The following is a 53799-nucleotide window of genomic DNA, read 5'->3' on the forward strand; positions in this document are numbered from 1 at the left end:
GGCGGCCAGCATCAGGCCGGTCAGGGTGCCGTCGCCGGTCGTCGCGTGGTCGAGGATGATCACGTGCCCGGACTGCTCGCCGCCGAGGGCGTAGCCGTGCTCCTTCATCGACTCGAGCACATAGCGGTCGCCGACGCCGGTCTGCACGAGGGCGACGCCTTCGCCCTCCATGGCCAGCTTGAAGCCGAGGTTGGACATCACGGTGGCGACCACGGTGTCCTTGCGCAGCGCGCCCCGCTCCCGCATCGCCAGGGCGAGCACGGCGAGGATCTGGTCGCCGTCCACCTCGTCGCCGGTGTGGTCCACGGCGAGACAGCGGTCGGCGTCGCCGTCGTGCGCGATACCGAGGTCGGCGCCGTGCTCGACGACGGCGGCCTTCAGGAGGTCCAGATGCGTGGAGCCGCAGCCGTCGTTGATGTTCAGGCCGTCCGGGTCCGCGCCGATCGTGATGACCTCGGCACCGGCGCGCGCGAAGGCCTCGGGCGAGACCCGCGATGCCGCGCCGTGTGCCTCGTCGAGGACGATCTTCAGCCCGTCGAGACGGTTCGGCAGCACGCCGATGAGGTGCGCGACGTACTGGTCGAAGCCCTCGTCGTAGGACTTCACACGGCCGACGCCGCCGCCCGTGGGCCGCTGCCAGGGGTTACCGGTGCGGTGCTCCTCGTAGACCGACTCGATCCGGTCCTCCAGCTCGTCGGCGAGCTTGTGGCCGCCGCGCGCGAAGAACTTGATGCCGTTGTCGGGCATGGCGTTGTGGCTCGCGGAGAGCATCACGCCGAGGTCCGCGCCGAGCGCACCGGTGAGGTACGCGACAGCCGGGGTCGGCAGGACACCGACGCGCAGCACGTCGACTCCGGCGCTCGCCAGGCCCGCGACCACCGCGGCCTCCAGGAACTCCCCGGACGCACGCGGATCACGCCCGACCACCGCCGTCGGCCGATGCCCCTCGAACGTGCCCGCCTCGGCCAGTACATGAGCCGCCGCCACGGAGAGTCCGAGCGCGAGCTCGGCCGTCAGATCCGCGTTGGCGACACCACGCACGCCGTCCGTGCCGAAGAGTCGTCCCACTGGTGTCCTCCGAACTTTCGAGAAGCCTTCGGAATTGCTCCGAACATTCAGCCTCTGGGCGCCTTATGTCGTTATACGCCCAAGGCGGTTGATAACACGAACGCCCCGGTAGCACTCAGCGTGCCGCCGGGGCGTTCGTACTGCAGAGAGCAGGCAGCGATTAGCGCTTGCTGTACTGCGGGGCCTTACGGGCCTTCTTGAGACCGGCCTTCTTGCGCTCGACCGCACGGTCGTCGCGCTTGAGGAAGCCGGCCTTCTTGAGGGCGCCGCGGTTGTTGTCGACGTCCGCCTCGTTCAGGGCGCGGGCCACGCCGAGGCGCAGGGCGCCGGCCTGGCCGGAGACACCGCCACCCGCGATGCGGGCGATGACGTCGTAACGGTCGTCGAGCTCGAGCACCTTGAAGGGCTCGTTGACTTCCTGCTGGTGCACCTTGTTGGGGAAGTAGTCCTCAAGGGTGCGACCGTTGATCTTCCACTTGCCGGTGCCCGGGACGATCCGGACGCGGGCGATGGCGTTCTTGCGACGGCCCAGGCCGGCGGCCGGCTGCGGGTCGCCGAAGCGCGCGGCGTTCGACTCCGAGGTGAACTCGCCCTCGACGGGCGCCTCGGACTCGGTGGTGTACTGCTCGGGGGTCTCGGTCTCGATGTCCTCGAGCGGCTGCTCAGTGGTGGTCTCGGCCACGATTCTCCTCAGATTCTCTTCAGTCTTAGGGGGTGGCCGGACTTACTGCGCGACCTGGGTGATCTCGAACGGCACCGGCTGCTGGGCAGCGTGCGGGTGCTGGTCGCCCGAGTAGACCTTCAGCTTCGAGAGCATCTGACGGCCCAGGGTGTTCTTCGGGAGCATGCCCTTGACGGCCTTCTCGACGGCCTTCTCGGGGTTCTTCTCGAGCAGCTCGTCGTAACGGACGGAGCGCAGACCACCCGGGTAACCGGAGTGGCGGTACGCCATCTTCTGGGTCCGCTTGTTGCCGGACAGGTGCACCTTGTCGGCGTTGATGATGATGACGAAGTCACCAGCGTCAACGTGCGGCGCATAGATCGGCTTGTGCTTGCCCCGCAGGAGGGTGGCGGCAGTGGTCGCCAGACGACCCAGGACAACGTCCTGAGCGTCAATGACGTGCCACTGGCGGGTCACATCGCCGGGCTTGGGGCTGTACGTACGCACGGTCGTAGCCTTCGCTTCTTCTGTGGTTGGGTCCTGGGCAAGGCCACCACGGACGATCACGACAGCCATGACCGCACATCGGTGACGCATTCCGAGTGCTGGTCGCTGGTCATCGGCCCGGTGGACCGGCGTAGCGACTGCCCCGTGAGAGTGGGCAAGCCAATACGCATAACGAACTGGCAGAATACCCGCGCTGCCCCGTACGGGTCAAAACGCGGCTCTGGAGACCGGCACGGCCGACTCCTCCGCTTGACGCGGATCTGCCTCATCCACCGTAACCGACCCGCGGCGCGCACAGCACACGGCGACCGTGGCCGCCAGCGCACACAGCGTGACCGCGTCCTTGAAGGCCCGCCGCTCCCCCGCCTCCAGGCCCGGCCACCCGAACCCCGGGACCTGCGGAAGCAGCGCCAGCCAGAACCACGGCGTGCGCACCGCCGAGCCCGCCGCCCCTTCCTCCCCGGCCCCGGCGAGCAGCAGCGGCACGACCACGAGCAGATAGTGGTCGTACGAGGGTCGGGAGACCAGGAAGGCCGCGAGCATCAGCATCACGGCGCTCTCCGCCACCCGTCCGGGCCCGGCCCCGCCGCGCCGCCAGCGCCGCCGCGCACACCACACCCCGGCCGCGGCCCCCATGGCGCCGAGCAGCGAGGCGAGGCCCTGCGGCACCCCGAGCCGCGGCAGCACCGCCCCGGGCGAGGCCTCATAGAGGCGTACGAAGGAGTCGCCGCCGCGCAGCAGGAACGGCAGGGTCCGCGTGAAGAAGCCACCGGGATCCGGCATCACGAGCGCGGCGAGCCCCGAGGCCACCACCGGCACGAGCACGGCCGCCGCGAGCCCCCGCCACCGGCGCGCGAAGACAAAGAGGAGCAGCACCGGCACGAGCAGCGGCTTCACGGCGATGGCGGCACCGATCGCCGCGCCCGCCGCCGTCCACCGGCCCCGGTGGGCGAGCAGCAGCGCGAGCGGCAGGGCGGCCGCGGCGACCACGGTCCAGTTGCCCAGCTGGATCAGATGCCCGAAGGGCGCGAAGCCGAGCGCGAGGCCCCCGAGTCCGTGGACCGCGTACCGGCTGCGCCAGGGGATGCCGTACAGCCGCAGCGCACTCCCCCACCCCACGAGCAGCCCGCAGACCACCACGGCGGGCGCGAGGAAGCGCAGCACCCCGCCCGGCACGAGGACTTCGGGCACCGCCGCGAGGACCGCGCTGGGCAGATAGAGGAAGTGCCGGTCCGCATAGGGCGAGCCGCCGTCCAGCCAGGTCTCCGCGGCCCGCAGCACGATCGCGTTGTCCATGCCGCCGTCGGATGTGTGCAGCCCCACCCGCACGACCGAGGCGAGCAGCACCACGGTCACCGCGGACCAGGCCTGCCAGGACGCGGGACGCCAAAACCATTGCGTAACAACCGATTTGCCGGAAACCATGCACTTCAGGCTAGGTTGCGAAGCCCACATCACCCCTGCATAACGCGCGCTCCTCCCCCTGGGAATAGCGCTTAAGATGCGCCCCATGAGCTTTGGGCAAGGGGGGCCTCAGTGGGGCCCCGGTGGACCACAGGAACCCGAATCGTCGGGAACTCCCGACTGGGCGGCGCTCGCGGAGGCCTCGGAGTCCCGTAACAAGCGCCGCAAGTGGCTGATGATCGGCGGCGGCGCCCTCGCCACCGCGGTGGTGGCCGGCATCGTGGCCACCGCCGTCGTCTCGGCCAACAGCAAGAACGACGCCAAGGGCCCGGAGGATCTGCCCGCGTCCGAGGAGATCCCGGGCTCCACGTCGTCGCCCGGTCCGTCCTTCTCCGAGACGAAGCCGCCGCCCCCGCCGGACCCCAAGGAGTTCATCTCCAACGCCAAGAAGGACAAGGCGCCCCTGAGCGTCGACTCCCTCTTCCCCGGCACCAAGTACACCAAGGGCAGCGTCGTCTACAAGAAGGCCGCGACGTCCACCACCAAGAGCTGCCCCGCCGCCACCCAGGGCAGGCTCGGCACGGTCCTGAAGAACAACGGCTGCCAGAAGATCTTCCGCGTCACCTATACAAGGGACGGGATGGCGGTCACCGTCGGCGTCGCGGTCTTCGACACCGACACGCAGGCCGGCAAGGCCAAGGAGCAGGCCGACAAGGACGGCAACGTCACCTCGCTCCCCGGCAAGGGCGTGCCCTCCTTCTGCCGTACGTCGGTGTGCTTCACGACCATCAACTCCTATGGCCGCTACGGCTACTTCACGACCGCCGGCTTCACCAACGGCAAGGCGGTCACGGAGAAGGACCAGAAGGTCTTCACCGTTGCCAAGGACCTGGAGGGCCTGGCCTTCCGGCAGATCCACAAGCGCGGTGAGATGCAGGCCTCAGCAGCAGCCGGGCTCGGGTAGCGCCCGCTTGTTGCGCGCCTCACGATTGCGGGCGGCGAGCAACTCGTCGGCGGGGTAACCGACTTCCTCCAGGGTCAGGCCGTGCGGCCGCACGACGTGCACGGCCGAATCCCGTACCCGCGCGGCGAGCACCTTGCCCGGCCACTCGGTGTCACGGTGCCCGTCGCCGACGAACAGCAGCGCGCCGATCAGCGAGCGCACCATGTTGTGGCAGAACGCGTCGGCGCGCACGGTCGCGGTGATGATCCCGTCGCCGTCCCGCACCAGGCTCAGCTCCTGCAGCGTCCTGATGGTCGTCGCACCCTCGCGCTTCTTGCAGTACGCGGCGAAGTCATGCTCCCCGAGCAGCGGTTGCGCCGCCGCGTTCATGGCGTCGACGTCCAACTCCCAGTCGTGCCACAGGACATGACCGCGCAGCAGCGGATCGACACCGCCCGGGTGGTCGGTGACGCGATAGGCGTAGCGCCGCCAGATCGCGGAGAACCGCGCGTTGAATCCGGCGGGCGCCTCCTCGGCCCGCCAGATCCGCACATCGTGCGGCAGCCGCCCGGCGAGCCGTCGCAGCAGCTTCTCCCGGTGCTCGGCCCAGAGTTCCGCGGGCAGATCGACGTGGGCCACCTGACCCCGTGCGTGCACCCCGGAGTCGGTCCGGCCGGCCACGGTCAGATCGAAGGTCTCCTTCGACCTGGTCACGGTCCGCAGCGCGTCCTCGATCTCCCCCTGGACGGTCCGCTGCCCCTCCCGCTGCTTCGCCCAGCCGGAGAAGTCCCTGCCGTCGTACGACAGATCAAGCCGTACGCGTACGAACCCAGCCGCTACTTCGTCACTCACCCGGAATTCCTCTTCTTCCTCAAGGCACCAAAAGGAAAGCGGGCCCACCCGCCAGGGGTGGACCCGCTCAAGAACGCGAGGCGAAGCCTCAGGCGTCCTTCGACTCCTCGGCGGCCGGGGCCTCGGCGGCCTCGTCCTTCTTGAGGGCGTCTTCCTTGACCGCGCGCTTCGTCGCAGCCTCGGCCTCACCGGTGGCAGCCTGGGCCACGGTCAGCGCCTCCACCAGCTCGATGACGGCCATGGGCGCGTTGTCGCCACGGCGGTTACCGATCTTGGTGATACGGGTGTAACCACCCGGGCGGTTCTCGTACCGCGGGCCGATCTCGGTGAAGAGCGTGTGCACGATGCTCTTGTCCGTGATGGTCTGCAGCACCTGGCGACGGTTGTGGATGTCGCCCTTCTTCGCCTTGGTGATCAGGCGCTCCGCGACCGGACGCAGACGGCGCGCCTTGGCCTCGGTGGTGGTGATGCGGCCGTGCTCGAAGAGCGACTTGGCGAGGTTCGCCAGCATCAGCTTCTCGTGCGCGGCGCTGCCGCCCAGACGGGCACCCTTGGTGGGCTTCGGCATGGTGTTTCTCCTAGATGTCTGCCCCGGCCGTATCAGGTACCGGAGTCAGGGCCCCGCAGACGGACGCCTGCGGGCAGCTATCAGTACTGCTCGGTCTCCACGAAACCGGCGTCCGCGTCGTCGTCGGCGCCGAAGGCGTCCGCGGCGGCGGTCGGGTCGAAGCCGGGAGGCGAGTCCTTCAGGGCCAGGCCCATGCCGGCCAGCTTCGCCTTGACCTCGTCGATCGACTTCGCACCGAAGTTACGGATGTCGAGCAGGTCGGCCTCGGAGCGCGCCACGAGCTCACCCACGGAGTGGATGCCCTCGCGCTTGAGGCAGTTGTACGACCGAACGGTGAGCTCGAGCTCCTCGATCGGCAGGGCGAGATCAGCGGCAAGGGCGGCGTCCGTCGGGGACGGGCCCATGTCGATGCCCTCGGCGTCGATGTTGAGCTCGCGCGCCAGGCCGAACAGCTCGACCAGGGTCTTACCGGCCGACGCCATGGCGTCACGGGGACGCATGGCCTGCTTGGTCTCGACGTCGACGATCAGCTTGTCGAAGTCGGTGCGCTGCTCGACACGGGTCGCCTCGACCTTGTACGTGACCTTGAGCACCGGCGAGTAGATGGAGTCGACCGGGATACGGCCGATCTCCTGGCCCACCTGCTTGTTCTGCACGGCGGAGACATAGCCGCGACCGCGCTCGACGGTCAGCTCCATCTCCAGCTTGCCCTTGCCGTTGAGCGTGGCGAGGACCAGGTCGGGGTTGTGCACCTCGACACCGGCCGGGGGCGCGATGTCGGCGGCGGTGACCAGACCCGGGCCCTGCTTGCGCAGGTACATCACGACCGGCTCGTCGTGCTCCGAGGAGACGACCAGCTGCTTGATGTTGAGGATCAGGTCGGTGACGTCCTCCTTGACGCCCGGCACGGTGGTGAACTCGTGCAGAACGCCGTCGATACGGATGGACGTGACCGCCGCACCCGGGATCGAGGACAGGAGGGTCCGGCGGAGGGAGTTGCCGAGGGTGTAACCGAAGCCCGGCTCCAGCGGCTCGATCACGAACCGGGAACGGAATTCGTCGACGACCTCTTCGGTCAACGAGGGACGCTGAGCGATCAGCATGAAGTGAATCCTTCAGTCAGGGGCACCCGCTATTTGATGCCCGACCAGTTACTGCAAGGGTACGGGCGGCACGGCCCCGATGGGGAGCCATACCGCCCGAAAGCCCGAAAGGCAGCGCCCGAAGGCAGCCGTGCGTCAGACGCGACGACGCTTCGGCGGGCGGCAGCCGTTGTGCGGGGTGGGCGTGACGTCCTGGATGGAGCCGACCTCAAGACCGGTCGCCTGAAGCGAACGGATGGCGGTCTCGCGACCCGAACCCGGGCCCTTCACGAAGACGTCGACCTTGCGCATGCCGTGCTCCTGCGCGCGACGGGCAGCCGACTCGGCGGCCATCTGCGCGGCGAACGGAGTCGACTTACGCGAGCCCTTGAAGCCGACGTGGCCGGCGGAGGCCCAGGAGATCACGTTGCCGGTCGGGTCCGTGATGGACACGATCGTGTTGTTGAACGTGCTCTTGATGTGCGCGTGGCCGTGAGCGACGTTCTTCTTTTCCTTGCGGCGCACCTTCTTGGCAGCGCCCTGACGACCCTTGGGGGGCATCTCTTACTCCTACGGGAGGTGGTCGGTCCTACAGCGAAGACCGCTGACGAGCGTCCGCTGCGGACTACTTCTTGCCCGGCTTCTTCTTGCCGGCGATGGCGCGACGCGGGCCCTTGCGGGTGCGGGCGTTGGTGCTGGTGCGCTGACCGTGCACGGGCAGGCCACGACGGTGACGCAGACCCTGGTAGCAGCCGATCTCGACCTTGCGGCGGATGTCGGCCTGAACCTCACGACGGAGGTCACCCTCGGTCTTCAGGTTGTTGTCCACGTACTCGCGGATCTTGACCAGGTCCTCTTCGGGAAGGTCACGAACGCGGGTGTTGGGGTTCACGCCGGTGGCGGCCAGCGTCTGCTGGGCGAGGGTCCGGCCGATGCCGAACACGTAGGTGAGGGCGACCTCCACGCGCTTTTCGCGCGGGATGTCAACACCGGAAACGCGTGCCATTGAATGGCTCCAGTTGATTCTTCGGAGGTCTTCCACAGGGCCGCTCCCGCCCGCCGTCCACCTCTGTCGAGGTTTCGGTACGAACCGGGTCCCCGGCCTCCGACCGGGGGTGTCGCCCTCCATTGCTGAAGAGAGGCGGGTCCTGCGTATGTACGTATCGCTTGCGTCGCGCGAAGTTCTGCGGAATGCAGACCTGCGTCAGCCCTGGCGCTGCTTGTGGCGCGGGTTGTCGCAGATGATCATGACTCGGCCGTGACGGCGAATCACCCTGCACTTGTCGCAGATCTTCTTGACGCTCGGCTTGACCTTCATTGGGTGAGGTTCTCCGGGTCAGGTGCCACCATCCCGCGGGAATGCGGGATACGGGCAAGATCTACTTGTACCGGTAGACGATCCGGCCACGCGTCAGGTCGTACGGAGACAGCTCCACCACGACCCGGTCGTCAGGGAGGATGCGGATGTAGTGCATACGCATCTTGCCGCTGATGTGTGCCAGGACCTGGTGGCCGTTCTGGAGCTCCACCTTGAACATGGCGTTCGGAAGAGACTCGACGACAGTGCCTTCGATCTCGATGGCACCTTGCTTCTTGGCCACGCTTCGCCCTTCGAATCGACTACCTTGATCGACTCCCCCGCGGACCGCTTTCACCTGATGGGGTAAACACGCAGGCATGCGGATGCACGAGAGCCGACGAGTCAGTCTACGTCAGAGCACTCGGAAAGACGAATCCAGAAAGAATGCCCCGGACGGAAGATCTTTAAGCAACGACCGCCCCCGACGGCTCAGGCCAGCGGGTCCGGCGCTGCGGTGATCCCGTACTCCGCCAGCTTCGCCTTGCCCCCGTCGGGCGCCGTCAGGACCAGCGGGCCCTGCTCGGTCAGCGCCACGGAGTGCTCCCAGTGCGAGGACCAGGTGCCGTCGGTGGTCTCCACCGTCCAGTCGTCCTCGAGGACGTGGGTACGGGCTGTGCCGAGACTCACCATCGGCTCGATGGCCAGACAGAAACCGGGGACCAGCTTGGGGCCGCGGCCGCGTCGGCGCTCCACGTAGTTCAGCAGGTGCGGGTCCATGTGCATCTGCGTGCCGATGCCGTGGCCGCCGTAGTCCTCGATGATCCCGTACTTGCCGGTGGCCGGGCGGGGCTGGCGGCGGATGTAGGTCTCGATGGCCTTGGAGATGTCGACGAGCCGGTTGCCCAGCTTCATGGCCGCGAGCCCGGCCCACATCGACTCCTCGGTCACCCGCGACAGCTCGATCAGCTCGGGCGCGTGGCCCGTGCCGACGAAGGCGGTGTACGCCGCGTCTCCGTGCCAGCCGTCCACGATCGCGCCCGCGTCGATGGAGATGATGTCGCCGCTCTCCAGGACGACGTCGTCGGACGGGATGCCGTGGACGACGACCTCGTTCTTGGACGTGCAGATGGTCGCGGGGAAGCCGCCGTAACCGAGGAAGTTGGACTTCGCGCCGTGCTCGTCGAGCACCTTGCGCGCCACATCGTCCAGGTCCTTGGTGGTCGCGCCGGGCACGGCCGCCTCACGGGTGGCCTTGTGGATGGCGGCGACGACCAGGCCCGCCTCGCGCATTTTCGCGATCTGCTCGGGAGTCTTGATCTCCACCATGACCTGCTCGTGCCTTCCGCCGCTGCTGTGGGTAGTGCGTACTGCTCAATCTCAACAGTACGGCCGCGGGACCCTTCGGTCACCGCGGCCGTACCTCACGTACTGCTGTACTGCTGTGCCGCTCAGCCCTCGTCGGACTGCTTCAGCGCGCTCATCGCCCGCTCCGTCACCTCGGCGACCTCGCCGAGCGCGGAGATCGTCACGACCAGGCCCTGGGCCCGGTAGTGATCGATGATCGGCTCGGTCTGCGAGTGATAGACCTCGAGCCGCTTGCGCACGGTCTCTTCCTTGTCGTCGTCGCGCTGGTACAGCTCGCCGCCGCAGACGTCACAGACGCCCTCGGTCTTGGGCTGCTTGTAGGCGACATGGAAGACATGCGCAGAGTCGTTCCGGCAGATACGGCGGCCGGCGATGCGCTTGACCACCTCGTCCTCGGGGACCTCCAGGTCGAGGACCGCGTCCAGCTTCACGTCGTCGGCCTTGAGGGCGACGTCGAGAGCCTCGGCCTGCGAGACGTTGCGCGGGAAGCCGTCGAGCAGGAAGCCGTTGACGGCGTCCGGCTGCTCCATGCGGTCCTTGGCCATCCCGATGGTGACCTCGTCCGGCACCAGATTGCCCGCGTCCATATAGGACTTGGCCAGCTTGCCAAGCTCCGTCTGCTGGCTGATGTTGGCGCGGAAAAGGTCGCCCGTGGAGATGTGCGGGATCGACAGGTTCTCGGCGAGGAACGCGGCTTGCGTTCCCTTGCCTGCACCGGGCGGTCCGACGAGGACGATTCGCATCAGCGGAGGAACCCTTCGTAATTACGCTGCTGGAGCTGGCTCTCGATCTGCTTCACGGTCTCCAGACCCACACCCACGATGATCAGGATGCTTGTCCCGCCGAACGGGAAGTTCTGGTTCGCGCCGAAGCCCGCCAACGCCATCGTCGGCACAAGAGCGATCAGGCCCAGATACAGCGACCCCGGCCAGGTGATCCGGTTGAGCACGTAGCTCAGGTACTCAGCAGTGGGTCGGCCAGCCCGGATGCCCGGGATGAAGCCACCATACTTCTTCATGTTGTCCGCGACTTCCTCGGGGTTGAACGAGATCGCCACGTAGAAGAAGGCGAAGAACACGATCAACAGGAAGTACAGCGAGATGTGGACCGGAGCGTCCGTCGGCTCCAGGTTGTTCCGGATCCACTGGGCCCAGCCCGCCTGCGAGTTGCCGGAGAACTGGACGATCAGCGCCGGGATGTAGAGCAGCGACGAGGCGAAGATGACGGGGATGACGCCCGCCTGGTTCACCTTGAGCGGGATGTACGTCGATGTACCGCCGTAGGAACGGCGCCCGATCATGCGCTTCGCGTACTGCACCGGGATACGGCGCTGTGCCTGCTCGACGAAGACAACGAGGCCGACCATGAACAGGCCCACCAGGATGACGGTGCCGAACTCGATCCAGCCGCCCGCCAGGTTGCCCTGCTCCTTGATCGCCCACAGGGCGCCCGGGAAGCCGGCGGCGATGGAGATGAACATGAGGATCGACATGCCGTTGCCGATACCCCGGTCGGTGACGAGCTCGCCGAGCCACATCACAACGGCGGTGCCGGCGGTCATCGTCAGGACCATGGTGATGGTCACGAAGATCGACTGGTCAGGAACGATCTCGCTGGCCACCGGGCAACCTTGGAAGAGCGCGCCGCTACGGGCAGTGGCCACCAGGCCGGTGCCCTGCAGGACGGCCAGGGCGACGGTCAGATAACGCGTGTACTGCGTGATCTTGGCCTGGCCCGACTGGCCTTCCTTCTTCAGCGCCTCGAGACGCGGAATCACCACAGTGAGCAACTGCAGAATGATGCTTGCCGTGATGTACGGCATGATGCCCAGCGCAAAAATGGTGATCTGGAGCAGTGCGCCACCACTGAACATATTCACCAGGCTCAGCAGTCCCTGGTTGGCATTGGCCTGGTCCATACAGACCTGAACGTTCGTGTAGCTGACGCCCGGAATCGGGATGTGCGCACCGATCCGGTAGATCACGATCATGCCGAGTGTGAAGAGCAGCTTCTTGCGCAGGTCGGGCGTTTTGAACGCCCGGGCGAACGCGGTGAGCACGGTGCCTCCTGCGACCCCCGCGCTACTGCGTCAGAGGTGACGGTCTTGAGGATCGACAAATACGTATCAGGGCAAGAACCGCGCGGTACGCCTGCGGGCAGACCACGCGGAAAGTAGCAAGTGCACGCCACCTTACCGGCGACCATGCCCCCCTTGGAACGACCAACCGGGGATGCCCCTTATGTGAGGCATCCCCGGTGGGATCGTTCAAGTCATCGGGCTCAGACGAGCTCGGTGACGGTACCGCCGGCGGCGGTGATCTTCTCCTTGGCGGAGCCGGAGACGGCGTCGACCGTCACCTGCAGCGCCACGGAGATCTCGCCCTGGCCAAGGACCTTGACGAGGCTGTTCTTGCGAACCGCGCCCTTCTCGACCAGGCCCTCGACCGTGACCTCTCCACCCTCGGGGTAGAGCGCGGCCAGCTTGTCGAGGTTCACGACCTGGAACTCGGTCTTGAACGGGTTCTTGAAGCCCTTCAGCTTCGGAAGACGCATGTGGAGGGGCATCTGCCCGCCCTCGAAGCGCTCCGGAACCTGGTAACGGGCCTTGGTGCCCTTGGTACCACGACCAGCGGTCTTACCCTTGGACGCCTCACCACGACCCACACGGGTCTTGGCGGTCTTGGCGCCCGGGGCAGGACGGAGGTTGTGGACCTTCAGCGGGTTGTTCTCCGCCATGTCAGTCGACCTCCTCGACCGTCACGAGGTGGCGGACGGTGTGCACCATTCCGCGGAACTCGGGGCGGTCCTCCTTGACAACCACGTCGTTGACCTTCTTCAGGCCGAGCGAACGCAGGGTGTCGCGGTGGTTCTGCTTGCTGCCGATGTACGACTTCGTCTGCGTGATCTTGAGCTGTGCCATTACGCACCTGCTCCCGCACGCGCACGAAGCAGCGCCGCCGGGGCGACGTCCTCGAGCGGCAGACCACGGCGGGCCGCGATCTCCTCGGGACGCTGCAGACCCTTGAGGGCCGCGACGGTCGCGTGCACGATGTTGATCGCGTTGTCGGAGCCCAGGGACTTCGACAGGATGTCGTGAACGCCGGCGCACTCGAGCACGGCACGCACCGGGCCACCGGCGATAACACCGGTACCGGGGGAAGCCGGCTTGAGCAGGACGACGCCCGCAGCCTTCTCGCCCTGGATCGGGTGCGGGATGGTGCCCTGGATACGGGGGACCTTGAAGAAGTGCTTCTTGGCCTCCTCAACACCCTTGGCGATGGCGGCCGGCACCTCCTTGGCCTTGCCGTAACCGACACCCACGGTGCCGTCACCGTCGCCCACCACGACCAGCGCGGTGAAGCTGAAGCGACGACCACCCTTCACAACCTTGGCGACGCGGTTGATCGCGACAACGCGCTCAACGTACGCGGTCTTCTCGGCGGCAGCTGCGCCGCCGTCACGGCCCTTCCGGTCCCGCCGCTCGCCGCCACCGGCACCGCTTCCGCGGCGCTGGGGTCCAGCCATTGGATTTACCTCTCTCTTTTCCGCTAGCTACGAACGGCTCAGAACTTCAAGCCGGCTTCGCGGGCGGCGTCCGCCAGGGCAGCAATGCGCCCGGCGTACTGGTTGCCACCACGGTCGAATACGACAGCCTCGACACCGGCGGCCTTGGCGCGCTCGGCAACCAGGGCGCCGACCTGCTTGGCCTGCGCGGACTTGTCGCCCTCGCCACCGCGGATCGAGGTGTCCAGGGTGGACGCCGACGCGAGGGTGTGACCCTTCACGTCGTCGATGACCTGGGCCACGATGTTGCGGTTGGAGCGCGTCACGACCAGGCGCGGACGCTCAGCCGTACCCGAGATGTGCTTACGGATCCGGATGTGACGACGCTTGATGGCAGCACGCTTGTAAGCGTCGCCCTTAGCAATCTTCGTACCGTATGCCATGGCTTACTTACCCGCCTTTCCGACCTTGCGGCGGATGACTTCGCCCTCGTACTTGACGCCCTTGGCCTTGTACGGGTCGGGCTTGCGCAGCTTGCGGATGTTGGCCGCAACCTCGCCGACCTTCTGCTTGTCGATGCCCTCGACCGAGAACTTGGTCGGCGACTCGACCTTGAACGAGATGCCCTCGGGCGCCTCGACCAGGATCGGGTGGCTGTAGCCGAGCGAGAACTCCAGGTTGGAGCCCTTCGCCAGGACGCGGTAACCGACACCGCTGATCTCGAGCTTCTTCACGTAACCCTCGGTCACGCCGGTGATCATGTTCGCCACCAGCGTGCGGGACAGGCCGTGCAGGGCCTTGTTCTGACGCTCGTCGTTGGGGCGCGTGACGGCCAGAACGCCGTCCTCGCCCTTAGCGATCTCGATCGGTGCGACAACGGTGTGAGTGAGGCTGCCCTTGGGGCCCTTCACCGAGACCGTACGTCCGTCGATGGTGACGTCCACGCCGGCGGGAACCGTGATGGGGAGCTTGCCAATACGCGACATAGCTGTTTCCTCCGTTCCCTTCCGTTACCAGACGTAGGCGAGAACTTCTCCGCCTACGCCCTTCTTGCCGGCCTGCTTGTCGGTGAGGAGCCCGTGGGAGGTGGAGATGATCGCCACGCCCAGGCCGCCCAGAACCTTCGGCAGGTTGGTGGACTTCGCGTAAACCCGGAGACCGGGCTTGGAGATCCGCTTGATGCCCGCGATGGAGCGCTCACGGTTCGGGCCGAACTTCAGCTCGAGAACGAGGTTCTTGCCGACCTCGGCGTCCTCGGTCTTCCAGCCCGTGATGAAGCCCTCCTGCTGGAGGATCTCCGCGATGTGCGACTTGATCTTGGAGTGCGGCATCGACACCGAGTCGTGGTATGCCGAGTTCGCGTTCCGCAGACGCGTAAGCATGTCTGCGATCGGATCAGTCATGGTCATGAATTGGCCTTCGGCCTCTCTCGCCGGGGTTTCCTGTATGCGCCATCCCTCTCCCCACTCAGTGGCGGGACGGGTGCGGTGCGGGGACCTACGGCGTAGTAAGTCGGTCAGGGCGGCAGAGCGCCCAACCCTCCTAGCCTAAGCCATGAGGGACTGGGCCTCTGCCGACCCTTTGCTTACCGAGAGATCCGGGTAGCCCCTACGCCCAAAGGGCAGTAGGTGCTTACCAGGAGCTCTTGGTCACGCCCGGCAGCTCGCCGCGGTGAGCCATCTCACGAAGGCACACACGGCACAGGCCGAACTTGCGGTACACGGAGTGCGGGCGGCCACAGCGCTGGCAGCGGGTGTAGCCACGCACACCGAACTTGGGCTTACGAGCAGCCTTGGCAATCAGAGCCTTCTTCGCCATCTCGCTTACGCCTCCTTGAACGGGAAGCCGAGGTGACGGAGAAGGGCACGGCCCTCAGCGTCGTTGGTCGCCGTGGTGACCACGGTGATGTCCATACCCCGGACGCGGTCGATCTTGTCCTGGTCGATCTCGTGGAACATGACCTGCTCGGTGAGACCGAAGGTGTAGTTGCCACGGCCGTCGAACTGCTTCGGGGACAGACCACGGAAGTCGCGGATGCGCGGCAGCGCGAGCGACAGGGTGCGGTCCAGGAACTCCCACATGCGGTCGCCACGGAGCGTGACGTGGGCACCGATCGGCTGACCCTCGCGCAGCTTGAACTGCGCGATGGACTTGCGGGCCTTGGTGACGGCCGGCTTCTGGCCGGTGATCGTGGTGAGGTCCTTGATGGCACCCTCGATCAGCTTGGAGTCGCGGGCGGCGTCGCCCACACCCATGTTGACCACGATCTTCACGAGGCCGGGAACCTGCATGACGTTCTCGTAGGAGAACTCCTCACGCAGCTTGCCCGCGATCTCCTCGCGGTACTTCGTCTTGAGACGCGGAGTGGTGGTGGTAGCCATCAGATGTCCTCACCCGTCCGCTTGGCAACGCGAACCTTGTTGCCCTCGTCGTCGAAGCGGTAACCGACGCGCGTGACGACCTTGTTGCCGTCCTTCTCAACGACCAGCTGGACGTTGGAGACGTGGATCGGCGCCTCGGTCGTGACGATGCCACCGGCCTGCGAACCGCGAGCGGTCGGACCGGCCTTCGTGTGCTTCTTGACCCGGTTGACACCCTCGACCAGGACGCGGTCCTCGCGAGGGAAGGCCGCGATGACCTTGCCCTGCTTGCCCTTGTCCTTACCGGTGATGACCTGGACCAGGTCGCCCTTCTTGATCTTCATGCTTACAGCACCTCCGGCGCGAGCGAGATGATCTTCATGAACTTCTTCTCGCGCAGCTCACGGCCCACGGGGCCGAAGATACGGGTGCCACGAGGGTCGCCGTCGTTCTTCAGAATGACGGCGGCGTTCTCGTCAAAGCGGATGTACGAGCCGTCCGGACGGCGGCGCTCCTTGACGGTGCGAACGATGACCGCCTTGATGACGTCACCCTTCTTCACGTTGCCGCCGGGGATCGCGTCCTTGACGGTGGCGACGATGACGTCACCGATGCCCGCGTAGCGGCGACCCGAGCCACCGAGAACACGGATGCAAAGGATTTCCTTAGCACCAGTGTTGTCGGCGACCTTGAGCCGCGACTCCTGCTGGATCACGTCTATCTCCTGATCGTCTGCCGGTTCCCCAACAGGGCTGGCCTCCCAGCCCTGTTGGAGCCTGGCGGAACTGTCCTGCGGATTTTCCCCGCAGGAATTACTTGGCCTCTCGGAAGCGAGGTAGAGCGGGGGCGCACGGCCCCCGCCGTACTACTTCGCCTTCTCGAGGATCTCGACGACGCGCCAGCGCTTCGTCGCGGACAGCGGCCGGGTCTCCATCAGGAGGACACGGTCGCCGACACCCGCGGCGTTCTGCTCGTCGTGCGCCTTGAGCTTGTTGGTACGGCGGATGACCTTGCCGTACAGCGCGTGCGTCACGCGGTCCTCGACAGCGACGACGACGGTCTTGTCCATCTTGTCGCTGACGACCAGACCCTGACGGGTCTTGCGGAAGCCGCGGGCAGCAGTCTCTTCAGTCACAGTCTTCTCGCTCATCAGGCGCTCTCCACCGTCTCGATGCCCAGCTCGCGCTCACGCATGAGGGTGTAGATCCGCGCGATGTCCTTGCGGACGGCCTTGAGCCGGCCGTGGTTCTCGAGCTGTCCGGTCGCCGCCTGGAAGCGGAGATTGAACAGCTCTTCCTTGGCCTCGCGAAGCTTGGCGACAAGCTCCTCGTTGCCCAGCTCGCGCAGCTCGGACGCCTTGGTTCCGGCCGACATCACAGTTCACCTGCCTCGCGCTTAACGATCTTGCACTTCATCGGCAGCTTGTGAGCCGCACGGGTGAGCGCCTCACGCGCGATCTTCTCGTTCGGGTAGGACAGCTCGAACATCACGCGTCCGGGCTTCACGTTCGCGACCCACCACTCCGGCGAACCCTTACCGGAACCCATGCGGGTCTCAGCAGGCTTCTTGGTCAGCGGGCGGTCCGGGTAGATGTTGATCCAGACCTTGCCGCCACGCTTGATGTGGCGGGTCATGGCGATACGAGCAGCCTCGATCTGACGGTTCGTCACGTAGGCCGGAGTCAGGGCCTGAATGCCGTACTCGCCGAACGCAACCTGCGTACCACCCTTGGACATACCGCTGCGCTTCGGGTGGTGCTGCTTGCGGTGCTTGACCCTACGGGGGATCAGCATTTCGGTCAGGCCTCCGTTCCGGTGCTCTCAGCCGGAGCAGCGGCGGCGGGAGCCTCGGCCTTGGGGGCCTCGGCAGCCGGCGCGTTCTGCTGCTGCGGCTTGCGGCCGCGGCCGCCACGCTCGCCACCGCGACCACCACGGGCCGGGCGGTCGTTACCGCCACGGGCCGGGCGGTTACCGGCGCGGGCAGCGGCGTTCTCGGCGCGAACCTCGGCGATGTTCTTGACGTCGCCCTTGTAGATCCAGACCTTCACACCGATACGGCCGAAGGTGGTCTTGGCCTCGAAGAAGCCGTAGTCCACGTTCGCGCGGAGCGTGTGCAGGGGCACGCGGCCCTCGCGGTAGAACTCCGAGCGGGACATCTCGGCGCCGCCGAGACGGCCGCCGCACTGGATCTTGATGCCCTTGGCGCCCGCCTTCATCGCCGACTGCATGCTCTTACGCATGGCACGACGGAAGGAGACGCGGGAGGACAGCTGCTCGGCAACGGCCTGGGCCACGAGCTGAGCATCGGTCTCGGGGTTCTTGACCTCGAGGATGTTCAGCTGGACCTGCTTGCCGGTGAGCTTCTCGAGGTCACCGCGGATGCGGTCGGCCTCGGCGCCACGGCGGCCGATGACGATGCCCGGGCGGGCGGTGTGGATGTCCACGCGGACACGGTCACGGGTGCGCTCGATCTCAACCTTCGAGATGCCGGCGCGCTCCATGCCGGACGTCATCATCCGACGGATGGCGACGTCTTCCTTGACGTAGTCCTTGTACAGCTTGTCGGCGTACCAGCGGGACTTGAAGTCCGTGGTCACACCGAGCCGGAACCCGTGCGGGTTTACCTTCTGGCCCATTACCGGGTTCCTTCCTTGCTGCTGACGACCACGGTGATGTGGCTGGTCCGCTTGCGGATCCGGTAGGCACGGCCCTGAGCACGCGGACGGAACCGCTTCAGGGTCGGGCCCTCGTCCACGTACGCCTCGCTGATGACCAGCGAAGAGGCGTCCGTGTGGTCGTAGTTGTGCGCGGCGTTGGCAATGGCGCTGTCCAGCACCTTGCCGACCGGCACGCTCGCGGCCTGCGGGGCGAAACGCAGGACCGCCTGAGCCTCCGTGGCATCCATGCCACGGATGAGGTCCACCACGCGGCGGGCCTTCATGGGCGTGACGCGGATGTACCGCGCCTGGGCCCTGGCTTCCATGGTTGTCCCTTCGGTGTCGTTCATAGTCTTTGCACCCGCCTCGTCAGCGACGCTTCGACTTGCGGTCGTCCTTGACGTGGCCGCGGAAGGTGCGGGTCGGCGCAAACTCGCCGAGCTTGTGGCCGACCATCGACTCGGTGACGAACACCGGGATGTGGGTCTTGCCGTTGTGCACCGCGATGGTGTGACCCAGCATGGCCGGGACGATCATCGAGCGACGGGACCAGGTCTTGATGACGTTCTTGGAACCTGCCTCGTTCTGCACGTCCACCTTCTTGATGAGGTGGTCGTCGACGAAGGGCCCCTTCTTGAGACTGCGCGGCATCTAAACCCGCTCCTAGCGCTTCTTGTTCGTCTTGCGGCGGCGGACGATGTACTTGTTCGACGCCTTCTTGGGCGAACGAGTACGGCCTTCCTTCTTGCCCCAGGGCGAGACCGGGTGGCGACCACCGGAGGTCTTGCCTTCACCACCACCGTGGGGGTGGTCAACCGGGTTCATCACGACACCGCGAACGGTGGGACGAACGCCAAGCCAGCGCTTACGGCCGGCCTTGCCCCAGTTGATGTTCGACTGCTCGGCGTTGCCGACCTCGCCGATCGTGGCGCGGCAGCGGACGTCGACCAGGCGGATCTCACCGGACGGCATGCGGAGGTGGGCCATCGAGCCCTCCTTCGCGAGCAGCTGCACGGAGGCACCCGCGGAGCGGGCGAACTTCGCACCACCACCGGGACGGAGCTCGATCGCGTGGATCGTGGTACCGACCGGGATGTTGCGCAGCGCCAGGTTGTTGCCGGGCTTGATGTCGGCGCCGGGGCCGTTCTCAATCCGGTCGCCCTGCGAGAGGCCACGCGGGGCGATGATGTAGCGCTTCTCGCCGTCTGCGTAGTGCAGCAGCGCGATACGCGCGGTGCGGTTGGGGTCGTACTCGATGTGCGCGACCTTCGCCGGCACGCCGTCCTTGTCGTGACGACGGAAGTCGATCACTCGGTAGGCGCGCTTGTGTCCGCCACCCTGGTGGCGAACGGTCACACGACCGGAATTGTTACGGCCGCCCTTGCTGTGCAGGGGGCGGACCAGCGACTTCTCCGGCGTGGACCGCGTGATCTCGACGAAGTCGGCGACGGAGGAGCCACGGCGGCCCGGCGTCGTCGGCTTGTACTTGCGGATTCCCATTTCTCAGTCCTCGTCCGATATCGGACCAAGGTCTCCGTTAGGAGGCCTGGCCGAAGATGTCGATACGGTCGCCCTCGGCGAGGGTCACGATGGCGCGCTTGGTGTTGGCGCGCTTGCCGAAACCGGTGCGGGTGCGCTTGCGCTTGCCCTGCCGGTTGATCGTGTTGACCCCGGTGACCTTGACCGAGAAGACCGCCTCGACGGCCTGCTTGATCTGGGTCTTGTTCGCACGCGGGTCGACGATGAACGTGTACTTGTTCTCGTCGAGGAGGGCGTAGCTCTTCTCCGAAACAACCGGCTTCACAAGAATGTCGCGCGGGTCGGTGAAGGTCTTGCTGGTGACGGTGGCCTCAGACATCAGGCCTCGCTCCCTTCGGTCTCAGCGGCCTTGGGGCCAGCGACGAAGGAGTCGAAGGCGGCCTTGGTGAAGACCACGTCGTCCGAGACGAGCACGTCGTACGTGTTCAGCTGGCCCGGCTCCAGGATGTGCACCTGGGGCAGGTTGCGGGCGGACAGCAGAGCCGACTCGTCCTCGCGGGAGATGACCAGGAGCACGTTCTTGCGCTCCGAGATCTTGCCCAGGAGGGTCTTGGCGGCCTTGGTGGAGACGTCGCCCTCGACCACGCCGGACACGACGTGGATACGGTCGTGGCGGGCCCGGTCCGAGAGGGCACCGCGCAGAGCGGCGGCCTTCATCTTCTTCGGGGTCCGCTGCGAGTAGTCACGCGGCACGGGGCCGTGGACCACGCCACCGCCGGCGAACTGCGGCGCACGGGTCGAACCCTGGCGCGCGCGGCCGGTGCCCTTCTGGCGGTAAGGCTTCTTGCCACCACCACGGACTTCGCCGCGGGTCTTGGTCTTGTGCGTGCCCTGACGGGCAGCGGCCAGCTGTGCGACAACGACCTGGTGGATCAGCGGAACGCTGACCTTGGCGTCGAAGATCTCCGCGGGGAGCTCGACGGTCCCGGCCTTGTCGCCTGCCGGCGAAAGGATGTCAATGGTGCTCATCGGTTACCTCAGGCCCCCTTGGCCGCGGTACGGACCAGGACGAGGCCGCCGTTCGGACCAGGAACCGCGCCCTTGATGAGCAGCAGACCCTTCTCCGCGTCAACGGCGTGGACGGTCAGGTTCTGGGTGGTGACCCGCTCGTTGCCCATACGGCCCGCCATGCGGAGGCCCTTGAACACGCGGCCCGGGGTGGCACAGCCACCGATGGAGCCGGGCGAGCGGTGCTTGCGCTGGGTGCCGTGACCGGCGCCGAGGCCCTTGAAGTTGTGACGCTTCATGACACCGGCGAAGCCCTTGCCCTTGCTCTTGCCGGTCACGTCCACCTTGACGCCGGCCTCGAAGGCCTCGGCGGTGACTTCCTGGCCGAGGGTGTACTCGCTGGCGTCAGCGGTACGGATCTCGACGAGGTGGCGGCGGGGGGTGACGTCGGCCTTGGCGAAGTGACCCTTGAGGGGCTTGTTCACCTTGCGCGGGTCGATCTCGCCGAAGGCGATCTGGACCGACTCGTAGCCGTCGATGTCGTTCGTACGGACCTGGGTCACGACGTTCGGACCGGCCTTGACGACGGTGACCGGAACAACACGGTTGTTCTCGTCCCACACCTGCGTCATGCCGAGCTTCTCGCCGAGGATGCCCTTGATCTGCTTAGTCATTCTCAGATCACCGGCCCTCAGAGCTTGATCTCGATGTCGACACCGGCCGGGAGGTCGAGTCGCATCAGGGAGTCAACGGTCTTGGGCGTCGGGTCGAGAATGTCGATCAGGCGCTTGTGCGTGCGCATCTCGAAGTGCTCGCGCGAGTCCTTGTACTTGTGCGGCGACTTGATGACGCAGTACACGTTCTTCTCAGTGGGCAGCGGCACCGGGCCCGCGACCGACGCACCAGTACGCGTCACCGTCTCGACGATCTTCTTCGCCGAGGAGTCGATGACTTCGTGGTCGTAGGCCTTGAGCCGGATGCGGATCTTCTGTCCCGCCATGGCTACTTCGTAGTCCTGTCTCTCGTAACGCTCTGGAACCCGGTGTCCTGTGGTGTTCTCCGACCCACGCGGTCGGGCGTGTCGCAGTCCCGCTGACACAGATCTCCCGAAGGATTTCCCTGCTAGGGGGTGCGGACCCGAAGGCCGCGGCCGGGGAAACTGCATCGAGTGCAGTGGGGCCACCGGATGCCTGGCCGAGGCACCCCGCTGACGCTTCCCGGAAGATTCCCGTACGTCCGCCTCAGCGCTGCCTTCGGATTTCAGGAACCCTTGGGGCAGTTGGGGCGACGAGTACTGTGGGACTCGCTTCCGGTCCTCCCGGCGGGAGGCGCGCAGCATCGGCACTCAACCGAGCAACCTGGACAGTGTGCCATATGGGCCCTGTTGGGCGCCAATCGGGGCCCGGAAGCGTACCCCTCGCGGGGCCCTTGTCAAACCCGGCACTCCGTTCGCGCACCCCCGTGGGCGACGAGAACGCGACCGGCAAGACCGAAGCCCCCGTACACACAGGGTGTACGGGGGCTTCGGCATGAGCTGGAGCTCAGCGGAGCTACCAGGTCAGAGCATCAATTACTTGATGATCTTGGTGACCTGGCCGGCGCCCACGGTCCGGCCACCCTCACGGATGGCGAACTTCAGGCCCTCCTCCATGGCGACGGGCTGGATGAGGTTGACCTTCATCTCAGTGTTGTCGCCGGGCATGACCATCTCGGTGCCCTCGGGGAGCTCCACAACACCGGTCACGTCAGTCGTACGGAAGTAGAACTGCGGACGGTAGTTGTTGAAGAACGGCGTGTGACGGCCACCCTCGTCCTTGGACAGGATGTACGCCTGGGCCTCGAACTCGGTGTGCGGGGTGACCGAGCCCGGCTTGATGATGACCTGGCCGCGCTCGACGTCCTCGCGCTTGATGCCACGGAGGAGCAGACCGACGTTCTCACCGGCCTGGCCCTCGTCGAGCAGCTTGCGGAACATCTCGATGCCGGTGACCGTGGTGGTGGTCTTCTCGGTCTTGATGCCGATGATGTCGACGGTCTCGTTGACCTTGAGGACACCACGCTCGATACGACCGGTGACGACGGTGCCACGACCGGTGATCGTGAAGACGTCCTCGATCGGCATGAGGAACGGCTTGTCGACGTCGCGCTCCGGCTCCGGAATCGCGGTGTCGACGGCGTTCATGAGCTCGAGGACCGAGTTGCCCCACTCCTTGTCGCCCTCGAGGGCCTTCAGAGCGGAGACCTTGACGACGGGAACGTCGTCGCCCGGGAACTCGTACTCGGAGAGGAGCTCACGGACCTCGAGCTCGACGAGCTCCAGGATCTCCTCGTCGTCCACCATGTCGGCCTTGTTCAGGGCGACAACGATGTACGGAACGCCGACCTGGCGGGCCAGGAGCACGTGCTCCTTGGTCTGCGGCATCGGGCCGTCGGTGGCGGCGACCACGAGGATGGCGCCGTCCATCTGCGCCGCACCCGTGATCATGTTCTTGATGTAGTCCGCGTGACCCGGGCAGTCGACGTGGGCGTAGTGACGCGCCTCGGTCTGGTACTCGACGTGCGCGATCGAGATCGTGATACCGCGCTGGCGCTCCTCAGGAGCCTTGTCGATCTGGTCGAAGGCCGAGGCCTCGTTCAGGTCCGGGTACGCGTCGTGCAGCACCTTGGTAATGGCGGCCGTGAGGGTCGTCTTACCGTGGTCGATGTGACCGATGGTGCCGATGTTGACGTGCGGCTTAGTCCGCTCGAACTTCGCCTTCGCCACTGGGTCCTCCTGTGGAGTGGTTCTGGTACGCCTTACTCATCGGCGCCAGGTGATCTTTGCTGGGATGCCGGGGCCCGGGGCACCCGTCACGGAATCGGACGGAATGCCCCAGCAGCTCCGGTGACAAGCCTAAAGCGTGTACTCGGTTGAGTTACTCGCCCTTGGCCTTCGCGATGATCTCCTCGGCGACGTTCCGGGGAACCTCGGCGTAGGAGTCGAACTGCATCGAGTAGCTTGCGCGACCCGAGGTCTTGCTGCGGAGGTCTCCGACGTAGCCGAACATCTCCGACAGCGGCACCAGGCCCTTGACGACACGGGCGCCGGCACGCTCCTCCATGGCCTGAATCTGGCCACGGCGGGAGTTGATGTCACCGATGACCTCGCCCATGTAGTCCTCGGGCGTGGTGACCTCAACGGCCATCATCGGCTCGAGCAGCACGGGGCTGGCCTTGCGCGCGGCCTCCTTGAAGGCCTGCGAACCGGCGATCTTGAAGGCGAGCTCGGAGGAGTCGACCTCGTGGTAGGCACCGTCGATGAGCGTGACGCGAACGCCCGTCATCTCGTAGCCGGCCAGGATGCCGAACTGCATGGCCTCCTGCGCACCCGCGTCCACCGAGGGGATGTACTCCTTGGGGATGCGGCCACCGGTGACCTTGTTCACGAACTCGTAGGACGAGTCGCCACCCTCAATGGGCTCGATGGCGATCTGGACCTTCGCGAACTGACCGGTACCACCGGTCTGCTTCTTGTGCGTGAAGTCAACGCGCTCGACGGCCTTGCGGATCGTCTCGCGGTACGCGACCTGCGGCTTGCCGACGTTGGCCTCGACCTTGAACTCCCGCTTCATGCGGTCGACAAGGACGTCGAGGTGGAGCTCGCCCATACCACCGATGATGGTCTGGCCTGTCTCCTCGTCCGAGTGCACCTGGAAGGAGGGGTCCTCCTCCGCGAGACGCTGGATGGCGACACCCAGCTTCTCCTGGTCACCCTTGGACTTGGGCTCGATGGCGACCTGAATGACCGGCGCCGGGAAGTCCATGGACTCCAGGATCACCGGGTTCTTGTCGTCGGACAGCGTCTCACCGGTGGTGGTCTGCTTCAGGCCCATGACGGCGACGATGTCACCGGCGCCCACCGACGCGATCTCCTCACGCTTGTTCGCGTGCATGCGGTAGATCTTGCCGATGCGCTCCTTCTTGCCCTTGACGGAGTTCAGCACCGCGGTGCCGGCCTCCAGGCGACCCGAGTAAACCCGGATGAAGGTGAGCTTGCCGAGGTGCGGGTCGCTCGCGATCTTGAACGCAAGAGCGGCCAGCGGCTCGTCCTCGTTCGGCTTGCGCTCGATGACCTTCTCCGGGTCCTTCACGTCGTGGCCCTCGATGGCCTCGACGTCCAGGGGGGAAGGCAGGTAGCGCACAACCGCGTCGAGCAGGGGCTGAACGCCCTTGTTCTTGAAGGCGGTACCGCAGAACACCGGGGTGACGGTGGTGCCGTCGCCCTTGCCGGACGCGATGGTGATACGACGGATCGCGGCGTACAGCTGCTCCACCGAAGGCTCCTGGCCCTCGAGGTACAGCTCCATGATCTCTTCGTCGTTCTCCGCGACCGTCTCGAGCAGCTTGCCGCGCCACTCGTCGGCGGCCTCGGTGTGCGTGGCCGGGATGTCGACGGTGTCGTAGGCCTCGCCCTTGGCGGCCTCGGCCGACCAGACGTACGCCTTCATCGTCACCAGGTCGACGACACCCTTGAAGTCAGCCTCCGCACCGATGGGCAGCTGCATGACGATCGGGGTCGCGCCCAGGCGGTCGACGATCATGTCGACACAGCGGTGGAACTCGGCGCCCGTGCGGTCGAGCTTGTTGACGAAGCAGATACGCGGAACGCCGTAGCGGTCCGCCTGACGCCAAACGGTCTCGGACTGGGGCTCTACGCCGGCCACGCCGTCGAACACCGTCACGGCACCATCCAGCACACGCAGGGAGCGCTCCACCTCAACGGTGAAGTCGACGTGCCCAGGGGTGTCGATGATGTTGATGGTGTGGTCGACGTTCTCGAGCGGCCAGTGACAAGTGGTGGCAGCGGAGGTGATGGTGATACCACGCTCCTGCTCCTGCTCCATCCAGTCCATCGTGGCAGCGCCGTCGTGGACCTCACCGATCTTGTACGAAACACCGGTGTAGAACAGGATCCGCTCGGTGGTCGTCGTCTTGCCCGCGTCGATGTGGGCCATGATCCCAATGTTGCGGACCTTGGCCAGGTCAAGTGAAGTGGTAGCCATAAGGCTTCAGTCTTCTCTCGGTCTCGATGTGGGTAGCGACTACCAGCGGTAGTGCGCGAAGGCCTTGTTGGACTCGGCCATCTTGTGCGTGTCCTCGCGCTTCTTCACGGCAGCACCGAGGCCGTTGGAGGCGTCGAGCAGCTCGTTCATCAGACGCTCGGTCATCGTCTTCTCGCGACGGGCGCGGGAGTAGCCGACGAGCCAGCGGAGCGCGAGGGTGTTGGCGCGGCCGGGCTTGACCTCAACCGGAACCTGGTAGGTCGCGCCACCGACACGGCGGGACTTGACCTCGAGGGTCGGCTTGATGTTCTCGAGCGCGCGCTTGAGCGTGATCACCGGGTCGTTGCCCGACTTGTCACGCAGACCCTCCATGGCGCCGTACACGATGCGCTCGGCGGTGGAGCGCTTGCCGTTCAGCAGCACCTTGTTGATGAGGGAGGTCACCAGAGGAGAACCGTAGACCGGGTCGATGATGACCGGGCGCTTCGGGGCGGGGCCCTTACGAGGCATTCTTACTTCTCCTTCTTGGCGCCGTAGCGGCTGCGGGCCTGCTTGCGGTTCTTGACCGCCTGGGTGTCGAGCGCACCACGGATGATCTTGTAGCGAACACCCGGCAGGTCCTTCACACGACCGCCACGCACGAGCACGATGGAGTGCTCCTGCAGGTTGTGCCCCTCACCCGGGATGTAGGCCGTGACCTCGATGCCCGAGGTCAGACGCACACGCGCGACCTTCCGCAGCGCCGAGTTCGGCTTCTTGGGGGTGGTGGTGAACACACGCGTGCAGACGCCGCGGCGCTGAGGCGAAGCCTCAAGGGCCGGGGTCTTGGTCTTCTCGACCTTGTCCTGCCGGCCCTTCCGGACCAGCTGCTGGATCGTAGGCACTACTTCTCCGGTTTCTGTGTGCCGTATGAGTAAAGCTAACCTGGAACTTCACCGACCCACGCGGTCGGGTGTGTCGAATGCTGCAGGCTCCCGCTCCAAGGGCGGAGAGAGCGCAGATTGCGGTGTGGCCTTCGATCGAGACTCGATCAGAACTCGCCGAGCGGACGATGGGCACGCACGGGAGCCCAGGCACACCCCAGGCACAAGGTCTGAGCGTACCTACCTCACGGAGCTGGGTCAAAACAAATGCGATGGCGCGCGACACGCCGGACTTGTCCCTTGCCATGGCTTACCTGAGCAGACCCCTGTATTCCCAAGGTCCGGCCTTCTGCCGAGCCTTCCGACAGGCCTTTATGAGCCATTCGTCATGACCGTTCACTGTGACCGAGGCGACGTGCCGGCACTCCCCCGCCAAAGTCGTGAAAGCCCTGAGATAAGCCTCTGAGCCCGGCCGAAAGCCCGAAAGGGCGGCCACCCCGAGAGGTGACCGCCCTTTCAGCAGACGTACGCCTTACTGGTTGTACGGACCGTAGTCGTAGTCCTCCAGCGGAACGGCCTGGCCGGAGCCCGTGCCGAACGGCGAGTAGTCGATGTCGTCGTAGCCGACGGCCGAGTACATCGCGGCCTTGGCCTCCTCGGTGGGCTCCACCCGGATGTTGCGGTAGCGGGACAGGCCCGTACCGGCCGGGATGAGCTTACCGATGATGACGTTCTCCTTGAGGCCGATGAGGCTGTCGGACTTGGCGTTGATCGCCGCATCCGTCAGGACTCGGGTCGTCTCCTGGAAGGAGGCGGCCGACAGCCAGGACTCCGTCGCCAGCGAGGCCTTGGTGATACCCATCAGCTGCGGACGGCCGGAGGCCGGGTGGCCGCCTTCCTGGACCACACGACGGTTCTCGGTCTCGAACTTCGAGCGCTCGACGAGCTCGCCCGGCAGCAGCTCCGCGTCGCCGGACTCGATGATCGTCACGCGGCGCAGCATCTGCCGGATGATGATCTCGATGTGCTTGTCGTGGATCGACACGCCCTGCGAGTTGTAGACCTTCTGGACCTCGCCGACCAGGTGGACCTGGACAGCGCGCTGACCGAGGATCCGCAGCACGTCGTGCGGGTTGGTGGCACCCACGGTGAGCTTCTGGCCCACCTCGACGTGGTCGCCCTCGGCCACCTGGAGACGGGCGCGCTTCGAGATCGGGAACGCCGTCTCGTCGCTGCCGTCGTCCGGGGTGACGACGATCTTCTTGGTCTTCTCGGTCTCCTCGATGCGGACACGGCCCGCGGCCTCGGAGATCGGGGCGACACCCTTCGGCGTACGAGCCTCGAAGAGCTCGACGACACGGGGCAGACCCTGGGTGATGTCGTCACCGGCCACACCACCGGTGTGGAAGGTACGCATCGTCAGCTGGGTACCGGGCTCACCGATGGACTGGGCGGCGATGATGCCGACCGCCTCACCGATGTCGACCAGCTTGCCGGTGGCGAGCGAACGGCCGTAGCAGTACGCACACGTGCCGACCGCGGACTCACAGGTCAGGACCGAGCGGGTCTTGACCTCCTCCACGCCATTGGCGACCAGGGCGTCGATGAGCACGTCACCGAGGTCGACGTTGGCCGGCGCGATGACCTTGCCGTCGACGACGACGTCCTCGGCGAGCATGCGGGCGTACACCGAGGTCTCTACGTCCTCGGCCTTCCGCAGCACACCGTCGGCGCCGCGCTCGGCGATCCGCAGCTTCAGACCGCGGTCGGTGCCACAGTCCTCCTCGCGGATGATGACGTCCTGGGAGACGTCCACCAGACGACGGGTCAGGTAACCGGAGTCGGCGGTACGCAGAGCGGTGTCCGCCAGACCCTTACGGGCACCGTGCGTGGAGATGAAGTACTCGAGCACGGAGAGACCCTCACGGAACGACGCCTTAATGGGCCGCGGGATGGTCTCGTTCTTGGCGTTGGACACCAGACCACGCATACCGGCGATCTGACGCATCTGCATCATGTTTCCGCGAGCACCCGAGTTCACCATCATGTAGATGGGGTTGGTCTTCGGGAAGTTCGCGTTCATCGCCTCGGCGACCTCGTTGGTCGCACGGGTCCAGATGGTGATGAGCTCGTTGGTGCGCTCGTCCTTGGTGATCAGACCGCGCTCGTACTGCTTCTGGACCTTCTCGTCCTGAGCCTCGTACGAAGCGACGATCTCCTTCTTCGCCTCGGGAACGACGACGTCGGAGATGGCCACGGTGACACCGGAACGGGTCGCCCAGAAGAAGCCGGCCGCCTTCAGGTTGTCGAGCGTCGCCGCCACGATGACCTTGGGGTAGCGCTCGGCCAGGTCGTTGACGATCTCGGAGAGCTGCTTCTTGCCCACCGAGTAGTCGACGAACGGGTAGTCCTCGGGCAGCAGCTCGTTGAAGAGCGCGCGGCCCAGGGTGGTGCGCAGACGGAACGAGTCCCCCTGCTGCCACTCCGGCTCGCCCTCCTCCTGCGCCGGCGGGGTCCAGCCGCGCGGCGGGATGGTGCCCACCGGGAAGCGGATGTCGACCTTCGCCTGCAGCGAGAGCTCACGGGCGTCGAACGCCATGATCGCCTCGGCCGTGGAGCCGAAGGACCGGCCCTCACCGATGACCTTGCGCTCTTCCTCGTCGGTGGTGAGGAAGAAGAGGCCGAGCACCATGTCCTGGGTGGGCATGGTGACCGGACGGCCGTCGGCCGGCTTCAGGATGTTGTTCGAGGACAGCATCAGGATGCGGGCCTCGGCCTGCGCCTCCGCGGAGAGCGGCAGGTGCACGGCCATCTGGTCACCGTCGAAGTCCGCGTTGAACGCGGTGCAGACGAGCGGGTGGATCTGGATGGCCTTGCCCTCGACCAGCTGCGGCTCGAAGGCCTGGATGCCGAGGCGGTGCAGGGTGGGAGCACGGTTCAGGAGAACCGGGTGCTCGGCGATGACCTCTTCGAGGACGTCGTACACGACCGTGCGGCCGCGCTCCACCATGCGCTTGGCGCTCTTGATGTTCTGCGCGTGGTTCAGGTCGACCAGGCGCTTCATCACGAACGGCTTGAAGAGCTCCAGCGCCATGGCCTTCGGCAGACCGCACTGGTGCAGCTTCAGCTGCGGACCGACGACGATCACGGAACGCGCGGAGTAGTCCACACGCTTACCGAGCAGGTTCTGACGGAAGCGGCCCTGCTTGCCCTTGAGCATGTCGGACAGCGACTTCAGCGGACGGTTGCCGGGGCCCGTGACCGGGCGACCACGACGGCCGTTGTCGAACAGCGCGTCGACGGCCTCCTGGAGCATGCGCTTCTCGTTGTTCACGATGATCTCGGGCGCACCGAGGTCGAGAAGGCGCTTCAGGCGGTTGTTGCGGTTGATCACGCGACGGTACAGGTCGTTCAGGTCGGAGGTCGCGAAGCGGCCACCGTCCAGCTGCACCATCGGACGCAGGTCCGGCGGGATGACCGGCACGCAGTCGAGCACCATGCCCTTGGGGCTGTTGCTGGTCTGCAGGAACGCGGAGACGACCTTGAGGCGCTTGAGCGCACGGGTCTTCTTCTGGCCCTTGCCGGTACGGATGATCTCGCGAAGCCGCTCGGCCTCTTCGTCGAGGTCGAAGGACTCCAGGCGCTTCTGCAGGGCAGCGGCACCCATGGAGCCGTCGAAGTACGTGCCGAAGCGGTCACGCAGCTCGCGGTAGAGCAGCTCGTCGCCCTCGAGGTCCTGGACCTTGAGGTTCTTGAAGCGGTTCCAGACCTCGTCGAGACGGTCGATCTCGCGCTGCGCACGGTCACGCAGCTGCTTCATCTCGCGCTCGGCACCTTCGCGCACCTTGCGGCGTACGTCGGCCTTGGCGCCCTCGGCCTCGAGCTCGGCCAGGTCGGTCTCGAGCTTCTTGGCGCGGGCCTCGAGGTCCGAGTCGCGACGGTTCTCGATCTGCTGACGCTCGACGGAGACGTGCGCCTCCAGGGACGGCAGGTCGCGGGTACGACGCTCCTCGTCCACGAACGTGATCATGTACGCCGCGAAGTAGATGACCTTCTCGAGGTCCTTCGGGGCGAGGTCGAGCAGGTAGCCAAGGCGCGACGGGACGCCCTTGAAGTACCAGATGTGGGTGACGGGAGCGGCCAGCTCAATGTGGCCCATCCGCTCACGACGCACCTTGGCGCGAGTGACCTCGACGCCGCAGCGCTCGCAGATGATGCCCTTGAAGCGGACACGCTTGTACTTGCCGCAGTAGCACTCCCAGTCCCGGGTCGGACCGAAGATCTTCTCGCAGAAGAGCCCGTCCTTTTCCGGCTTGAGCGTGCGGTAGTTGATGGTCTCCGGCTTCTTGACCTCGCCGTGCGACCACTGTCGGATGTCGTCCGCGGTGGCAAGGCCGATCCGCAGCTCGTCGAAGAAGTTGACGTCGAGCACTTTGTCGTCAATCCCTCTTTCGGGGTCGTGTCTCAATCATGGTCTGAACGGGTCCGGGGAGAGCGGGCCGCCGCGGTGAAGCGGCGGCCCACCAACCCGTCAGACCTCTTCGACGCTGCTCGGCTCGCGCCGGGACAGGTCGATACCGAGCTCCTCCGCCGCGCGGAAGACGTCCTCGTCGGTGTCACGCATCTCGATGGACATGCCGTCCGAGGACAGCACCTCCACGTTGAGGCAGAGCGACTGCATTTCCTTGATGAGCACCTTGAAGGACTCAGGGATGCCGGGCTCGGGGATGTTCTCGCCCTTGACGATGGCCTCGTAGACCTTCACGCGGCCGGTCACGTCGTCGGACTTGATCGTCAGCAGTTCCTGGAGGGCGTAAGCGGCGCCGTAAGCCTCGAGCGCCCACACCTCCATCTCACCGAAGCGCTGACCACCGAACTGCGCCTTACCACCCAGCGGCTGCTGGGTGATCATCGAGTACGGGCCGGTCGAGCGGGCGTGCAGCTTGTCGTCGACCAGGTGGTGCAGCTTCAGGATGTACATGTACCCGACGGAGATCGGGTCCGGGAAAGGCTCACCCGAGCGGCCGTCGAACAGGTTGGCCTTGCCGGACGGCTGCACCATCCGGTTGCCGTCGCGGTTCGGGATCGTCGACTCGAAGAGACCGGAGATCTCGTCCTCACGCGCACCGTCGAAGACCGGGGTCGCGACGTTGGAGCCCGAGGGCACCTCGTCGGCGCCGATGCGCTGCAGTCGCTGCATCCACTCCTCGGAGCCCTCGACCTTCCAGCCCTGGCTGGCGAGCCAGCCGAGGTGGATCTCGAGGACCTGTCCCGGGTTCATTCGGGACGGGACACCCAGCGGGTTCAGGATGATGTCGACCGGAGTTCCGTCCTCGAGGAACGGCATGTCCTCGACGGGCAGGATCTTGGAGATAACACCCTTGTTGCCGTGGCGGCCGGCGAGCTTGTCACCGTCGGTGATCTTGCGCTTCTGCGCCACGTAGACACGAACCAGCTGGTTCACGCCCGGCGGCAGTTCGTCGCCCTCTTCACGGTCGAAGACGCGGACGCCGATGACCTTGCCGGTCTCGCCGTGCGGCACCTTCAGGGAGGTGTCACGGACCTCGCGGGCCTTCTCACCGAAGATCGCGCGAAGCAGACGCTCTTCCGGCGTCAGCTCGGTCTCACCCTTGGGCGTGACCTTGCCGACGAGGATGTCGCCGGCGACGACCTCGGCACCGATACGGATGATGCCGCGCTCGTCGAGGTCGGCGAGGACCTCCTCGGAGACGTTCGGGATGTCCCGGGTGATCTCCTCCGGGCCGAGCTTGGTGTCACGGGCGTCGACCTCGTGCTCCTCGATGTGGATCGAGGAGAGGACGTCGTCCTGCACGAGGCGCTGCGACAGGATGATCGCGTCCTCGTAGTTGTGGCCCTCCCACGGCATGAACGCCACGAGCAGGTTCTTGCCGAGCGCCATCTCGCCCTCGTCGGTCGAGGGACCGTCGGCGAGGACCTGGCCCTCGATGACGCGCGCACCCTCGTCGACGACGACCTTCTGGTTGAAGGACGTGCCCTGGTTGGAGCGGGAGAACTTGGCGATGCGGTACGTGGTGTAGGTGCCGTCGTCGTTGGCCACCGTCACGTAGTCGGCGGAGACCTCCTGGACGACACCGTCCTTCTCGGCCTTGATGACGTCACCGGCGTCGACCGCACAGCGGTACTCCATGCCGGTGCCGACCAGCGGGGCCTCCGCCTTAATCAGCGGCACGGCCTGGCGCATCATGTTCGAGCCCATGAGCGCGCGGTTGGCGTCGTCGTGCTCGAGGAAGGGGATCATCGCGGTCGCGACCGACACCATCTGGCGCGGCGAGACGTCCATGTAGTCGACGTCGTCGCCCGGGATGTAGTCGACCTCGCCGCCACGGCGGCGGACCAGGACGCGGTTCTCGGCGAAGTGCAGGTCGTCCGTCAGCGGCGCGTTGGCCTGCGCGATGACGAATCGGTCCTCTTCGTCGGCCGTCAGGTAGTCGACATCGTCGGTGACGACACCGTCGACGACCTTGCGGTACGGCGTCTCGACGAAGCCGAACGCGTTGACCCGGCCGTACGAGGCGAGCGAGCCGATCAGACCGATGTTCGGGCCTTCGGGCGTCTCGATCGGGCACATGCGGCCGTAGTGCGACGGGTGCACGTCTCGGACCTCGAAGCCGGCCCGCTCACGGGACAGACCACCGGGGCCGAGCGCGGACAGACGACGCTTGTGGGTCAGACCCGACAGCGGGTTCGTCTGGTCCATGAACTGCGACAGCTGGCTGGTGCCGAAGAACTCCTTGATGGAGGCGACGACCGGCCGGATGTTGATCAGGGTCTGCGGCGTGATCGCCTCGACGTCCTGAGTCGTCATGCGCTCACGGACGACGCGCTCCATACGAGCCAGACCCGTACGGACCTGGTTCTGGATGAGCTCGCCGACGTTACGCAGACGACGGTTGCCGAAGTGGTCGATGTCGTCGGTCTCGACGACGATGCCCACACCGCTGTCGCCAACGGTCTCGGTCTCACCGGCGTGCAGCTTCACGAGGTACTTGATCGAGGCGATGATGTCCTCGACCGTGAGGATGCCCGCGTCGAGCGGAGCGTCCGCACCCAGCTTCTTGTTGACCTTGTAGCGGCCGACCTTCGCGAGGTCGTAGCGCTTCGGGTTGAAGTAGAGGTTCTCGAGCAGCGTCTGCGCGGCCTCACGCGTCGGGGGCTCGCCCGGACGCAGCTTGCGGTAGATGTCGAGCAGCGCGTCGTCCTGCCCCTGGGTGTGGTCCTTCTCCAGGGTGGCGCGCATGGACTCGTACTCGCCGAACTCCTCGAGGATCTGCTCGGTGGTCCAGCCGAGCGCCTTCAGGAGGACGGTGACGGACTGCTTGCGCTTGCGGTCGATACGCACACCGACCATGTCGCGCTTGTCGATCTCCATCTCCAGCCAGGCACCCCGGGACGGGATGATCTTGGCGGAGAAGATGTCCTTGTCGGACGTCTTGTCGATGGAGGAGTCGAAGTAGACGCCCGGCGAGCGGACCAGCTGCGAAACGACGACACGCTCGGTGCCGTTGATGCAGAAGGTGCCCTTGTTCGTCATGAGCGGGAAGTCGCCCATGAAGACCGTCTGGGACTTGATCTCGCCGGTCTCGTTGTTGGTGAACTCGGCGGTGACGAAGAGCGGCGCCGCGTACGTGAAGTCGCGCTCCTTGCACTCGTCGATCGAGTTCTTCGGAGGCTCAAAACGGTGGTCGCGGAAGGTCAGCGACATCGACCCGGAGAAGTCCTCGATCGGGGAGATCTCCTCGAAGATCTCCTCCAGACCGGACTTGGTGGGGACGTCCTGTCCGCTTTCGAGAGCCGCCTCGACACGAGCCTTCCAAGCGTCGTTGCCGAGCAGCCAGTCAAAGCTCTCGGTCTGCAGCGCAAGAAGGTTCGGAACCTCGAGGGGCTCCTTGATCTTTGCAAAGGAGATGCGCAGCGGGGCGGTGCTGGCGCCGTTGTTCGTATTGGCAGTCGAGGCGTTGCGCGAGGCGGCCAAGAGGGGGTCCTTCCGAGGGCTCGGACTCACTACGCGCGTACCGGTCCCATACCGAGCAAGCTCAGAGAAATCCCAGGTCAGGGAGGTTCAATCAACAGTGCTCAAGCGTGGGCATGCCCCTGGTGACGGGCAGGAGGCAGCTAACAGGCAGCGCAAAGGGTCAGTGTAGCCACTCGGCCCACTGATGTCCAGAGCGGGTTTTTGTGAGACCCACGAACACCTCAGTCCTGCTGTTGTCGTCACCCGCGGCAGACCCCTCGCCACTGGGCGCATATCCACACTGCCCTGTTCGCCACCGATCCATGCCTCGGATTCGGATCGTTGTGACGACGCGTCCTGAGAATTGCGCGCTGCGTGCGGTTCGTCAAGGCCCCCCTGCCCAAACCGGGCTGCCGCGATCGTCACCACTGAGGCACCGGAGGCACAACGAAGATCACCATACTCGGCCCCACCGCCAGTGCAAGGCAGCCGTCACGGGAACGCCGAAGGGCGACCACCCATATGGGTGATCGCCCTTCAGTGTGTGCGCGTTACAGCGCGGGAGCCTTGAGGCTCGAAAGAGTCAGACGACTCGGGAGGTCACTTGACCTCGACGGAGGCGCCGGCGCCCTCGAGGGCCTCCTTGGCCTTGTCCGCGGCGTCCTTGGCGACCTTCTCGAGGACCGGCTTCGGGGTGCCGTCGACGAGGTCCTTGGCCTCCTTCAGACCCAGGGAGGTCAGCTCACGCACGACCTTGATGACCTGGATCTTCTTGTCGCCGGCGCCGGTCAGGATGACGTCGAACTCGTCCTGCTCGGCCTCGGCCTCGGCAGCGGCGCCACCAGCGGCACCACCGGCGACGACGACCGGCGCGGCAGCGGCGGCGGTGACGTCGAACTTCTCCTCGAAGGCCTTCACGAACTCGGAGAGCTCGATGAGGGTCATCTCCTCGAACTGGGCGAGCAGGTCGTCCTGGCTGAGCTTCGCCATGATGGCGGTCCTTCCACTAATTCGGCTGGTGCCGGATGTACATGTGAGGCGGGCGTACTTTCGGGCCCGCTGCGACCGGCGCCCTAGCGGGCGTCAGTCAATGCGCGAGCCGAATTACTCGGCACCGCCCTGCTCGGCCTGCTTGGCACGAAGCGCCTCCGCGGTGCGGACGAACTTCGAGGGCAGCGCCTGGAAGACAGAGGCAGCCTGCGACTGCTTGCCCTTCATGGCACCGGCCAGCTTGCTGAGCAGAACCTCGCGGGACTCGAGGTCCGCAAGCTTCTTGATCTCGTCGGCGGACAGCGCCTTGCCGTCAAGGACACCGCCCTTGATGACGAGAGAGGGGTTGTCCTTGGCGAAGTCACGAAGACCCTTCGCCGCCTCGACCGGGTCACCGGTCACGAAGGCGACAGCCGTCGAGCCCTGAAGGTGCTCGTCCAGCTGGATCCCGGCCTCATTGGCCGCGATCTTGGTCAGCGTGTTCTTCACCACTCGGTACTGAGCGTTCTCGCCGAGAGAACGGCGGAGCTGCTTGAGCTGCGCCACGGTCAGTCCGGTGTAAGACGTGACAACAGCAGCGTTGGAGTTGCGGAGCTTCTCCGTGATCTCCTCGACAGCTGCGACCTTGTCGGACGTCGCCATGAGCCTCGGCCTCCTTCCGGGGTGATGATCCTCGACTGACCTTTCGATCAGCCGCGTACGCCGGACCGCCTGAATCAGGCACGTAGAAGGGGGCGTCTGCACAAAACGAAACGCCCCGGCATAGGTGCACGGGGCGTGAGCTCGACCGGACGGAATCCATCCAGGAGCGCTTCCACAGTCACCTACGCGGGTCGTCCGCAGTTCAGCGGATCCTTCGGCCACTGCGCCCTCAAGACGAGTGCACAGCAACGACCAGCGGTCTTTGGCTTCTGTGGAAGAGTACGCGAACGGGGCCTCGTCGAGCAAATCGGCTCCGGAGGCCCCGTATCAGCTGCCTTTCGAAGGCTTCGTTACGGCTGCGGCTGCTTGTTCATCAGGTCCTTGACGTTGACCGTGTCACCGGCCGGCGGCTGCTCGGTGGCCACATCCACGCCGTAGTCGGTGTAGTAGACCGTCTGGGAGAACTCACCGGTCTTCATCTTGGCCTCTTCGACCTTCTTCACCAGGAGGTCCTCGTCGTCGACCCAGATGTCGATCTTCTCGGTCTTCATCCCGGCCTGTTCAAGCTGCTGGCGGAGTTCCCCCGCCTGCTTCTCGTCCATGCGGGCGTTCTTGGCGGTCAGGTCGGCGACATCGACGGTGCCGGAGTAGTGCGTGGTCTTCACGCCGCGGACGTCCTCCTCACCGACGCGCTTCACGTCGCCGGAGGCCAGCAGCATCTTCACCGTCTGGTTGGGGGTGGAGCTCTGCATCTGGTTCTTGAGCGCCGAGCCGGCCGCGCCGCCCATCTCGGCCAGGGTCTCGTAGTCGTACTCGATCCAGTGCTTGCCGCCTGAAGTGGCCGCGAACTTGTCCCCCATGTTCGCGTAGTAGCCGTTCTTCAGGTAGCGGTAGTCGATCGACGTATCCCCGGACTGCTTCATCTGTTCGGCCATCGGGCCGTCGGCGAAGGTGATGCGCAGGACGCCCGTGACGCCGTCCGACCAGTCGAGGCCGCCCTTCATCTCCATCGTGCCCTGGGCGCCCATGGTGGTCGTGCCGTCCACCTTGGCGGAGTCCGCGCTCTGCGTCTTGCTGTCGATGGCGCGCAGGGCCGACAGCGGGCTGAAGTTGCCGCCGTCCTTGCCCTCGCCCTTGTCCGTGGCTCCCCCGCAGGCCGCGACACCGGTCAGGGCGGCTGCCGCCGCGATCGAGACACAAGTGCGTCGCACGGTCCTGGTGTTCATTTGTCCCACCCCATTGAAAGAATTCTCGGTCGGCCAAGCACCGTAGCGCAGCCGGAAACACGGACGGGCCCCGCACCTCGAAAGGTTGCGGGGCCCGTCTGTTGAACGCGTGCGCGACGCGGCTACCGGGGAGTCCGGGGGACTCAGACGGCGGCCGGGTCCTCCTCGACGAGGAGGTTGCGGGTGCGGTTCGCGTCGAGCGGAATGCCGGGGCCCATCGTGGTGGTGAGCGCGGCCTTCTTGATGTAGCGGCCCTTGGCGGCGGAGGGCTTCAGACGAAGCACCTCCTCGAGGGCGGCACCGTAGTTCTCCACCAGCTTGGTGTCGTCGAAGGACACCTTGCCGATGATGAAGTGCAGGTTCGCGTGCTTGTCGACACGGAACTCGATCTTGCCGCCCTTGATGTCGTTGACAGCCTTGGTGACATCGGGGGTGACGGTGCCGGTCTTCGGGTTCGGCATCAGACCACGCGGACCGAGCACACGGCCGAGGCGGCCGACCTTGCCCATGAGGTCCGGGGTGGCGACGACGGCGTCGAAGTCCAGGCGGCCCTTCGAAACCTCGTCGATCAGCTCGTCGGCGCCGACGATGTCGGCGCCCGCGGCACGCGCGGCCTCGGCACGGTCGCCGGTCGCGAAGACCAGGACCCGGGCGGTCTTACCGGTGCCGTGCGGAAGGTTCACGGTGCCACGGACCATCTGGTCGGCCTTGCGCGGGTCAACACCCAGGCGGAAGGCGACCTCGACGGTGCCGTCGAACTTGGTGGAGGAGGTCTCCTTGGCGAGACGGACGGCCTCGAGCGGGGCGTAGAGCTTGTCCCGGTCGATCTTGGCGTCCGCAGCGCGGAGAGTCTTGCTGCGCTTCACTTCTACTCCTGAGGTTCAGGTTTGGAGTCCGTGGTCCGGGCCGGCGCTGGCCCTGCCACTGAGGTCAAACGGGGTTTGAGGTCAGCCCTCGACCGTGATGCCCATGGAACGGGCGGTGCCGGCGATGATCTTCGACGCGGCGTCCAGGTCGTTCGCGTTGAGGTCGGGCATCTTGGTGGTGGCGATCTCGCGGACCTGCGCCTCGGTGATCTTGGCGACCTTGGTCTTGTGCGGCTCGCCGGAGCCCTTCTCCACGCCCGCGGCCTTGAGAATCATCTTCGCGGCCGGCGGCGTCTTGGTGATGAAGGTGAAGGAACGGTCTTCGTAGACCGTGATCTCCACCGGGATGACCCAACCGCGCTGCGACTCGGTCGCGGCGTTGTAGGCCTTGCAGAACTCCATGATGTTGACGCCGTGCTGGCCGAGCGCCGGGCCGACCGGCGGGGCCGGGTTGGCGGCACCAGCCTGGATCTGGAGCTTGATAAGCCCCGTGACCTTCTTCTTCTTGGGAGGCATTGCTCTCTCCGGGTCCTAGTGAGAGTGATCCGCCTTCACCCGATCATCCGGATGGAGGCATACCGCACAACGATAACGGGTATAGCTGCGCGGCTAAAAACCGAGCAGGTCAGACCGGCTTTAGCAGCCCGTCTGACCTGGTCGGAAGCGTGCGGTCCGAGAGGAACCAGTGCGGAACTAGTTCTTCTGGATCTGGTCGAAGCTGAGCTCGACCGGGGTCTCGCGGCCGAAGATCTCGACGAGGCCCTTGACCTTCTTCGAGTCGGGGTTGATCTCGTTGATGGTCGCCTGCAGCGTCGCGAACGGGCCGTCGGTGACGGTGACCGAGTCGCCCACCTCGAAGTCGAGGACCTGGACCTCGACCTTGCGGGCCGGAGCCGGCTTGCCCTCGGCCTCGGCGGCCTCACGGGCGGCCTTCTCCTCGGCCTCCGGGGCGAGCATCTTGACGATCTCGTCCAGGGTCAGCGGGTACGGGTCGTAGGCGTTGCCCACGAAGCCGGTGACGCCGGGGGTGTTGCGGACGACGCCCCAGGACTCGTTCGTCAGGTCCATGCGCACCAGGACGTAGCCCGGGAGCTTGTTCTGACGGATGGTCTTGCGCTCGCCGTTCTTGATCTGCGCGACCTCTTCCTGCGGCACCTCGGCCTGGAAGATGAAGTCCTCCACGTTCAGCGAGACGGCGCGCTGCTCGAGGTTGGTCTTCACGCGGTTCTCGTAACCGGCGTACGTGTGGATGACGTACCACTCACCGGGGAGGGTGCGCAGTTCCTCGCGCAGGGCGGCGATCGGGTCGACGGGCTCGGCGTCCTCCGCCTCGTCGGCCTCCTGCGCCTCCTCGGCGGCGACCTCGTCCTCGGCGCTCTCGGCGACGGCCTCGGCCTCGTCCTCGATGTGCACCGCGGCCTCTTCGGCGGGCTCGCCCGCCGCGAGGTCGGCAGCCTCAGCCTGGTCCGGCTCCTCGGCGTCCGCCGCCTCAACGATGTCGAGCTGGTCCTCCACGGACTCCGCCGACTCGATGGCGTCGTTCAGGTTCGGGTCAGACACGGTGGCTGCTTCTTCCTGGATACATATGGGTGGAACGCGCGAAAGGGGCGCCGGGGATCGGCGCCCTCCGCTCGGCTTCTAGCCGAAGACGGCCTTGACGGCCTGCGAGAAGCCATAGTCAAGCACGGTCACCAAGGCAATCATGATGACAACGAAGACAATCACCACTGAGGTGTATGTCGTGAGCTGACTGCGAGTCGGCCAGACGACCTTGCGGAGCTCCGCGACAATCTGGCGGTAGAAGAGCGCGAGACGGCCCAGAGGGCCCTTCTTTCCGCGCTTGCCGCCCTTGCGGCCCTTCTTCTTCGACTCGGTCGCCTCGTCCGGGGCATCAGGCGTGTCGATCGAGCCCACGGCGTCCGTCACTCGTTGCTCACCTGATTCCGGGTCGTGGCCGTGCCGCGCCCGGTGGAGCCGCACGGCGGTGCTTTAGCAGTACGTACATGCGCACACAGCCTGGCGAAAGGTGTGTGTAGCAGGGCCGGAGGGACTTGAACCCCCAACCGCTGGTTTTGGAGACCAGTGCTCTACCAATTGAGCTACGACCCTTTGATTTCCCCCAACGTACCGCATCCGCCCAAGTGCACGGACTGTGCGTGGAAGGAGCGGGCCGCTGAAGGCCAACGAGGGACGAGTGTACGTGTTCCTGAGCCCGACGTCGAACAGAATGGGCGTCACCGGTACGGCAAACCCCTGTACCGGGGGTGTTTCGGGTCTGGAACGATGGGGCGCATGAGCGCTGCAACCCCACCCACCGATCGCCGCATCTCCGCCCGCATCGGCGCGATCTCCGAGTCCGCCACCCTCGCCGTCGACGCCAAGGCCAAGGCCCTGAAGGCCGCCGGGCGTCCGGTCATCGGGTTCGGCGCGGGCGAACCGGACTTCCCCACTCCGGGCTACATCGTCGAAGCCGCGGTCGAGGCCTGCAAGAACCCGAAGTACCACCGCTACACGCCGGCGGGCGGGCTGCCCGAGCTGAAGGCCGCCATCGCCGCGAAGACGCTGCGCGACTCCGGTTACGAGGTCGAGGCCGCCAACGTCCTGGTCACCAACGGCGGCAAGCAGGCCATCTACGAGGCCTTCGCCACCATCCTGGACCCGGGCGACGAGGTCATCGTGCCGACCCCGTACTGGACGACGTACCCCGAGTCGATCCAGCTCGCGGGCGGTGTGCCGGTGTTCGTGACCGCGGACGAGACCACCGGCTACCGCGTCTCGGTGGAGCAGCTCGAGGCCGCCGTCACCGAGAACACCAAGGTGCTGCTCTTCGTCTCCCCCTCCAACCCGACCGGCGCCGTCTACACGCGCGCGCAGGTCGAGGAGATCGGCCGCTGGGCCGCGGAGAAGGGCCTGTGGGTCCTGACCGACGAGATCTACGAGCACCTGGTGTACGGCGACGCCGAGTTCAGCTCGCTGCCGGTGGTCGTGCCCGAGCTGCGCGACAAGTGCATCGTGGTCAACGGTGTCGCGAAGACGTACGCGATGACCGGCTGGCGCGTGGGCTGGGTCATCGGCCCGAAGGACGTGATCAAGGCGGCGACCAACCTGCAGTCGCACGCCACGTCCAACGTGAGCAATGTGGCGCAGGCCGCCGCCATCGCCGCCGTCTCCGGTGACCTCACTGCGGTCGCCGAGATGCGCAAGGCCTTCGACCGGCGCCGCCAGACCATCGTGAAGATGCTCAACGACGTCGACGGCGTGCTCTGCCCCGAGCCGGAGGGCGCGTTCTACGCGTACCCCTCGGTGAAGGGGCTGCTCGGCAAGGAGATCCGCGGCAAGCGCCCGGAGACCACCGTCGAGCTCGCCGCCCTGATCCTGGACGAGGTCGAGGTCGCCGTGGTTCCGGGCGAGGCCTTCGGCACGCCGGGATACCTGCGGCTCTCCTACGCCCTGGGTGACGAGGACCTGGTCGAGGGTGTCTCGCGGATCCAGAAGCTGCTTGCCGAGGCGCGCTAGCGGTTCCACTTCCGTACGGGCCCCCGGCTGCTGCCGGGGGCCCGTTTGTTCGTTCGGGGAAGTACTCCTTGGTGGCTCCTTGGAAGAAAGCGGCTACCGGGACGGCGGGTCCGTACGGCAGGATCTTGGGATGGAGCGTGTGCGTGACGTACGGCTGTTGCCCAAGGCCCATCTGCATCTGCACTTCACCGGGTCGATGCGGCCGACGACCCTGCTGGAACTCGCCGACAAATACGGTGTGCACCTGCCGGACGCGCTGACCGGGGGTCAGCCGCCGAAGCTGCGCGCGACCGACGAGCGCGGCTGGTTCCGCTTCCAGCGGCTCTACGACATGGCGCGGTCCTGTCTGCGCGAGCCGGAGGACATCCAGCGCCTGGTCCGCGAGGCCGCTCAGGAGGACATCGCGGACGGCTGCGGGTGGCTGGAGATCCAGGTCGATCCGACGTCGTACGCCCCCAGGCTCGGCGGGCTGATTCCCGCCCTCGAAGTCATCCTGGACGCGGTGGACTCCGCCTCCCGCGAGACCGGTCTCGGGATGCGGATCCTGGTCGCGGCGAACCGCATGAAGCACCCGCTGGACGCCCGGACCCTGGCGCGGCTCGCGGTGCGCTACGCGGACCGCGGCATCGTCGGCTTCGGGCTCTCCAACGACGAACGCCGGGGCATGGCGAGGGACTTCGACCGTGCCTTCGCCATCGCACGCGACGGCGGCCTCCTCGCGGCGCCGCACGGCGGTGAGCTGACCGGGCCGTCCTCGGTCCGTGACTGCCTGGACGATCTGCACGCCGCCCGGATCGGGCACGGGGTGCGGGCCGCCGAGGACCCCCGGCTGCTGAAGCGACTCGCCGACCGGGGCGTGACCTGCGAGGTCTGCCCCGCCTCCAACGTGGCCCTCGGGGTGTACGAGAAGCCCGAGGACGTACCGCTCCGGACGCTGTACGACGCCGGGGTGCCGATGGCGCTCGGGGCCGACGACCCGCTCCTCTTCGGGTCGCGGCTCGCGGCGCAGTACGAACTCGCGCGGACGCACCACGGGTTCGGCGACGCCGAACTGGCGGAGCTGGCGCGGCAGTCGGTGCGCGGCTCGGCCGCCCCCGCCGACGTACAGGAGAAGCTTCTGGCGGGGATCGACGGCTGGCTGGCTTGAGCGGACCCGTCAGCTGCTGACCGGTCGGCCGGCGTTTGTGCGGCGGAGCGGTCGCGGTCAGTCGAGGTCAGTCGAGGTCCAGGACCGCCTTGCCGTGCAGGCGGCGGCCGAGCAGGGCGTCGGCTGCCTCCGCGGCCTGCTGCCAGCTGCCGCGCCAGGAGATGCCGGGGTCGAGTTCACCTGCGGCTATGCGGCCGGCGAGCCAGGTCAGGTCGGGTGCCAGCGCGGTGCAGCCGAGGAGGTGGAAGGAGGCGATGGAGCGGTCGTGCCGTCCGTCGTCGCCGTAGAGGGTGCCGTGCGGGAAGTGCTCCGGCTCCCCCGCGGCATGGCCGACGGCCACCAGCGTGCCGCCGCCGGCCAGCATCTCGTACGCCTCCACCAGCTGCTTGCCGCCGACCATGTCGAGGACGCCGTGCACGGGCTCCGTCACGGCCGCCGGCGTGCCCACGACCTCGTGGGCGCCGAGGGCGCGCAGGGCGTCGCCGCGGGCGCCCGGGTCGCCCGTGGTGGCCACGACGTACGCCCCGCCCTGGCGGGCGAGCTGGACCGCGTACCGGCCGACTCCGCCCGTCGCCCCGGTGATCAGGACGCGCCTGCCGAGGAGAGGGCCGAGGCGGTGCAGTGCGCGCAGGGCGCTGGCGCCCGCCACCGGGACCGTGCTGATGGCGCCGAGATCCGCGCCGCCGGGGACGGTGCCGATCAGATCGGTGTCCACGGCGCGGAGTTCGGCCCAGGCCCCGTCGGGCGCCAAGGTGACGACGGGGGTGCCCGCCGCGGGGCCCGAGCCGTCCGCCGCGGCGCGTTCCACCACGCCTGCCGCGTCCCAGCCGAGGACGGTGCCCTCGTCGGCCTCCTGCAGGAGATGCCCGACCTCTCCGTAGTTGAAGGAAGTCGCCGCCACCCTGACCAGGGCCTGGTGAGGCTCGGGGGTGGGATCGGGGGCGTTTCCGAGCCGGAGGCCTGCGGGGGCGGAGCGGTCGACGAGCAGGGCGCGCATGGTGGCACCTTTCGGCTGCGGCAGGGGCGTGTCCCTCTGCCTGACCCAGTTATGCCACTCAGTGGCGTAAGCATGCAAGTGGCATTCGCGCCTGTGGGGCTTTCACGGGTACGGTGAGTTCATGACCGAAGCCGCCGCCTCCTCAGCGCCACGTACGACATCCGCGACGCCAAGTCCGGCGGCGTCCGCCGAACCGCGGCCTTCACTGCGGGAGCGCAAGAAGCTGCGCACCCGGCAGGCGCTGGTCGACACCGCGCTGGAGCTGTTCACCGAGCGGGGCTTCGACGGGGCGACCCTGGACGAGCTCTGTGATGCGGTGGAGGTCTCCAAGCGCACGTTCTTCCGCACGTTCTCCAGCAAGGAGGACGTCGCCATGGCCCCGACCCAGGACCTCTGGAAGGCCTTCCTCGAGGATCTGGAGACCCGCGAGCCGGCCGAGGGCGACACCCTCGTGGAACTGCTGCAGAGCTCCCTGTTCGGCGCCCTGCGCCGCATGCCGTCCGACGGCTGGGCCCGGCGGGTACTGCTCAGCCAGCGTCTGACCGAGAAAACGCCCTCCATGGGGGCGCACGGACTGCACTTCTGCGACCGCACCAGCCGCGCCGCGCTTGAGGTGCTGCAGCGCAGGCTCCACCTCGGCGAGGCCTCCGACCTGCGGCCACGGCTCGCGCTCGACGTGCTGATCTCCGCGTTCCACTGGGCACTCGCGCGGTGGACGGAACGGTCCGGCGAGCCCACGCGCGCGCAGTTGGTGTCCGACCTGCGGGAGGCCTTCGCGGCCGTGCCCGGCAGCCTGACGTTGCGGGCCGAGCTGCGGTAGCCGGGCGCACGCCCGTCGAGAGGGGACGGCTTCACCTCGGGCTACGGCCCGTGCGTCAGGAGATGCCCTTGAGGAGCGTACGAACCAGGGCGGTGGCGAACTCGTCGACGGGCGGCGGCGGATGGGAGCCGTCGGCGTCGTACGCGAAGGAGCGCTGCGCACAGGCGCCGAGCAGCAGGGACGCGGCGGCGAAGGTGTCCGCGTCGGCGGCGATACGGCCCGCCTTCTGCTCCGCGTGCAAGTAGCGTTCCAGGCCGAGGATCGGCATGTGCGGTCCGGTGCCCATCTCCCGCATCGCCGCCTCGTGGCGGTTTCTGAGCTGGGTCTCCGCGTAGAGCGACGCGGCGATCGGGAAGCTCTGCTCGTAAAAGCGCGCGGCGCCGCGCGCGATCTCGACGAGGTTCTCCTCGACGCTCCGGCTGCCCGGCCGCGCGACCAGCTCTTCAAGCAGCGGATTGAGTTGCGGCAGACGCTCCTTGAGGACGCTGACGAACAGCTCCTCCTTGCTGGCGAAGTGCTTGTACAGCGCCGCTTCCGAGCAGCCGGCCGCTTTGGCGATCTCCTTGGTCGTCGCACGGGCGAGCCCGATGGTGAGCATCAGCTCGTGGGCTGCCTCGAGGATGCGCCCCCTCGCCGGTTTCTGCATTCCCTGCTCCAGCCGAACTTGACGGGTGAGTGAGTACTTACCCACTCTAGAGGTGAGTGAACGCTTACCCACCCGGGGAGGGTGACATGGATCTCACTGTTTTCGGCGCGACCGGAGGCATCGGCCAGGAGGTCGTACGGCAGGCACTGGACGCGGGGCACCGGGTCACGGCCGTGGTCCGCGAACCGGCCAGGCTGCCGGTGACCGGCGAGCGACTACGGGTCTTCCAGGCCGATTTGAAGGACCCCGAAGCACTGAAGGACGCGGTGGCGGGGCGCGACGCCGTGCTCTCGGGGCTCGGCGCGCGAGGCCGCGAGGACGCACGCTCGGGCATCGCCGCACGGCTGACCCGGCCGGTCCTCCAGGCGCTCGACGCGGCCGGTACGCGGCGCTTCCTCGCGGTCAGCGCGGGACCGCTCGCCCCTGAGCCGGCCGACCAGCAGTTCCTGCACCGCAGGGTCATGCTGCCGCTGGTCAAGGCGATCCTGAAGGACGTCTACGCCGACCTTCGCGTGATGGAGGCAGAGATCCGGAACAGCGCCACGGACTGGACGCTCGTACGCCCGCCGAGGCTGCTCGACCAGCCGGCCACGGGCACCTACCGCACCGCCCTGGATGTGAATCTGCGCAACGGCAGCACCATCGGGCGGGCGGATGTGGCCCACGCGATGCTCAGGATGATCGACGACCGGGCGACTGTGAAGCAGGCGGTTTCCGTCGCCTACTAGTGACGCCACCGCTAGTGGCGCCTCTCCTAGTGGCGCCCCTCAGATCTACTGGTGGCGCCCCTCAGAGGCTGACGCCCACCGTCACCGGCTCGTTCACCAGCGTGATGCCGAAGGCGTCCCTGACTCCGGCGACGACCTCGCGGGCGAGCGCGAGGAGGTCCTCCGTGGTGGCCTCGCCGCGATTGGTGAGCGCCAGGGTGTGCTTGGTGGAGATACGGGCCGGTCCCGTGCCGTAGCCCTTCGTGAAGCCCGCTTTGTCGATCAGCCAGGCCGCCGACGTCTTCAGGTGCCCCTCCCCCGCCGGGAAGGCGGGCGGGGGGACGTCCGGGCCGAGGCGCTCCGCCACGCGCGCGCGGAAGGCGGCGAACTCCTCCTCGGTGAGGATCGGGTTCGTGAAGAAGGAGCCGGCGGACCAGGTGTCGTGGTCCTCGGGGTCGAGCACCATGCCCTTGCCGGAGCGCAGCTTCAGAACCGTCTCCCGCGCCGTCGTGAGCGGGACTCGGTCGCCCGCCTCCACGCCGAGCGCACGCGCCGTCTCCGGGTACTTCAGCGGGGCGCTCAGGCCGCCCGCGTCCTCCAGCGCGAAGCGGACGCGCAGCACCACATAGCGCTCGGGGTCGGCCTTGAAACGGCTGTGGCGGTACGAGAACGCGCACTGCGCGTTCGGCAGGGTGACCGTCTCGTGGGTCTCGCGGTCGTACGCCACCACCTCGGTGATGGTCGAGGAGACCTCCTGGCCGTACGCCCCCACGTTCTGAATCGGTGTCGCGCCCGCGGAGCCGGGGATTCCGGCGAGGCACTCGATACCGGCGAGACCGGCCTCCACTGTGCGGGCGACGGCATCGGTCCAGACCTCGCCGGCGGCCAACTCCAGCTTTCCGCCGTCGAGTTCGAAGCCCTTGGTGGCGATGCGCAGGGCCGTGCCGGAGAAGCCCTTGTCACTGATCACCAGATTGCTGCCGCCGCCGATGACGAGCAGGGGGGTGCCCGAGGCGTCCGCCTCGCGCACGGCGGCGATCACCTCGGCGTCGGTCGTCGCGGTGATCAGCCGGGTCGCGGACCCGCCGAGCCGGAAGGTGGTCAGCGGGGCGAGCGGGGCGTCGTGGAGTTGCTGCACGCGCTCAAGGGTACGGTCCGGGACCGACAACGCCGGGCCCGGACCGTGGGAGTGCATGTGCGGCGCCTCAGGCCAGGCGTACGACGGCCCGGGACATGCCGAGGACCTTCTGGCCCGCGCTCATCGCGGTGAGGTCGACTCGGACGGTGCGGGCGTCGTCGTCGAGCTTGGCCGCGACCTTGCCACTGACCTCGATGAGCGCGCCCTCGTCGTCGTTGGGGACGACGACCGGCTTCGTGAAGCGGACGCCGTACTCGGCCACCGCGCCCGGGTCTCCGGTCCAGTCGGTGACGACGCGGATCGCCTCGGCCATGGTGAACATGCCGTGCGCGATGACGTCCGGCAGACCGACCTCCTTGGCGAACTTCTCGTTCCAGTGGATCGGGTTGAAGTCGCCGGAGGCACCCGCGTACCGCACCAGCGTCGCGCGGGTCACGGGGAAGCTCTGGGCGGGCAGTTCGGTGCCGACCTCGACGTCCGCGTACTGGATCTTCGCAGTCATCGTCACGCCTCCTCGGCCGCGCGGGCCACCAGCTTGGTCCAGGCCGTCACGACGTGCTCGCCGGCGGCGTCGTGCACCTCGCCACGGATGTCCAGGATGTCGTTGCCCGCCATGGACTTGATCGCCTCGATGGTCGAGGTCACCTGGAGGCGGTCGCCCGAGCGCACCGGGCGGGTATAGGCGAACTTCTGGTCGCCGTGCACGACACGGCTGTAGTCAAGGCCGAGCTGGGGGTCCTCGATTACCTGTCCCGCGGCCTTGAAAGTGATCGCGAAGACAAAAGTCGGCGGCGCGATCACATCGGAGTGCCCGAGCGACTTGGCGGCCTCCGGGTCCGTGTACGCGGGATTGGCGTCACCCACCGCCTCCGCGAATTCCCGGATCTTCTCCCGGCCGACCTCATAGGGCTCGGTGGGCGGGTAGGACCGCCCCACGAAGGACTGGTCGAGCGCCATGGACTCGGCACCTCCTGTGCTTTCCGCGGTATTCCGCAGTGTTCTGCCTCATGACCCGCAGCGGCGACTACGGGCAGTAACGACGCGAGGCCGCCCCCTGAAAAGGGGACGGCCTCGCATACGAGCCTGTTTCAGCGCGTCTCGCGGTGCGCGGTGTGCGCGTTGCAACGCGGGCAGTGCTTCTTCATCTCAAGGCGGTCCGGGTTGTTACGCCGGTTCTTCTTGGTGATGTAGTTCCGCTCCTTGCACTCCACGCAGGCCAGCGTGATCTTCGGGCGGACGTCTGTGGCAGCCACGTGAGTGCTCCTTGACGGACGGATGGACGGATGAACCAGATGAACGCAGAAAAGAGTAGCCGATCGGAGGACCGACCCCACAATCGGCTACTGTCAGTAGCGGTGACCGGACTTGAACCGGTGACACAGCGATTATGAGCCGCTTGCTCTACCGACTGAGCTACACCGCTTTGATGCGAGCCCCCTCCCCCGAAGGCGAGGGTGCCGCACATCAGAGCCCCAATACGGAATCGAACCGTAGACCTTCTCCTTACCATGGAGACGCTCTACCGACTGAGCTATTGGGGCGAGCGATGAAGACATTACACGGTCGGCCGCCGATCGCCCAAATCCGTTTCGGGGCACAGGCTCCGACGATCACCGCGCATGTCCCGCGGCTCCCTTCCGGCACACCGCACCACACCGGTACGACTATTGCGCTCCTCCGCGAAGCGGGGTGAGCGGCGTCCTAGGCTCGGAGAACGCTGCGTGATCTTGATCGAACGCCGCGTGGTCCAGTTCGCTCGAGCCACGCCCAGGAGCGCGATGCCCGACAGCCAGCCGCAGCCCCCGCACCGAGACGGCGCCGCCGAGGACGCCTCCTCGCTCCTGCTCTGCGGTGCCGTACTCACGGACGGCAGGACCGTGGACGTACGGCTCGGCCAGGGGCGTATCGAGGCAGTCGGTACAGCAGGCAGCCTGACGGCGCACGCCGCGCGCGTGGACCTCAGCGGCTACCTGCTGCTCCCCGCGCCCGCGGAGCCGCACGCCCACAGCGACACGGCGCTCACTGCGGACGCCGACGGCCCGGTCGCCAACGACGTCCAGGATGTCCAGCGGCGTACCACCGAAGCGGCTCTGCTGCAGCTCGGACACGGCGCCACCGCGCTGCGCTCACATGTGCGGATCGGTGACGTGCAGGGGCTCGGCGCCATGGAGGCGGTCCTTCAGGCCCGCAGGTCGCTGCGCGGTCTCGCCGAGCTCACGGCGGTCGCCGTGCCGCGGCTGCTCACGGGGGCAGCCGGGGCCGACGGCCTCGCCATGCTGCGGGACGCGGTGAAAATGGGCGCCTCTGTAGTGGGCGGCTGCCCCGACCTGGATCCGGATCCCACCGGATACGTCGAAGCCGTACTGGACGTCGCCGCCGAGCACGGCTGCCCAGTCGACCTGCATACGGACGGGAGCGATCCGGCCAGGCTCGCGCGGCTCGCCGCCATGTCCGGCGGACTGCGGCCAGGCGTGACGGTCGGACCGTGCGGCGGACTCGGGAAGCTGCCGGCCGACGTGGCCGCGCGTACCGCCGAGGGACTCGCCGCGGCCGGGGTGACGGTGGTCTGCCTGCCTCAGGGCGACTGCGGGGGCCTGGAGCGGCGCGGCACGGGCACGGCGCCGGTACGGACACTCAGGGCCGCCGGGGTGCGTGTGGCGGCGGGCAGCGGCGCTCTGCGCGACGTGGCGAACGAGGTGGGGCGCGGGGACCCCCTGGAGGCCGGCTATCTGCTCGCCGCCCAGCACGGCCTCGGCGCCGAGGCCGCCTACGACGCGGTCAGCTCCGTGGCCCGGGAGGCGATGGGCCTTCCCGAGATCCGCGTGGAGGCCGGATTCCCGGCCGAGTTGCTCGCTGTCCGCGGCGACCGGCTCGCGGGGGCGCTCTCCCTCGCGTACAGCCGGATCGTCGTGCACCGGGGGCGCGTGGTGGCGCGGACGAGCGCGGTGCGGGAGTACTGCGACTCCGCGGTCGCGGTGGCACTCGACCTGCCGCGACAGGGACGGTCCGAGGCCGGGGAGCCTTCTTAATGCGAGGCGCCGCCTTAAGGTGGCGCGTTTCTTGGAGCCGGGAATCGGAGTCGGGAATCAAGGCCCTTGGGCGACGGACGAGTTGGGGACTGCCGACCGGCGGCGGACACCCAGGGGACGCGCAAGGTTGACCGGGCGTTACAGGGCGCGGGAGCCCGACGCGGCGTACGGTCGGAAACATGCGCATTGTCATCGCTGGAGGACACGGTCAGATCGCGCTGCGGCTCGAGCGGCTGCTCGCCGCACGCGGCCATGAGGTGGCGGGCCTGATCCGCAACCCTGAGCAGGGCGACGACCTGCGAAAAGCCGGTGCGGAACCAGTGCTGTGCGATCTCGAGTCGGCCTCGGTCGAGCAGGTCGCGGCCCATCTGCAGGGCGCCACGGCGGCGGTCTTCGCGGCCGGGGCGGGCCCGGGCAGCGGCGTGGGCCGCAAGGACACCGTGGACCGGGGTGCGGCCGTGCTCTTCGCGGACGCCGCGGAGCGTGCCGGAGTGCGGCGGTACGTGGTGGTGTCCTCGATGGGAGCGAACCCGGCCCACGAGGGCGACGAGGTCTTCGACTCGTATCTGCGGGCCAAGGGTGAGGCCGACGCGTACGTACGCGGCCGCTCGGCCCTGGACTGGACGATTCTGCGCCCCGGCATGCTGACGAACGACGCGGGCACGGGCCTGGTCCGGCTCGAGGCGTCGACCGGGCGCGGCCCGATCCCGCGCGACGATGTCGCGGCGGTCCTCGCGGAGCTGGTGGACGCACCGGGAACGGTCGGCCTGACCCTTGAGCTGGTGAGCGGTGCGACTCCGGTCACGGTCGCGGTGAAGGACGTGGCCGGGAACTGAGTTCGGCTCAGGACAGCACGGTTACCGGTCTTTTTCCTGGCCTCAATTGGCTGCTGTGCAGGGTGCTGTAGCTGCTGTAGCTGCTGTAGCTGCTGTGAGCTGCCGTGCAGGGCCCAGACATGAAGAAACCCCCTCTGTTCCGCGTTCCCGCGGAACAGAGGGGGTTTACCTTCAAGTGGCGGCGCCAGGATTCGAACCTGGGAAGGCTGAGCCGGCAGATTTACAGTCTGCTCCCTTTGGCCGCTCGGGCACACCGCCGGGGATGCCGCCTCAGAGCCCGCCTCGCGGCTGCTCCGTGGCAACGACGTAAACGATACCTGATGCCCGGGGGTGCTTCGCCACCCGATAGATCAGCGCTCTGCACCCGGGTGGTGGCTAGGCTTTGCGGGTGCGGTCCGGGTTACCGGCCGTACCCCTTACGCACCCCGATACAAGGAGCCACAGGACATGGCCGACTCCAGTTTCGACATCGTCTCGAAGGTCGAGCGGCAGGAGGTCGACAACGCCCTCAACCAGGCCGCCAAGGAGATCTCGCAGCGCTACGACTTCAAGAACGTCGGAGCTTCGATCTCCTGGTCCGGCGAGAAGATCCTGATGGAGGCGAACTCGGAGGAGCGGGTCAAGGCGATCCTCGACGTCTTCCAGTCCAAGCTGGTCAAGCGGGGCATCTCGCTGAAGGCGCTGGACGCGGGCGAGCCGCAGATCTCCGGCAAGGAGTACAAGATCTTCGCGTCGATCCAGGAGGGCATCTCCCAGGACAACGCGAAGAAGGTTGCGAAGATCATCCGTGATGAGGGCCCCAAGGGCGTGAAGGCCCAGGTGCAGGGCGAGGAGCTGCGGGTCACCTCCAAGAGCCGGGACGACCTGCAGGCCGTACAGGCGCTGCTGAAGGGGCAGGACTTCGACTTCGCGCTGCAGTTTGTGAACTACCGGTAGGCACGCGCGCGTTGGTGCGTGTTTTGCCCGCGGGTCTTCCTCGCGGCCCTATGTGATGCGAGAAGGGCGGGTGCCTTGGAGGCACCCGCCCTTCTCCTGTGTCGCGGTCCCTGCGCGCCGCCGGTCAGCGGGAGCGGGAGTGGCCGAAGAGGAGGCGGTAGGCGATCAGGAGCACCAGGGAGCCGCCGATGGCGGCGACCCAGGTGGCGCCGTCGTAGAAGTCCTTGGCTATGGGGCGGTCGAGGAACTCGGCCGAGCCCCAGCCTCCGATGAAGGCTCCCGCGACGCCGATGAGGGTGGTGCCGATCAGGCCGCCCGGGTCACGGCCGGGCAGCAGGATCTTGGCGATGGCTCCGGCGATGAGTCCCAGAACGATCCAGCTGAGGATGCCCATACGGCTGCGACCTGCCTTTCTTTGCTGTCGGCGCGTTCGTGCAAACGTAGACGCCGGTCTTGCGGTCTTGTGGAGGAGGACGCCCTCCGGCACTTGGGCGGTTGCGGAGATCAGTAGGGTGCGGCGCATGACACAGGAGCTCCGACGCACTCTCGGTACTTTCGACGCCGTCGTCATCGGACTCGGGGCGATGATCGGTGCCGGGATCTTCGTGGCACTGGCCCCTGCCGCGGATGCGGCCGGGGCGTGGCTGCTCGTGGGACTCGGGATCGCCGCTGTTGTGGCGTACTGCAACGCCATGTCGTCTGCCCGCCTCGCCGCGATGTACCCGAAATCCGGCGGCACTTACGTGTACGGACGGGAACGGCTCGGGGACTTCTGGGGCTATCTGGCGGGCTGGGGCTTCGTCGTCGGCAAAGCCGCCTCCTGTGCGGCGATGGCGCTGACTGTGGGCACTTATGTGTGGCCGGAACAGGCTCATGCCGTGGCGGTCGCGGCGGTGGTGGCCCTGACTGCCGTGAATTACCGGGGAGTTCAGAAGTCGGCGTGGCTGACCCGGGCGATCGTGTCGGTGGTGCTTGCCGTGCTGGCCGCGGTGGTCGTGGCGTGTCTGGGCTCCGGGGCGGCGGATCTCGGGCGGCTCGGGCTCGACGGCGGGCCGGAGACGACGGCCGTCAGCGCCGGCGGAGTGCTGCAGGCGGCCGGACTGTTGTTCTTCGCGTTCGCCGGGTACGCGCGCATCGCGACTCTGGGGGAAGAGGTACGGGACCCGGCGAACGCGATTCCGCGGGCCATCCCCCTGGCGCTCGGCATCGCTCTCGCGGTCTACGCGGTGGTCGCCGTGGCCGTTCTTTCCGTGTTCGGGGCCGAGGACCTCGCGGGGGCCGCGGCTCCGCTGGCCGACGCCGTGCGCGCCTCAGGGGCTTCATGGCTCGCACCCGTGGTGCGCGTGGGTGCGGCGGTGGCCGCGCTCGGCTCGCTCCTCGCGCTGATCCTCGGGGTGTCCAGGACGACTCTCGCGATGGCTCGGGACCGGCACCTTCCGGTGGGGCTCGCGGCGGTGCATCCGCGGTTCCAGGTGCCGCACAGGGCCGAACTCGTCGTGGGGATCGTGGTGGCCGTGCTGGCCGCGCTGGTGGATGTGCGCGCGGCCATCGGGTTCTCCTCCTTCGGCGTGCTCGTGTACTACGCGATCGCCAACGCCTCGGCCTGGACGCTGGGTTCGGGGGCACGCCGTGTGGTTCCCGCGGTGGG

The 53799-nt window shown here is 67.0% G+C and carries 64 protein-coding genes and 4 tRNA genes (2 of these 68 running past the window's edge); 9 read left to right on the plus strand and 59 right to left on the minus strand.

The features are described 5' to 3' along the window. The 4 genes from glmM to ACFQVC_RS25055 form a co-directional block, all read right to left on the minus strand. Positions 1-1068, minus strand: the 5' portion of a protein-coding gene (glmM, locus tag ACFQVC_RS25040) for a phosphoglucosamine mutase (RefSeq protein WP_381834497.1). The gene continues 291 nt to the left of window position 1, outside the view; only the first 1068 of its 1359 coding nucleotides appear in the window; the start codon lies at positions 1066-1068; the stop codon falls past the left edge of the window. Positions 1069-1228: 160 nt separating this feature from the next. Then, positions 1229-1750 (minus strand): 30S ribosomal protein S9, encoded by a 522-nt coding sequence (gene rpsI, locus ACFQVC_RS25045; protein ID WP_381834500.1) that lies wholly within the window; start codon positions 1748-1750, stop codon positions 1229-1231. Between the two features lie 42 nt (positions 1751-1792). Continuing rightward, on the minus strand, positions 1793-2236 hold the full coding sequence (rplM, locus tag ACFQVC_RS25050) for a 50S ribosomal protein L13 (RefSeq protein ID WP_361258840.1): 444 nt from the start codon (positions 2234-2236) through the stop codon (positions 1793-1795). A 207-nt stretch (positions 2237-2443) separates the two neighbouring features. Continuing rightward, entirely contained in the window at positions 2444-3661 is a 1218-nt protein-coding gene (locus tag ACFQVC_RS25055; RefSeq protein WP_381834504.1) for a glycosyltransferase 87 family protein, read from the minus strand. Between the two features lie 85 nt (positions 3662-3746). Here ACFQVC_RS25055 and ACFQVC_RS25060 point away from each other — a divergent pair, with 85 nt between their 5' ends. Continuing rightward, positions 3747-4604 (plus strand): hypothetical protein, encoded by an 858-nt coding sequence (locus ACFQVC_RS25060; RefSeq protein WP_381834507.1) that lies wholly within the window; start codon positions 3747-3749, stop codon positions 4602-4604. Here the strand turns inward: ACFQVC_RS25060 and truA are convergent. From truA to ACFQVC_RS25285, 45 genes are all read right to left on the minus strand, one after another. After that, positions 4581-5435, minus strand: coding sequence for a tRNA pseudouridine(38-40) synthase TruA (truA, locus tag ACFQVC_RS25065; protein WP_381834510.1), 855 nt, complete (start codon positions 5433-5435; stop codon positions 4581-4583). The genes ACFQVC_RS25060 and truA overlap by 24 nt on opposite strands. Positions 5436-5523: 88 nt before the next feature. Continuing rightward, positions 5524-6003 carry a 50S ribosomal protein L17 gene (gene rplQ / locus ACFQVC_RS25070; RefSeq protein ID WP_381834516.1) on the minus strand — a complete coding sequence of 160 codons (480 nt, stop codon included), beginning with the start codon at positions 6001-6003 and terminating at the stop codon, positions 5524-5526. 80 nt (positions 6004-6083) lie between these two features. Further along, a complete protein-coding gene (locus ACFQVC_RS25075; RefSeq protein WP_003966937.1) occupies positions 6084-7106 on the minus strand; it encodes a DNA-directed RNA polymerase subunit alpha in 1023 nt (340 codons plus the stop codon). A 135-nt stretch (positions 7107-7241) separates the two neighbouring features. Beyond that, the gene (rpsK, locus tag ACFQVC_RS25080; protein ID WP_003948617.1) at positions 7242-7646 is read right to left on the minus strand and encodes a 30S ribosomal protein S11; all 405 of its coding nucleotides are present in this window, start codon (positions 7644-7646) and stop codon (positions 7242-7244) included. A 64-nt stretch (positions 7647-7710) separates the two neighbouring features. Further along, positions 7711-8091 carry a 30S ribosomal protein S13 gene (gene rpsM / locus ACFQVC_RS25085; RefSeq protein ID WP_381834519.1) on the minus strand — a complete coding sequence of 127 codons (381 nt, stop codon included), beginning with the start codon at positions 8089-8091 and terminating at the stop codon, positions 7711-7713. A 198-nt stretch (positions 8092-8289) separates the two neighbouring features. Next, positions 8290-8403 carry a 50S ribosomal protein L36 gene (rpmJ, locus tag ACFQVC_RS25090; protein WP_003948619.1) on the minus strand — a complete coding sequence of 38 codons (114 nt, stop codon included), beginning with the start codon at positions 8401-8403 and terminating at the stop codon, positions 8290-8292. 61 nt (positions 8404-8464) lie between these two features. After that, positions 8465-8686 carry a translation initiation factor IF-1 gene (infA, locus tag ACFQVC_RS25095; protein WP_003948620.1) on the minus strand — a complete coding sequence of 74 codons (222 nt, stop codon included), beginning with the start codon at positions 8684-8686 and terminating at the stop codon, positions 8465-8467. Positions 8687-8874: 188 nt separating this feature from the next. Further along, complete coding sequence (gene map, locus ACFQVC_RS25100; RefSeq protein ID WP_381834523.1) at positions 8875-9711, minus strand: type I methionyl aminopeptidase; 837 nt, start codon at positions 9709-9711, stop codon at positions 8875-8877. 122 nt (positions 9712-9833) lie between these two features. Further along, positions 9834-10493 carry an adenylate kinase gene (locus tag ACFQVC_RS25105; protein ID WP_381834526.1) on the minus strand — a complete coding sequence of 220 codons (660 nt, stop codon included), beginning with the start codon at positions 10491-10493 and terminating at the stop codon, positions 9834-9836. Next, on the minus strand, positions 10493-11809 hold the full coding sequence (gene secY, locus ACFQVC_RS25110) for a preprotein translocase subunit SecY (RefSeq protein ID WP_381834529.1): 1317 nt from the start codon (positions 11807-11809) through the stop codon (positions 10493-10495). Before secY ends, ACFQVC_RS25105 begins: the two co-directional genes overlap by 1 nt. Before the next feature lie 221 nt (positions 11810-12030). Further along, complete coding sequence (rplO, locus tag ACFQVC_RS25115; RefSeq protein ID WP_381834530.1) at positions 12031-12486, minus strand: 50S ribosomal protein L15; 456 nt, start codon at positions 12484-12486, stop codon at positions 12031-12033. Between the two features lies 1 nt (position 12487). Continuing rightward, positions 12488-12670, minus strand: a complete 183-nt coding sequence (gene rpmD / locus ACFQVC_RS25120) for a 50S ribosomal protein L30 (protein WP_190206082.1) — start codon at positions 12668-12670, stop codon at positions 12488-12490. Then, the gene (gene rpsE, locus ACFQVC_RS25125; protein ID WP_005313527.1) at positions 12670-13275 is read right to left on the minus strand and encodes a 30S ribosomal protein S5; all 606 of its coding nucleotides are present in this window, start codon (positions 13273-13275) and stop codon (positions 12670-12672) included. The genes rpmD and rpsE overlap by 1 nt, the downstream gene beginning before the upstream one ends. A gap of 38 nt (positions 13276-13313) precedes the next feature. Then, on the minus strand, positions 13314-13697 hold the full coding sequence (gene rplR / locus ACFQVC_RS25130; RefSeq protein ID WP_381834533.1) for a 50S ribosomal protein L18: 384 nt from the start codon (positions 13695-13697) through the stop codon (positions 13314-13316). 3 nt (positions 13698-13700) lie between these two features. After that, positions 13701-14240 carry a 50S ribosomal protein L6 gene (gene rplF, locus ACFQVC_RS25135; protein WP_381834536.1) on the minus strand — a complete coding sequence of 180 codons (540 nt, stop codon included), beginning with the start codon at positions 14238-14240 and terminating at the stop codon, positions 13701-13703. Positions 14241-14264: 24 nt separating this feature from the next. Further along, positions 14265-14663: a 30S ribosomal protein S8 gene (gene rpsH, locus ACFQVC_RS25140; RefSeq protein WP_037657563.1), complete on the minus strand. Its 399-nt coding sequence runs from the start codon at positions 14661-14663 to the stop codon at positions 14265-14267. Positions 14664-14886: 223 nt separating this feature from the next. Beyond that, complete coding sequence (locus tag ACFQVC_RS25145; protein WP_003948630.1) at positions 14887-15072, minus strand: type Z 30S ribosomal protein S14; 186 nt, start codon at positions 15070-15072, stop codon at positions 14887-14889. A gap of 5 nt (positions 15073-15077) precedes the next feature. After that, the gene (gene rplE, locus ACFQVC_RS25150) at positions 15078-15635 is read right to left on the minus strand and encodes a 50S ribosomal protein L5 (protein WP_153486744.1); all 558 of its coding nucleotides are present in this window, start codon (positions 15633-15635) and stop codon (positions 15078-15080) included. Next, on the minus strand, positions 15635-15958 hold the full coding sequence (gene rplX / locus ACFQVC_RS25155; protein ID WP_003974256.1) for a 50S ribosomal protein L24: 324 nt from the start codon (positions 15956-15958) through the stop codon (positions 15635-15637). The genes rplE and rplX overlap by 1 nt, the downstream gene beginning before the upstream one ends. 2 nt (positions 15959-15960) lie before the next feature. After that, a complete protein-coding gene (rplN, locus tag ACFQVC_RS25160; protein ID WP_119286207.1) occupies positions 15961-16329 on the minus strand; it encodes a 50S ribosomal protein L14 in 369 nt (122 codons plus the stop codon). Between the two features lie 150 nt (positions 16330-16479). Beyond that, positions 16480-16764 (minus strand): 30S ribosomal protein S17, encoded by a 285-nt coding sequence (rpsQ, locus tag ACFQVC_RS25165; protein ID WP_381834541.1) that lies wholly within the window; start codon positions 16762-16764, stop codon positions 16480-16482. After that, positions 16764-16988 (minus strand): 50S ribosomal protein L29, encoded by a 225-nt coding sequence (gene rpmC, locus ACFQVC_RS25170; RefSeq protein WP_017949657.1) that lies wholly within the window; start codon positions 16986-16988, stop codon positions 16764-16766. Before rpmC ends, rpsQ begins: the two co-directional genes overlap by 1 nt. Continuing rightward, positions 16988-17407, minus strand: coding sequence for a 50S ribosomal protein L16 (rplP, locus tag ACFQVC_RS25175; protein WP_073753483.1), 420 nt, complete (start codon positions 17405-17407; stop codon positions 16988-16990). Before rplP ends, rpmC begins: the two co-directional genes overlap by 1 nt. A gap of 5 nt (positions 17408-17412) precedes the next feature. Next, positions 17413-18249 carry a 30S ribosomal protein S3 gene (rpsC, locus tag ACFQVC_RS25180; protein ID WP_381834545.1) on the minus strand — a complete coding sequence of 279 codons (837 nt, stop codon included), beginning with the start codon at positions 18247-18249 and terminating at the stop codon, positions 17413-17415. Next, positions 18249-18596, minus strand: a complete 348-nt coding sequence (gene rplV, locus ACFQVC_RS25185; protein ID WP_004571827.1) for a 50S ribosomal protein L22 — start codon at positions 18594-18596, stop codon at positions 18249-18251. Before rplV ends, rpsC begins: the two co-directional genes overlap by 1 nt. Before the next feature lie 43 nt (positions 18597-18639). After that, a complete protein-coding gene (rpsS, locus tag ACFQVC_RS25190) occupies positions 18640-18921 on the minus strand; it encodes a 30S ribosomal protein S19 (RefSeq protein WP_381834548.1) in 282 nt (93 codons plus the stop codon). Between the two features lie 12 nt (positions 18922-18933). Continuing rightward, entirely contained in the window at positions 18934-19770 is an 837-nt protein-coding gene (gene rplB, locus ACFQVC_RS25195) for a 50S ribosomal protein L2 (RefSeq protein WP_381834551.1), read from the minus strand. A gap of 37 nt (positions 19771-19807) precedes the next feature. Beyond that, positions 19808-20128: a 50S ribosomal protein L23 gene (rplW, locus tag ACFQVC_RS25200; RefSeq protein WP_381834554.1), complete on the minus strand. Its 321-nt coding sequence runs from the start codon at positions 20126-20128 to the stop codon at positions 19808-19810. Further along, complete coding sequence (gene rplD / locus ACFQVC_RS25205) at positions 20128-20778, minus strand: 50S ribosomal protein L4 (RefSeq protein WP_381834557.1); 651 nt, start codon at positions 20776-20778, stop codon at positions 20128-20130. Before rplD ends, rplW begins: the two co-directional genes overlap by 1 nt. An 8-nt stretch (positions 20779-20786) precedes the next feature. Next, positions 20787-21431 carry a 50S ribosomal protein L3 gene (gene rplC, locus ACFQVC_RS25210; protein WP_381834559.1) on the minus strand — a complete coding sequence of 215 codons (645 nt, stop codon included), beginning with the start codon at positions 21429-21431 and terminating at the stop codon, positions 20787-20789. Between the two features lie 17 nt (positions 21432-21448). Further along, positions 21449-21757 carry a 30S ribosomal protein S10 gene (gene rpsJ, locus ACFQVC_RS25215; RefSeq protein ID WP_003948644.1) on the minus strand — a complete coding sequence of 103 codons (309 nt, stop codon included), beginning with the start codon at positions 21755-21757 and terminating at the stop codon, positions 21449-21451. A 570-nt stretch (positions 21758-22327) separates the two neighbouring features. Next, positions 22328-23521, minus strand: coding sequence for an elongation factor Tu (tuf, locus tag ACFQVC_RS25220; protein WP_381834562.1), 1194 nt, complete (start codon positions 23519-23521; stop codon positions 22328-22330). 151 nt (positions 23522-23672) lie between these two features. Then, complete coding sequence (gene fusA / locus ACFQVC_RS25225; protein ID WP_381834565.1) at positions 23673-25799, minus strand: elongation factor G; 2127 nt, start codon at positions 25797-25799, stop codon at positions 23673-23675. 39 nt (positions 25800-25838) lie between these two features. Then, positions 25839-26309: a 30S ribosomal protein S7 gene (gene rpsG / locus ACFQVC_RS25230; protein ID WP_381834568.1), complete on the minus strand. Its 471-nt coding sequence runs from the start codon at positions 26307-26309 to the stop codon at positions 25839-25841. 2 nt (positions 26310-26311) lie between these two features. Then, a complete protein-coding gene (rpsL, locus tag ACFQVC_RS25235; RefSeq protein ID WP_007265893.1) occupies positions 26312-26683 on the minus strand; it encodes a 30S ribosomal protein S12 in 372 nt (123 codons plus the stop codon). A 511-nt stretch (positions 26684-27194) separates the two neighbouring features. After that, positions 27195-31094, minus strand: coding sequence for a DNA-directed RNA polymerase subunit beta' (locus ACFQVC_RS25240; protein ID WP_381834571.1), 3900 nt, complete (start codon positions 31092-31094; stop codon positions 27195-27197). 99 nt (positions 31095-31193) lie between these two features. Beyond that, positions 31194-34676 (minus strand): DNA-directed RNA polymerase subunit beta, encoded by a 3483-nt coding sequence (gene rpoB, locus ACFQVC_RS25245; RefSeq protein ID WP_381834574.1) that lies wholly within the window; start codon positions 34674-34676, stop codon positions 31194-31196. A 579-nt stretch (positions 34677-35255) separates the two neighbouring features. Further along, the gene (gene rplL, locus ACFQVC_RS25250) at positions 35256-35645 is read right to left on the minus strand and encodes a 50S ribosomal protein L7/L12 (protein ID WP_381834577.1); all 390 of its coding nucleotides are present in this window, start codon (positions 35643-35645) and stop codon (positions 35256-35258) included. 114 nt (positions 35646-35759) lie between these two features. Then, complete coding sequence (rplJ, locus tag ACFQVC_RS25255; RefSeq protein WP_381834579.1) at positions 35760-36287, minus strand: 50S ribosomal protein L10; 528 nt, start codon at positions 36285-36287, stop codon at positions 35760-35762. 350 nt (positions 36288-36637) lie between these two features. Further along, positions 36638-37513, minus strand: coding sequence for an SCO4651 family lipoprotein (locus ACFQVC_RS25260; RefSeq protein ID WP_381834581.1), 876 nt, complete (start codon positions 37511-37513; stop codon positions 36638-36640). 143 nt (positions 37514-37656) lie between these two features. After that, positions 37657-38379, minus strand: a complete 723-nt coding sequence (gene rplA / locus ACFQVC_RS25265; protein WP_381834583.1) for a 50S ribosomal protein L1 — start codon at positions 38377-38379, stop codon at positions 37657-37659. Between the two features lie 81 nt (positions 38380-38460). Continuing rightward, entirely contained in the window at positions 38461-38895 is a 435-nt protein-coding gene (gene rplK / locus ACFQVC_RS25270) for a 50S ribosomal protein L11 (RefSeq protein WP_016645192.1), read from the minus strand. Positions 38896-39072: 177 nt separating this feature from the next. Beyond that, entirely contained in the window at positions 39073-39939 is an 867-nt protein-coding gene (gene nusG / locus ACFQVC_RS25275) for a transcription termination/antitermination protein NusG (RefSeq protein WP_381834586.1), read from the minus strand. Positions 39940-40017: 78 nt separating this feature from the next. Beyond that, on the minus strand, positions 40018-40305 hold the full coding sequence (secE, locus tag ACFQVC_RS25280) for a preprotein translocase subunit SecE (protein WP_381834589.1): 288 nt from the start codon (positions 40303-40305) through the stop codon (positions 40018-40020). A gap of 110 nt (positions 40306-40415) precedes the next feature. Continuing rightward, positions 40416-40488 (minus strand) — tRNA-Trp (locus ACFQVC_RS25285). Positions 40489-40671: 183 nt separating this feature from the next. Here ACFQVC_RS25285 and ACFQVC_RS25290 point away from each other — a divergent pair. Both ACFQVC_RS25290 and ACFQVC_RS25295 read left to right on the plus strand, forming a co-directional pair. Then, positions 40672-41895: a pyridoxal phosphate-dependent aminotransferase gene (locus ACFQVC_RS25290; protein WP_381834592.1), complete on the plus strand. Its 1224-nt coding sequence runs from the start codon at positions 40672-40674 to the stop codon at positions 41893-41895. Between the two features lie 130 nt (positions 41896-42025). Beyond that, a complete protein-coding gene (locus ACFQVC_RS25295; protein WP_381834594.1) occupies positions 42026-43042 on the plus strand; it encodes an adenosine deaminase in 1017 nt (338 codons plus the stop codon). Positions 43043-43109: 67 nt separating this feature from the next. Here ACFQVC_RS25295 and ACFQVC_RS25300 read toward each other — a convergent pair whose 3' ends face one another. Beyond that, positions 43110-44039: a zinc-binding dehydrogenase gene (locus tag ACFQVC_RS25300; protein ID WP_381834597.1), complete on the minus strand. Its 930-nt coding sequence runs from the start codon at positions 44037-44039 to the stop codon at positions 43110-43112. Between the two features lie 121 nt (positions 44040-44160). Between ACFQVC_RS25300 and ACFQVC_RS25305 the strand changes: the two genes are divergently transcribed. Next, positions 44161-44859, plus strand: a complete 699-nt coding sequence (locus tag ACFQVC_RS25305) for a TetR/AcrR family transcriptional regulator (RefSeq protein ID WP_381834600.1) — start codon at positions 44161-44163, stop codon at positions 44857-44859. A gap of 55 nt (positions 44860-44914) precedes the next feature. Here the strand turns inward: ACFQVC_RS25305 and ACFQVC_RS25310 are convergent, their stop codons facing one another. Next, a complete protein-coding gene (locus ACFQVC_RS25310) occupies positions 44915-45505 on the minus strand; it encodes a TetR/AcrR family transcriptional regulator (RefSeq protein ID WP_381834603.1) in 591 nt (196 codons plus the stop codon). An 86-nt stretch (positions 45506-45591) separates the two neighbouring features. Here ACFQVC_RS25310 and ACFQVC_RS25315 point away from each other — a divergent pair, with 86 nt between their 5' ends. Continuing rightward, positions 45592-46233, plus strand: a complete 642-nt coding sequence (locus ACFQVC_RS25315) for an NAD(P)-dependent oxidoreductase (protein ID WP_381834606.1) — start codon at positions 45592-45594, stop codon at positions 46231-46233. 61 nt (positions 46234-46294) lie between these two features. Here ACFQVC_RS25315 and ACFQVC_RS25320 read toward each other — a convergent pair whose 3' ends face one another. The 6 genes from ACFQVC_RS25320 to ACFQVC_RS25345 all read right to left on the minus strand — a co-directional run bounded on the left by ACFQVC_RS25320 (position 46295) and on the right by ACFQVC_RS25345 (position 48891). Then, positions 46295-47350, minus strand: a complete 1056-nt coding sequence (locus ACFQVC_RS25320; protein ID WP_381834609.1) for a UDP-N-acetylmuramate dehydrogenase — start codon at positions 47348-47350, stop codon at positions 46295-46297. Between the two features lie 67 nt (positions 47351-47417). After that, the gene (locus ACFQVC_RS25325; RefSeq protein ID WP_381834611.1) at positions 47418-47852 is read right to left on the minus strand and encodes a MaoC family dehydratase; all 435 of its coding nucleotides are present in this window, start codon (positions 47850-47852) and stop codon (positions 47418-47420) included. 2 nt (positions 47853-47854) lie between these two features. After that, positions 47855-48307 (minus strand): FAS1-like dehydratase domain-containing protein, encoded by a 453-nt coding sequence (locus ACFQVC_RS25330; protein ID WP_381834614.1) that lies wholly within the window; start codon positions 48305-48307, stop codon positions 47855-47857. Between the two features lie 131 nt (positions 48308-48438). Beyond that, entirely contained in the window at positions 48439-48603 is a 165-nt protein-coding gene (gene rpmG / locus ACFQVC_RS25335) for a 50S ribosomal protein L33 (protein ID WP_003948671.1), read from the minus strand. Positions 48604-48700: 97 nt separating this feature from the next. Next, positions 48701-48773, minus strand: a tRNA-Met gene (locus tag ACFQVC_RS25340). Between the two features lie 45 nt (positions 48774-48818). Further along, positions 48819-48891 (minus strand) — tRNA-Thr (locus ACFQVC_RS25345). A gap of 237 nt (positions 48892-49128) precedes the next feature. Here ACFQVC_RS25345 and ACFQVC_RS25350 point away from each other — a divergent pair. Beyond that, the gene (locus ACFQVC_RS25350) at positions 49129-50379 is read left to right on the plus strand and encodes an amidohydrolase family protein (RefSeq protein ID WP_381834616.1); all 1251 of its coding nucleotides are present in this window, start codon (positions 49129-49131) and stop codon (positions 50377-50379) included. 179 nt (positions 50380-50558) lie between these two features. Continuing rightward, positions 50559-51215, plus strand: coding sequence for an SDR family oxidoreductase (locus ACFQVC_RS25355; protein WP_381834619.1), 657 nt, complete (start codon positions 50559-50561; stop codon positions 51213-51215). Between the two features lie 176 nt (positions 51216-51391). Here the strand turns inward: ACFQVC_RS25355 and ACFQVC_RS25360 are convergent. Further along, positions 51392-51473, minus strand: a tRNA-Tyr gene (locus ACFQVC_RS25360). Between the two features lie 189 nt (positions 51474-51662). On the opposite strand from ACFQVC_RS25360, the gene ACFQVC_RS25365 reads away from it, so the two are divergent. Next, entirely contained in the window at positions 51663-52151 is a 489-nt protein-coding gene (locus tag ACFQVC_RS25365; protein ID WP_381834622.1) for a YajQ family cyclic di-GMP-binding protein, read from the plus strand. Between the two features lie 124 nt (positions 52152-52275). On the opposite strand, the gene ACFQVC_RS25370 is transcribed toward ACFQVC_RS25365, so the two are convergent. Continuing rightward, positions 52276-52545 (minus strand): GlsB/YeaQ/YmgE family stress response membrane protein, encoded by a 270-nt coding sequence (locus ACFQVC_RS25370; RefSeq protein ID WP_381834625.1) that lies wholly within the window; start codon positions 52543-52545, stop codon positions 52276-52278. A gap of 127 nt (positions 52546-52672) precedes the next feature. On the opposite strand from ACFQVC_RS25370, the gene ACFQVC_RS25375 reads away from it, so the two are divergent. After that, on the plus strand, positions 52673-53799 hold the 5' portion of the coding sequence (locus ACFQVC_RS25375) for an APC family permease (RefSeq protein ID WP_381834628.1). The gene runs 121 nt beyond the window's last position; only the first 1127 of its 1248 coding nucleotides appear in the window; it begins with the start codon at positions 52673-52675; its stop codon lies beyond the right edge, outside the window.

It is taken from the genome of Streptomyces monticola (genome assembly GCF_042665355.1).
GTDB lineage: Bacteria > Actinomycetota > Actinomycetes > Streptomycetales > Streptomycetaceae > Streptomyces > Streptomyces monticola.

Bases quoted from the DNA above. Each gene is read 5' to 3' on its own strand.
- ACFQVC_RS25055 (WP_381834504.1), bottom strand. From the start codon at position 3,661: ATGGTTTCCGGCAAATCGGTTGTTACGCAATGGTTTTGGCGTCCCGCG.
- ACFQVC_RS25060 (WP_381834507.1), top strand. From the start codon at position 3,747: ATGAGCTTTGGGCAAGGGGGGCCTCAGTGGGGCCCCGGTGGACCACAG.
- rplQ (WP_381834516.1), bottom strand. From the start codon at position 6,003: ATGCCGAAGCCCACCAAGGGTGCCCGTCTGGGCGGCAGCGCCGCGCAC.
- ACFQVC_RS25075 (WP_003966937.1), bottom strand. From the start codon at position 7,106: ATGCTGATCGCTCAGCGTCCCTCGTTGACCGAAGAGGTCGTCGACGAA.
- rpsK (WP_003948617.1), bottom strand. From the start codon at position 7,646: ATGCCCCCCAAGGGTCGTCAGGGCGCTGCCAAGAAGGTGCGCCGCAAG.
- rpsM (WP_381834519.1), bottom strand. From the start codon at position 8,091: ATGGCACGCGTTTCCGGTGTTGACATCCCGCGCGAAAAGCGCGTGGAG.
- rpmJ (WP_003948619.1), bottom strand. From the start codon at position 8,403: ATGAAGGTCAAGCCGAGCGTCAAGAAGATCTGCGACAAGTGCAGGGTG.
- map (WP_381834523.1), bottom strand. From the start codon at position 9,711: ATGGTGGAGATCAAGACTCCCGAGCAGATCGCGAAAATGCGCGAGGCG.
- ACFQVC_RS25105 (WP_381834526.1), bottom strand. From the start codon at position 10,493: ATGCGAATCGTCCTCGTCGGACCGCCCGGTGCAGGCAAGGGAACGCAA.
- rplO (WP_381834530.1), bottom strand. From the start codon at position 12,486: ATGGCGGAGAACAACCCGCTGAAGGTCCACAACCTCCGTCCTGCCCCG.
- rpmD (WP_190206082.1), bottom strand. From the start codon at position 12,670: ATGGCACAGCTCAAGATCACGCAGACGAAGTCGTACATCGGCAGCAAG.
- rpsE (WP_005313527.1), bottom strand. From the start codon at position 13,275: ATGGCTGGACCCCAGCGCCGCGGAAGCGGTGCCGGTGGCGGCGAGCGG.
- rplR (WP_381834533.1), bottom strand. From the start codon at position 13,697: ATGGCATACGGTACGAAGATTGCTAAGGGCGACGCTTACAAGCGTGCT.
- rplF (WP_381834536.1), bottom strand. From the start codon at position 14,240: ATGTCGCGTATTGGCAAGCTCCCCATCACGGTTCCCGCCGGCGTGGAC.
- rpsH (WP_037657563.1), bottom strand. From the start codon at position 14,663: ATGACCATGACTGATCCGATCGCAGACATGCTTACGCGTCTGCGGAAC.
- ACFQVC_RS25145 (WP_003948630.1), bottom strand. From the start codon at position 15,072: ATGGCGAAGAAGGCTCTGATTGCCAAGGCTGCTCGTAAGCCCAAGTTC.
- rplE (WP_153486744.1), bottom strand. From the start codon at position 15,635: ATGGCTACCACCACCACTCCGCGTCTCAAGACGAAGTACCGCGAGGAG.
- rplX (WP_003974256.1), bottom strand. From the start codon at position 15,958: ATGAAGATCAAGAAGGGCGACCTGGTCCAGGTCATCACCGGTAAGGAC.
- rpsQ (WP_381834541.1), bottom strand. From the start codon at position 16,764: ATGAGCGAGAAGACTGTGACTGAAGAGACTGCTGCCCGCGGCTTCCGC.
- rpmC (WP_017949657.1), bottom strand. From the start codon at position 16,988: ATGTCGGCCGGAACCAAGGCGTCCGAGCTGCGCGAGCTGGGCAACGAG.
- rplP (WP_073753483.1), bottom strand. From the start codon at position 17,407: ATGCTGATCCCCCGTAGGGTCAAGCACCGCAAGCAGCACCACCCGAAG.
- rpsC (WP_381834545.1), bottom strand. From the start codon at position 18,249: ATGGGCCAGAAGGTAAACCCGCACGGGTTCCGGCTCGGTGTGACCACG.
- rplV (WP_004571827.1), bottom strand. From the start codon at position 18,596: ATGGAAGCCAGGGCCCAGGCGCGGTACATCCGCGTCACGCCCATGAAG.
- rpsS (WP_381834548.1), bottom strand. From the start codon at position 18,921: ATGCCGCGCAGTCTCAAGAAGGGGCCCTTCGTCGACGACCACCTCATC.
- rplB (WP_381834551.1), bottom strand. From the start codon at position 19,770: ATGGGAATCCGCAAGTACAAGCCGACGACGCCGGGCCGCCGTGGCTCC.
- rplW (WP_381834554.1), bottom strand. From the start codon at position 20,128: ATGTCTGAGGCCACCGTCACCAGCAAGACCTTCACCGACCCGCGCGAC.
- rplD (WP_381834557.1), bottom strand. From the start codon at position 20,778: ATGAGCACCATTGACATCCTTTCGCCGGCAGGCGACAAGGCCGGGACC.
- rplC (WP_381834559.1), bottom strand. From the start codon at position 21,431: ATGACTAAGCAGATCAAGGGCATCCTCGGCGAGAAGCTCGGCATGACG.
- rpsJ (WP_003948644.1), bottom strand. From the start codon at position 21,757: ATGGCGGGACAGAAGATCCGCATCCGGCTCAAGGCCTACGACCACGAA.
- fusA (WP_381834565.1), bottom strand. From the start codon at position 25,799: ATGGCTACCACTTCACTTGACCTGGCCAAGGTCCGCAACATTGGGATC.
- rpsG (WP_381834568.1), bottom strand. From the start codon at position 26,309: ATGCCTCGTAAGGGCCCCGCCCCGAAGCGCCCGGTCATCATCGACCCG.
- rplL (WP_381834577.1), bottom strand. From the start codon at position 35,645: ATGGCGAAGCTCAGCCAGGACGACCTGCTCGCCCAGTTCGAGGAGATG.
- rplJ (WP_381834579.1), bottom strand. From the start codon at position 36,287: ATGGCGACGTCCGACAAGGTCGCAGCTGTCGAGGAGATCACGGAGAAG.
- ACFQVC_RS25260 (WP_381834581.1), bottom strand. From the start codon at position 37,513: ATGAACACCAGGACCGTGCGACGCACTTGTGTCTCGATCGCGGCGGCA.
- rplK (WP_016645192.1), bottom strand. From the start codon at position 38,895: ATGCCTCCCAAGAAGAAGAAGGTCACGGGGCTTATCAAGCTCCAGATC.
- ACFQVC_RS25290 (WP_381834592.1), top strand. From the start codon at position 40,672: ATGAGCGCTGCAACCCCACCCACCGATCGCCGCATCTCCGCCCGCATC.
- ACFQVC_RS25295 (WP_381834594.1), top strand. From the start codon at position 42,026: ATGGAGCGTGTGCGTGACGTACGGCTGTTGCCCAAGGCCCATCTGCAT.
- ACFQVC_RS25300 (WP_381834597.1), bottom strand. From the start codon at position 44,039: ATGCGCGCCCTGCTCGTCGACCGCTCCGCCCCCGCAGGCCTCCGGCTC.
- ACFQVC_RS25305 (WP_381834600.1), top strand. From the start codon at position 44,161: ATGACCGAAGCCGCCGCCTCCTCAGCGCCACGTACGACATCCGCGACG.
- ACFQVC_RS25310 (WP_381834603.1), bottom strand. From the start codon at position 45,505: ATGCAGAAACCGGCGAGGGGGCGCATCCTCGAGGCAGCCCACGAGCTG.
- ACFQVC_RS25315 (WP_381834606.1), top strand. From the start codon at position 45,592: ATGGATCTCACTGTTTTCGGCGCGACCGGAGGCATCGGCCAGGAGGTC.
- ACFQVC_RS25325 (WP_381834611.1), bottom strand. From the start codon at position 47,852: ATGACTGCGAAGATCCAGTACGCGGACGTCGAGGTCGGCACCGAACTG.
- ACFQVC_RS25330 (WP_381834614.1), bottom strand. From the start codon at position 48,307: ATGGCGCTCGACCAGTCCTTCGTGGGGCGGTCCTACCCGCCCACCGAG.
- ACFQVC_RS25350 (WP_381834616.1), top strand. From the start codon at position 49,129: ATGCCCGACAGCCAGCCGCAGCCCCCGCACCGAGACGGCGCCGCCGAG.
- ACFQVC_RS25355 (WP_381834619.1), top strand. From the start codon at position 50,559: ATGCGCATTGTCATCGCTGGAGGACACGGTCAGATCGCGCTGCGGCTC.
- ACFQVC_RS25365 (WP_381834622.1), top strand. From the start codon at position 51,663: ATGGCCGACTCCAGTTTCGACATCGTCTCGAAGGTCGAGCGGCAGGAG.
- ACFQVC_RS25370 (WP_381834625.1), bottom strand. From the start codon at position 52,545: ATGGGCATCCTCAGCTGGATCGTTCTGGGACTCATCGCCGGAGCCATC.